The 57,671-nt window shown below is 65.9% G+C and carries 47 protein-coding genes and 1 pseudogene (1 of these 48 running past the window's edge); 20 read left to right on the top strand and 28 right to left on the bottom strand.

The features are described 5' to 3' along the window. On the top strand, positions 1 to 161 hold the 3' portion of the coding sequence (locus AB0B25_RS25460) for a response regulator transcription factor (protein WP_357184173.1). The gene continues 472 nt to the left of window position 1, outside the view; only the last 161 of its 633 coding nucleotides appear in the window; its start codon lies beyond the left edge, outside the window; it ends in the stop codon at positions 159 to 161. Between the two features lie 77 nt (positions 162 to 238). Then, positions 239 to 1,993 carry a GAF domain-containing protein gene (locus AB0B25_RS25455; protein ID WP_357184171.1) on the top strand — a complete coding sequence of 585 codons (1,755 nt, stop codon included), beginning with the start codon at positions 239 to 241 and terminating at the stop codon, positions 1,991 to 1,993. Positions 1,994 to 2,107: 114 nt separating this feature from the next. Here the strand turns inward: AB0B25_RS25455 and AB0B25_RS25450 are convergent, their stop codons facing one another. Together AB0B25_RS25450 and AB0B25_RS25445 are read right to left on the bottom strand one after the other, a co-directional pair. Further along, positions 2,108 to 2,713 carry a C40 family peptidase gene (locus AB0B25_RS25450; protein WP_357184168.1) on the bottom strand — a complete coding sequence of 202 codons (606 nt, stop codon included), beginning with the start codon at positions 2,711 to 2,713 and terminating at the stop codon, positions 2,108 to 2,110. A gap of 330 nt (positions 2,714 to 3,043) precedes the next feature. Beyond that, a complete protein-coding gene (locus AB0B25_RS25445; protein ID WP_357184165.1) occupies positions 3,044 to 4,564 on the bottom strand; it encodes a catalase in 1,521 nt (506 codons plus the stop codon). Between the two features lie 683 nt (positions 4,565 to 5,247). On the opposite strand from AB0B25_RS25445, the gene AB0B25_RS25440 reads away from it, so the two are divergent. The 8 genes from AB0B25_RS25440 to AB0B25_RS25405 all read left to right on the top strand — a co-directional run bounded on the left by AB0B25_RS25440 (position 5,248) and on the right by AB0B25_RS25405 (position 13,302). After that, positions 5,248 to 6,300, top strand: a complete 1,053-nt coding sequence (locus tag AB0B25_RS25440; protein ID WP_357184163.1) for a fused (3R)-hydroxyacyl-ACP dehydratase subunits HadA/HadB — start codon at positions 5,248 to 5,250, stop codon at positions 6,298 to 6,300. Between the two features lie 562 nt (positions 6,301 to 6,862). After that, positions 6,863 to 8,098 (top strand): fused response regulator/phosphatase, encoded by a 1,236-nt coding sequence (locus tag AB0B25_RS25435; protein WP_357184161.1) that lies wholly within the window; start codon positions 6,863 to 6,865, stop codon positions 8,096 to 8,098. Next, positions 8,095 to 9,717 carry a CHASE3 domain-containing protein gene (locus AB0B25_RS25430; protein ID WP_357184159.1) on the top strand — a complete coding sequence of 541 codons (1,623 nt, stop codon included), beginning with the start codon at positions 8,095 to 8,097 and terminating at the stop codon, positions 9,715 to 9,717. Before AB0B25_RS25435 ends, AB0B25_RS25430 begins: the two co-directional genes overlap by 4 nt. Continuing rightward, a complete protein-coding gene (locus AB0B25_RS25425) occupies positions 9,714 to 10,160 on the top strand; it encodes a response regulator (RefSeq protein WP_357184156.1) in 447 nt (148 codons plus the stop codon). The genes AB0B25_RS25430 and AB0B25_RS25425 overlap by 4 nt, the downstream gene beginning before the upstream one ends. Positions 10,161 to 10,335: 175 nt before the next feature. Continuing rightward, positions 10,336 to 10,494 (top strand): hypothetical protein, encoded by a 159-nt coding sequence (locus AB0B25_RS25420; protein WP_357184153.1) that lies wholly within the window; start codon positions 10,336 to 10,338, stop codon positions 10,492 to 10,494. Positions 10,495 to 10,570: 76 nt separating this feature from the next. Next, positions 10,571 to 10,801, top strand: coding sequence for a cold shock domain-containing protein (locus tag AB0B25_RS25415; RefSeq protein WP_357184150.1), 231 nt, complete (start codon positions 10,571 to 10,573; stop codon positions 10,799 to 10,801). 272 nt (positions 10,802 to 11,073) lie between these two features. Further along, positions 11,074 to 12,657, top strand: a complete 1,584-nt coding sequence (locus AB0B25_RS25410) for a sulfatase-like hydrolase/transferase (RefSeq protein ID WP_357184213.1) — start codon at positions 11,074 to 11,076, stop codon at positions 12,655 to 12,657. 192 nt (positions 12,658 to 12,849) lie between these two features. Next, positions 12,850 to 13,302, top strand: a complete 453-nt coding sequence (locus AB0B25_RS25405) for a cupin domain-containing protein (RefSeq protein WP_357184210.1) — start codon at positions 12,850 to 12,852, stop codon at positions 13,300 to 13,302. Between the two features lie 227 nt (positions 13,303 to 13,529). Here AB0B25_RS25405 and AB0B25_RS25400 read toward each other — a convergent pair whose 3' ends face one another. The 5 genes from AB0B25_RS25400 to AB0B25_RS25380 all read right to left on the bottom strand — a co-directional run bounded on the left by AB0B25_RS25400 (position 13,530) and on the right by AB0B25_RS25380 (position 19,632). After that, complete coding sequence (locus tag AB0B25_RS25400; RefSeq protein WP_357184148.1) at positions 13,530 to 14,747, bottom strand: dihydrolipoamide acetyltransferase family protein; 1,218 nt, start codon at positions 14,745 to 14,747, stop codon at positions 13,530 to 13,532. Positions 14,748 to 14,765: 18 nt separating this feature from the next. After that, on the bottom strand, positions 14,766 to 15,752 hold the full coding sequence (locus AB0B25_RS25395) for an alpha-ketoacid dehydrogenase subunit beta (protein ID WP_357184208.1): 987 nt from the start codon (positions 15,750 to 15,752) through the stop codon (positions 14,766 to 14,768). Between the two features lie 24 nt (positions 15,753 to 15,776). Next, positions 15,777 to 16,820: a pyruvate dehydrogenase (acetyl-transferring) E1 component subunit alpha gene (gene pdhA / locus AB0B25_RS25390; protein ID WP_357184145.1), complete on the bottom strand. Its 1,044-nt coding sequence runs from the start codon at positions 16,818 to 16,820 to the stop codon at positions 15,777 to 15,779. 11 nt (positions 16,821 to 16,831) lie between these two features. Then, on the bottom strand, positions 16,832 to 18,280 hold the full coding sequence (lpdA, locus tag AB0B25_RS25385) for a dihydrolipoyl dehydrogenase (RefSeq protein WP_357184143.1): 1,449 nt from the start codon (positions 18,278 to 18,280) through the stop codon (positions 16,832 to 16,834). Between the two features lie 137 nt (positions 18,281 to 18,417). Further along, the gene (locus tag AB0B25_RS25380; protein ID WP_357184141.1) at positions 18,418 to 19,632 is read right to left on the bottom strand and encodes a helix-turn-helix domain-containing protein; all 1,215 of its coding nucleotides are present in this window, start codon (positions 19,630 to 19,632) and stop codon (positions 18,418 to 18,420) included. A gap of 121 nt (positions 19,633 to 19,753) precedes the next feature. Here AB0B25_RS25380 and AB0B25_RS25375 point away from each other — a divergent pair, with 121 nt between their 5' ends. Then, the gene (locus AB0B25_RS25375; RefSeq protein WP_357184205.1) at positions 19,754 to 20,275 is read left to right on the top strand and encodes an adenosine-specific kinase; all 522 of its coding nucleotides are present in this window, start codon (positions 19,754 to 19,756) and stop codon (positions 20,273 to 20,275) included. A gap of 87 nt (positions 20,276 to 20,362) precedes the next feature. Here the strand turns inward: AB0B25_RS25375 and AB0B25_RS25370 are convergent, their stop codons facing one another. Further along, on the bottom strand, positions 20,363 to 20,821 hold the full coding sequence (locus AB0B25_RS25370; protein WP_357184202.1) for an SRPBCC family protein: 459 nt from the start codon (positions 20,819 to 20,821) through the stop codon (positions 20,363 to 20,365). Positions 20,822 to 20,941: 120 nt separating this feature from the next. Between AB0B25_RS25370 and AB0B25_RS25365 the strand changes: the two genes are divergently transcribed. Beyond that, positions 20,942 to 21,616: a PAS and ANTAR domain-containing protein gene (locus tag AB0B25_RS25365; RefSeq protein ID WP_357184138.1), complete on the top strand. Its 675-nt coding sequence runs from the start codon at positions 20,942 to 20,944 to the stop codon at positions 21,614 to 21,616. Between the two features lie 111 nt (positions 21,617 to 21,727). Here the strand turns inward: AB0B25_RS25365 and car are convergent. Next, positions 21,728 to 25,161: pseudogene (gene car, locus AB0B25_RS25360) on the bottom strand (carboxylic acid reductase). A gap of 578 nt (positions 25,162 to 25,739) precedes the next feature. Beyond that, the gene (locus tag AB0B25_RS25355) at positions 25,740 to 26,225 is read right to left on the bottom strand and encodes a glutathione peroxidase (RefSeq protein WP_357184135.1); all 486 of its coding nucleotides are present in this window, start codon (positions 26,223 to 26,225) and stop codon (positions 25,740 to 25,742) included. Between the two features lie 458 nt (positions 26,226 to 26,683). On the opposite strand from AB0B25_RS25355, the gene AB0B25_RS25350 reads away from it, so the two are divergent. Beyond that, entirely contained in the window at positions 26,684 to 28,270 is a 1,587-nt protein-coding gene (locus AB0B25_RS25350) for a GMC family oxidoreductase N-terminal domain-containing protein (protein ID WP_357184134.1), read from the top strand. Between the two features lie 248 nt (positions 28,271 to 28,518). Here AB0B25_RS25350 and AB0B25_RS25345 read toward each other — a convergent pair whose 3' ends face one another. Next, positions 28,519 to 29,514 (bottom strand): AraC family transcriptional regulator, encoded by a 996-nt coding sequence (locus tag AB0B25_RS25345; protein WP_357184131.1) that lies wholly within the window; start codon positions 29,512 to 29,514, stop codon positions 28,519 to 28,521. A 397-nt stretch (positions 29,515 to 29,911) separates the two neighbouring features. Beyond that, the gene (locus tag AB0B25_RS25340) at positions 29,912 to 31,171 is read right to left on the bottom strand and encodes a hypothetical protein (RefSeq protein ID WP_357184128.1); all 1,260 of its coding nucleotides are present in this window, start codon (positions 31,169 to 31,171) and stop codon (positions 29,912 to 29,914) included. Between the two features lie 248 nt (positions 31,172 to 31,419). On the opposite strand from AB0B25_RS25340, the gene AB0B25_RS25335 reads away from it, so the two are divergent. The 3 genes from AB0B25_RS25335 to AB0B25_RS25325 all read left to right on the top strand — a co-directional run bounded on the left by AB0B25_RS25335 (position 31,420) and on the right by AB0B25_RS25325 (position 32,896). Further along, positions 31,420 to 31,572 carry a hypothetical protein gene (locus tag AB0B25_RS25335; protein ID WP_357184125.1) on the top strand — a complete coding sequence of 51 codons (153 nt, stop codon included), beginning with the start codon at positions 31,420 to 31,422 and terminating at the stop codon, positions 31,570 to 31,572. Positions 31,573 to 31,832: 260 nt separating this feature from the next. After that, the gene (locus AB0B25_RS25330; protein WP_357184122.1) at positions 31,833 to 32,492 is read left to right on the top strand and encodes an SRPBCC family protein; all 660 of its coding nucleotides are present in this window, start codon (positions 31,833 to 31,835) and stop codon (positions 32,490 to 32,492) included. Beyond that, positions 32,489 to 32,896 carry a metalloregulator ArsR/SmtB family transcription factor gene (locus tag AB0B25_RS25325; protein WP_357184119.1) on the top strand — a complete coding sequence of 136 codons (408 nt, stop codon included), beginning with the start codon at positions 32,489 to 32,491 and terminating at the stop codon, positions 32,894 to 32,896. Before AB0B25_RS25330 ends, AB0B25_RS25325 begins: the two co-directional genes overlap by 4 nt. Positions 32,897 to 33,156: 260 nt before the next feature. On the opposite strand, the gene AB0B25_RS25320 is transcribed toward AB0B25_RS25325, so the two are convergent. The 3 genes from AB0B25_RS25320 to AB0B25_RS25310 all read right to left on the bottom strand — a co-directional run bounded on the left by AB0B25_RS25320 (position 33,157) and on the right by AB0B25_RS25310 (position 35,444). Further along, positions 33,157 to 33,453 (bottom strand): hypothetical protein, encoded by a 297-nt coding sequence (locus AB0B25_RS25320; protein ID WP_357184117.1) that lies wholly within the window; start codon positions 33,451 to 33,453, stop codon positions 33,157 to 33,159. A gap of 12 nt (positions 33,454 to 33,465) precedes the next feature. Further along, a complete protein-coding gene (locus tag AB0B25_RS25315) occupies positions 33,466 to 33,663 on the bottom strand; it encodes a three-helix bundle dimerization domain-containing protein (protein ID WP_357184114.1) in 198 nt (65 codons plus the stop codon). A gap of 518 nt (positions 33,664 to 34,181) precedes the next feature. Then, the gene (locus tag AB0B25_RS25310; RefSeq protein WP_357184111.1) at positions 34,182 to 35,444 is read right to left on the bottom strand and encodes a hypothetical protein; all 1,263 of its coding nucleotides are present in this window, start codon (positions 35,442 to 35,444) and stop codon (positions 34,182 to 34,184) included. Positions 35,445 to 35,889: 445 nt separating this feature from the next. On the opposite strand from AB0B25_RS25310, the gene AB0B25_RS25305 reads away from it, so the two are divergent. Next, on the top strand, positions 35,890 to 36,639 hold the full coding sequence (locus tag AB0B25_RS25305) for a response regulator transcription factor (RefSeq protein WP_357184109.1): 750 nt from the start codon (positions 35,890 to 35,892) through the stop codon (positions 36,637 to 36,639). On the opposite strand, the gene AB0B25_RS25300 is transcribed toward AB0B25_RS25305, so the two are convergent. From AB0B25_RS25300 to AB0B25_RS25275, 6 genes are all read right to left on the bottom strand, one after another. Continuing rightward, positions 36,617 to 37,042, bottom strand: coding sequence for a response regulator transcription factor (locus AB0B25_RS25300; protein ID WP_357184106.1), 426 nt, complete (start codon positions 37,040 to 37,042; stop codon positions 36,617 to 36,619). The genes AB0B25_RS25305 and AB0B25_RS25300 overlap by 23 nt on opposite strands. Before the next feature lie 41 nt (positions 37,043 to 37,083). Next, a complete protein-coding gene (locus AB0B25_RS25295) occupies positions 37,084 to 37,980 on the bottom strand; it encodes an NAD(P)-dependent oxidoreductase (RefSeq protein ID WP_357184104.1) in 897 nt (298 codons plus the stop codon). A 310-nt stretch (positions 37,981 to 38,290) separates the two neighbouring features. Further along, positions 38,291 to 40,651, bottom strand: coding sequence for a glycosyl hydrolase family 65 protein (locus tag AB0B25_RS25290; protein WP_357184101.1), 2,361 nt, complete (start codon positions 40,649 to 40,651; stop codon positions 38,291 to 38,293). Further along, on the bottom strand, positions 40,648 to 41,391 hold the full coding sequence (locus tag AB0B25_RS25285; RefSeq protein ID WP_357184098.1) for a beta-phosphoglucomutase family hydrolase: 744 nt from the start codon (positions 41,389 to 41,391) through the stop codon (positions 40,648 to 40,650). The genes AB0B25_RS25290 and AB0B25_RS25285 overlap by 4 nt, the downstream gene beginning before the upstream one ends. 131 nt (positions 41,392 to 41,522) lie before the next feature. Further along, positions 41,523 to 41,849: a hypothetical protein gene (locus tag AB0B25_RS25280; protein ID WP_357184095.1), complete on the bottom strand. Its 327-nt coding sequence runs from the start codon at positions 41,847 to 41,849 to the stop codon at positions 41,523 to 41,525. Positions 41,850 to 42,379: 530 nt separating this feature from the next. Next, on the bottom strand, positions 42,380 to 43,195 hold the full coding sequence (locus AB0B25_RS25275; protein ID WP_357184093.1) for an aminoglycoside phosphotransferase family protein: 816 nt from the start codon (positions 43,193 to 43,195) through the stop codon (positions 42,380 to 42,382). 345 nt (positions 43,196 to 43,540) lie between these two features. Here AB0B25_RS25275 and AB0B25_RS25270 point away from each other — a divergent pair, with 345 nt between their 5' ends. Continuing rightward, on the top strand, positions 43,541 to 44,935 hold the full coding sequence (locus AB0B25_RS25270) for an ATP-binding protein (RefSeq protein ID WP_357184091.1): 1,395 nt from the start codon (positions 43,541 to 43,543) through the stop codon (positions 44,933 to 44,935). Between the two features lie 34 nt (positions 44,936 to 44,969). Next, entirely contained in the window at positions 44,970 to 46,922 is a 1,953-nt protein-coding gene (locus AB0B25_RS25265) for a VWA domain-containing protein (RefSeq protein ID WP_357184088.1), read from the top strand. A gap of 125 nt (positions 46,923 to 47,047) precedes the next feature. Here AB0B25_RS25265 and AB0B25_RS25260 read toward each other — a convergent pair whose 3' ends face one another. After that, positions 47,048 to 48,088 (bottom strand): LLM class flavin-dependent oxidoreductase, encoded by a 1,041-nt coding sequence (locus tag AB0B25_RS25260; protein ID WP_357184085.1) that lies wholly within the window; start codon positions 48,086 to 48,088, stop codon positions 47,048 to 47,050. 214 nt (positions 48,089 to 48,302) lie between these two features. Here AB0B25_RS25260 and AB0B25_RS25255 point away from each other — a divergent pair, with 214 nt between their 5' ends. Further along, a complete protein-coding gene (locus AB0B25_RS25255; RefSeq protein WP_357184083.1) occupies positions 48,303 to 49,853 on the top strand; it encodes an acyl-CoA carboxylase subunit beta in 1,551 nt (516 codons plus the stop codon). A gap of 205 nt (positions 49,854 to 50,058) precedes the next feature. Here AB0B25_RS25255 and AB0B25_RS25250 read toward each other — a convergent pair whose 3' ends face one another. From AB0B25_RS25250 to AB0B25_RS25225, 6 genes are all read right to left on the bottom strand, one after another. Beyond that, complete coding sequence (locus AB0B25_RS25250) at positions 50,059 to 50,643, bottom strand: hypothetical protein (protein ID WP_357184081.1); 585 nt, start codon at positions 50,641 to 50,643, stop codon at positions 50,059 to 50,061. After that, positions 50,634 to 51,284: a helix-turn-helix domain-containing protein gene (locus AB0B25_RS25245; protein ID WP_357184078.1), complete on the bottom strand. Its 651-nt coding sequence runs from the start codon at positions 51,282 to 51,284 to the stop codon at positions 50,634 to 50,636. Before AB0B25_RS25245 ends, AB0B25_RS25250 begins: the two co-directional genes overlap by 10 nt. A 736-nt stretch (positions 51,285 to 52,020) precedes the next feature. Then, the gene (locus AB0B25_RS25240) at positions 52,021 to 52,965 is read right to left on the bottom strand and encodes a helix-turn-helix transcriptional regulator (RefSeq protein WP_357184076.1); all 945 of its coding nucleotides are present in this window, start codon (positions 52,963 to 52,965) and stop codon (positions 52,021 to 52,023) included. A 165-nt stretch (positions 52,966 to 53,130) separates the two neighbouring features. Beyond that, positions 53,131 to 54,195 (bottom strand): fused (3R)-hydroxyacyl-ACP dehydratase subunits HadA/HadB, encoded by a 1,065-nt coding sequence (locus AB0B25_RS25235; RefSeq protein WP_357184073.1) that lies wholly within the window; start codon positions 54,193 to 54,195, stop codon positions 53,131 to 53,133. 203 nt (positions 54,196 to 54,398) lie between these two features. After that, positions 54,399 to 55,796, bottom strand: a complete 1,398-nt coding sequence (locus AB0B25_RS25230) for a lipase family protein (RefSeq protein ID WP_357184070.1) — start codon at positions 55,794 to 55,796, stop codon at positions 54,399 to 54,401. Positions 55,797 to 56,027: 231 nt separating this feature from the next. Beyond that, positions 56,028 to 57,203, bottom strand: a complete 1,176-nt coding sequence (locus tag AB0B25_RS25225) for a lipase family protein (RefSeq protein WP_357184067.1) — start codon at positions 57,201 to 57,203, stop codon at positions 56,028 to 56,030. Positions 57,204 to 57,671: the final 468 nt, after the last annotated feature.

Here is a 57,671-nt window from a genome sequence, read left to right as displayed (position 1 = left end):
TTCTGGCGCTGCTCGGTGAAGGGCTGACCAACCGGCAGATAGCGAGCCGTATGTTTCTGGCCGAGAAAACGGTCAAGAATTATGTGTCACGATTGCTGACCAAACTCGGGGTTGAACGACGCACGCAGGCGGCGGTGCTGGCCTCGAAACTCAACGAATAACAAAGGCTGGAACAGCGACCATTCGGTCAGTTCCATCTGTTCAGCAGCGGGGTCCAACCGGCATTGATCATGAAAGAATGCTGGATATGGATGGACAGTTGTCCGGGACGGGGCCGAGTGGTCGGCCGCCGGTCACCGAAACGCTGTCTCAGCTGCGGCTGCGTGAGCTGCTGATCGAGGTTCAGGATCGGATCGCGCAGATTGTGGACGCGCGCGATCGAATGGACCGACTCATCGAGGCGATGCTGGTGATCACCTCGGGACTGGACCTGGACAACACGCTGCGTACGATCGTGCACGCCGCCATCGAACTCGTCGATGCCGAGTACGGTGCGCTCGGGGTCCGGGATACCGACAAAACCAGCAATCGGCTCGCCGAATTCGTCTATGAGGGCATCGACGACCGCACACGAAGGATGATCGGAGACCTGCCGGAAGGACGCGGGGTGCTCGGCCTGCTCATCGAACAGCCGAAACCCATTCGGCTGGCGAACCTCTCGGACCATCCGTCCTCGGTCGGCTTCCCGGCGCATCATCCACCGATGCACACATTCCTCGGTGTGCCGGTTCAGGTCCGTGGCGAGGTGTTCGGCAACCTCTACCTGACCGAGAAGACAGGCGGCCAAGAGTTCACCGAGGACGACGAAGTCGTGGTGAAGGCGTTGGCAGCGGCCGCGGGAATCGCCATCGAGAACGCTCGCCTCTATGAGCAATCGCGGATCCGGCAGCAATGGCTCGAAGCGACCCGCGATGTGGCCACCGAGCTGCTGGCGGGCGGTGAACCGAGCGAAGTACTCGATCTTGTCGCCGAGCGGGCGTTGACGCTCACCGAGTCCGTGTGCACATTCGTCGCCCTACCCGAGGACCCGGACGTTCCGCATGACGAGGTCGCCGAGCTGGTCGTGGTCGCAGCCGCGGGGACCGATGCCGAGCAGCTGACCGGGCAACGGTTGCCCCTGACAGAATCCGACACCGGCGAAGCCTTCCGCCTCGGCCGCACGGTCGCGATCGACCGGATGCTCCGTTTCCAACTCTTCGACTCGTTCTCCCATTTCGGTCCGGCGCTGATCCTTCCGTTGCGGGCCGGTCGCTCCGTCATCGGTGTGCTCACCACCTTGCGGCCCGCCGATGCCGCGCCCCTCGACACCTCCGCCCAGTCCATGATGGTGGCGATCGCCGACCAGGCCGCGCTCGCGTTGCAGCTGGCCGACACACAGCGGCGGATGCGGGAACTCGACGTGCTGTCCGATCGCGATCGGATCGCCCGCGGGTTGCACGATCACGTCATCCAACGACTGTTCGCCGTCGGTCTCGCCCTGCAAGGCACGGTCCAACGAGCCCGAGCGCCCGAGGTCAAATCCCGGCTGATGGAGATGGTCGATGACATCCAGGCGATCGTGCAGGATATCCGCTATTCGATTTTCGACTTGCAGAGCAACACGGCGGCGGATTCCTCGCAGTACCGAAAACACCTGCACGGCATCGTCGTCGAAATGACCGCCGACAGCGGACTACGCACCGTCGTGCGACTGGCCGGGCCGGTGACGATCCTCGCGCCACCGCTGTCCGACGACGTGGAAGCGGTGCTGCGAGAGGCGGTGAGCAACGTGGTTCGGCATGCCTCGGCCACCGCGGTGTCGGTGGAACTGCGAGTACGTGACGATGTCACCATCGAAGTGACCGACAACGGGGTCGGCGTACCCGAAAACGTGGTCCGCAACAGCGGACTGGCGAATCTGGCGGCGCGCGCGGAGCACGCGGGCGGCAGTTTCAGCATCGAGAAGGCGCCCGCAGGCGGTACTATCCTGCGCTGGTCTGCGCCGCTTCCGTAGCTGGAAGAATGTTGCCGCGACTGTGGTGTGCTGCGGTGATCACGGACCCTTTATCGAGTTCCGAGCGCTCAGGGCCGTCGCACACCGAGCGGGTCCGCATCCGTGTCTCGACCGTCAGTACCGGCGCGCGCCTGCGTAAGGCATCGTCGAGATCGGCGCCAGCCGCACTCCGATCCCAGAGGTCGCGGCGTGCACCACCGTTCCATCGCCTGCGTAGAGGCCGGAGTGACTACCACCGTAGAACGACACGAGATCGCCAGGCTGCAGATCGTCGAGCGACGTCGGGGTGCCCACGGCGAGCTGCTCGTGGCTGCTGCGCGGTAGCTCCCGGCCGACCTGCCGATAGGCCCACTGCACGAGTCCGGAGCAGTCGAAGGCATCCGGCCCGGCCGCGCCGCCCTGATAGGCCGCACCCAGCTTCGTCAGGGCGGCGTCGACGGCGCGCTCACCCACGGATTTCGCTGCCGACGGCGGCGGGGTCGGCGGAAACTCCGGAAGAATCGGAAAACCTGGGACGGCCGGAAAACCGGCGGGTATGGGGATTTCCTCGGCGATATCGGCACTGCCGGCATCAGGTGTCGGCGACTGGGCGGTTGCCGACGTCGTAGCGGTTCCGATCACTCCGGCCACGGCCACAGCGACGACACCGGTGGCCAGGGTTCGACACGACCTGCATTGCACGCGTTGATCAGGTCGAACGTCGGCGGCGTCGAACGCCATGATTCGGTCCTCCGATCTGCGTCGGCAGGCCCGGTGAAACACATCCGGCATCGCGGGACTTCACCAAGCCTCGAATGAATTTCGAACACTGCGGTGTAGTCGATCCAGCGGATTCGATGTTACATATTTCTACTCGTTCTCGAATACGAATACGAATACCGAGATGCCGCCACGCGACAAAAAGCGATAACCATAGAAAGTATTCTTCGTATTGATATTCGCCCACATGAAAAAATAGCGACAGCCCACAGATTCGGTCGTGTGTGCCCCGACACCGCATGTAACCAACACATGGTGGCCGACGTCACCGCCGGCCACCATGTTGGCAGATCAGGCCTTGGCCTGCGCTGACGAGCGAGCCGGGTTGGCTTGTCCCGCGGCCTTGGGATCGCGCTCGTCCTGTTTGGCGCGCACACCCGCCTCGACGCGGTCGCCGAGATTCTTGTCGACATTCCGCCAATAGTCGAACGCCCTGGTCAGCACCGGCGTGGTGACGCCGTTGAGCAAGTGACCGACGATATTGCTCACCAACCGGTCGCGTGCCGCGTCGTCGAGGACTTCGCGAACCATCGTGCCCGCCTGACCCCAGTCGTCGTCATCCTTGCGCAAGGTGTACGCCAGCCGCACCATTTCCCCGTCGGTGTACCAGCCCGCGGTCGGGCCGGCGACCGCCGGATCGGCGTGCGCTCCCCCCTTCGAGTTCGGCACGTATACCGGATCGCCAGGGTTGTAGTGGCGCATCGCGCCATCCTTGGTGTAGGACCGCACGGTGGTCGCGTGCGCCGAATTGACCGGCAGCTCCTTGTAATTGGCCCCGATCCGGTGTCGATGCGCGTCGGGGTAGGAGAACCATCGGCCGAGCAGCATCTTGTCCGGACTCGGACCGGTGCCGGGCACCGAACTGCTCGGTTCGAACGCCGCCTGCTCGATTTCGGTGTGGTAGTCGGCCGGGTTGCGGTTCAGCGTCATCCTGCCGACCTCGACCAGTGGATAGTCGCCGTGCGGCCACACCTTGGTGAGGTCGAAGGGGTTGAACCGGTAGGTCTTCGCCTCCTCGAAGGGCATGATCTGCATCTTCAATGTCCAGCTCGGAGGATTGCCGCCGTCGATCGCCTCCCAGAGGTCGCGCATGTGATAGTCGGTGTCCATCGCGGCCATCTGGTCGGCCTCGTCCTGGGTGAAGAACTCGATCCCCTGATCGGTCTTGAAGTGGTACTTGACCCAGAACCGCTCCCCCGAGGCATTGACCCACATATAGGTGTGGCTGGAGTAGCCGTTCATGTGCCGCCAGGTGCGGGGGATACCGCGGTCACCCATCAGCCAGGTCACCTGATGGGCGGATTCCGGCGACAACGTCCAGAAGTCCCACTGCATGTCGTGATCGCGCAGATTGTTATCGGCACGGCGCTTCTGCGAACGGATGAAATCCTGGAACTTCATCGGGTCGCGCACGAAGAAGATCGGCGTGTCGTTGCCGACCATGTCGAAGTTGCCCTGTTCGGTATAGAACTTCAGCGCGAACCCGCGCGGGTCGCGCCAGGTGTCCGGGCTGCCACGCTCTCCAGCGACCGTGGAGAATCGGGCCAGCATCTCCGTTTTCTTGCCGGGTTGGAACAGGTCGGCCATGGTGTAGGCACTGACGTCGTTCGTGACCTCGAACGTGCCGAACGCCCCGCCGCCCTTGGCGTGCGGCTGACGCTCGGGCACCCGCTCCCGGTTGAACGCCGCCATCTTCTCGATCAAATAGGCGTCGTTGAGCAGAATCGGCCCGTCGGGTCCGACGGTCAGCGAGTGTTCATCGCTGGCGACCGGGATGCCGGCGTCATCGGTGGTGTAGTTCGAAACAGACATCTCTCTCCTCTCCGACAAGCCGCGGGCGGGCGCCCGGCGGCGAACTGTCAGGATGAGCGGCGCCGAGAGACCGCGGGCGTGAGCGCACGGTCTCGGCGGGGTCCGGAACGGATGCAGGTGGCTGCACGCGGCGTCCGGCAGACGAGCACGAGACGGGATCGATTCGGGCGCCCCGGACCAGGTTGCGGGCCGACCAGCACCTCGCGGCCCGGCTCACCCGCAGCCGATCTACCGCTGGTCGAAGAACACCGTCCATGATCACCGAATACCGATACCCTCCTGCCGGTTCTGTCGATCGACTTTCCAGGTACCCGCCACAAACCTACCGCCGAACCCGAACTTCCGCGAGAAACCAGCAGGATCGACGTGGGCTGACGATCGACCACGCGATCGTCCCGCACACCCAGGCGTCCGATGCGACCCGATGGCTCGAATACGACACAGCAACGACAACTGGGCTGCTCTAGCGGCCCACCACCGGATTACGCCGCAGAGCACCATCTTTCGCTCGTCGCGACCTGCAGCCGGCATCCGACCGAGGTAACGGAACAGCATATGTGGACCGCATACGTTTCCGAAGCACACCGAAGCGAAGGCTGTCGCTGCGCGGTATCGGAGTCCGCGAAACGGCGCGCGATGCGGGCTCGCCGGAAATTCGGGCTTCATTGGGTAGATTCCCCGCGATGTCCAGCATCCGTTCAACGTCCAGCGAGACCGAAGTGATCGGTCCCGCAGCCGATGCGTCGTCGATGGTCGGGCGCCGGTACCGCACCTGCGATTACTACGAGGTCGGCCGTGAGAAAATTCGCGAATACGCCCGCGCGGTGCGCAACTACCACCCGGTGCATTGGTCGGAAGACGACGCCGCGCGCTTCGGCTACGACAATTTGCTAGCACCACTGACCTTCGGCTCCGTCCCTGGTGGTCTGGCATACGCCGACGCGTTCGATACGATATTGCCCGGCTACAGCATGGGCAGAATGATTCAGACCGACCAGATGATCGAGTTCCACCGCCCACTCCTGGCCGGTGACCGGCTCAGCTTCGAGATGTGCCTCGAGTCGTTCCGCCGAGCGTTCGGCGGTGACCTGATCACATTGCGCCAGACCATCGTGGACCAGCACGATCGGCCTCTTCTCACGTCTCGCACCAGCCTGGTCGGCCGCGCCGACGGCGCACTGCCGGGCTCGCTCGACGCGGTCGTGATGCATGGCGCCCGCCCCGACGTGCGCCAGGCACATCGCCCCCCGCCACAGTACGTCGGTGACGACGCTTCCCAGCCCACGCGGTCCGTGCGCTCGGTTCCGGTGAGCGCACACGCCCTGCCATTCGACGCGGTCACCGTCGGCGACGAACTTCCTCCGCGTGACCTCACGCTCAGCCTCGGTGATCTGGTGAACTACGCAGGCGTCGCCGGCGATCCGAACCCGATCCACTGGAGTACCGAGATCGCCGCGGAGATGGAGCTCGATACCGTTGTCGCCCAAGGCATGCTGACAATCGGGCTCAGTGTGGACATGCTCACCTCGTGGCTGGGAGACCCGGGCGCGGTGCGCGCCTACAACGTGCGGTTGACCAGCCCGGTCCATGTCACCGCAACCGGCGGCCGGATCGAGTTCCGCGGCCGGGTCAAAGACCTGGATCCGCGCACCCGGACCGCGACGGTGGCGATCACCGCCGAGCACCACGGGCGCAGGGTCTTCGGCCGCGCGACGGCCGAGGTCGCCCTCGCCTGATCGTTCGGGCCGATCGCGCCCTCCGGAACGGGTGTGTTTGGTCCGGAGACACCGGGGCACGTTGGAGACGGAGCGCGCTCGCCGAAGCCGGCGAGCCGCCCTCCGTATCCGATCGAGTGGGCACCCAGCCCGCTCACCCTCGAAAGGACCGGTATCTGTCGTGGTTGCGCTTCTCGCCGCAGTCGGTTCCGCTTCCCTGGCGGTCATTGCGACACACGTCACGGTCGTCGCGCGCGCCTTGGCCGAACTTCGCTCCGCACGCCACGATGAAGCACTCGAGCGCGCCGCGCAGGTACCCTCCTCGCTCACACGCACGATGGTCTGATTCCCTGTCACGCACTGCGGCCGGCTCGTCCGGCTGGTCGGCGCCGTGTCTCGGTCCGGCCGAAGATCGGATACGATCGCTGCTGCCTCTCGGTCCAGCAACCGGCCGCTGAGGCAGTTCGGCGTGCGCTGGTGCCGCCCTTTGGTGATCGGAGGCCGGGGTTGTCGGTGTGTGCCGACGATGGCGTCAAGGCTGTCATCCCGTCTGTCACAACGGAATCCGCGACCGGTGGTGTTCGTGCGGTCTGACGGATCGAACGACGAGGTGATCGTCGGCGTGGACTGGCCGTGGCAAGAACCATCGGTGCTGCTCATCGAGGACGACCCCGGCGACGCGCTGCTCGTCGAGGAGTTGGTCCTCGACGGTGCGCCCGGGCTGCGTCTGGACTGGGTCAGGTCACTGGCCGAGGCAAGTGAGCATCTGGCGGTGACCGTGCCCGACTGCGTCCTGCTGGACCTGCATCTTCCCGATGCGCAGGGGTTGGAGGCGCTCGAGCGGATCCGTCGGCGCACCGATCACGTCGCGATCGTGGTGCTGACCGGGCTCGACCAAGAGCAGACCGGCTTGGCGGCGGTAGCGGCGGGCGCCCAGGACTACTTGGTCAAGGGCCGGGTCGAACCCGAACTGTTCGGGCGTGCCATCCGCTACGCGATTCAGCGAAAACACGCCGAGCGCACAAGCGCGGCGCTGCAAGCCAGCAACATGCGCGCGCAGGAGAACGCACGCCTCGAGCGCGGCCTGCTACCGACACCGCTGTTGCGCGGCCGAAGCGTCGTGGATGTCGTCGCGCGCTACCGTCCCGGCCGGGCACACGCCCTGCTCGGCGGCGATTTCTACGACGTCGTGCAGGACTCCGACGGCACCGTGCACGCCGTCATCGGCGACGTGTCCGGACACGGCCCGGACGAGGCGGCGACCGGCGTGGCATTGCGATTGGCCTGGCGCACATTGGTGCTCAGCGGAGTCACCGGCGACCGGCAGCTGCGACTGCTCGAACAGGTGCTGCTGGCGGAGCGCACCGGTCGACAGACCTTCGCGACCGTCACCAGCCTCGTCCTGCATCCCGGTCGCCGACGTGCGCGGGTGCTGCGGGCCGGGCACCCGGGCATGTTGCTGCGCTCCGATGCCGGGTTGGCCTGGGTCGAGGTTCCCGGCGGGCCCGCGCTCGGGTTCCTGCCCGGCCGCGCCGAGTGGCCCGTCCACGAGCTCGACATGCCAGAAGGCTGCGGTCTGCTCGTCTTCACCGACGGACTGTTCGAAGGTCGAGTCGGCACAAACCCGCGGCGGCTCGGTGAGCAGGGCCTGGTCGAGGTCGCCCGCGCGATCGACGTCGAAGATCCCGAGTGGTTCGTCGATGAGCTGATCGGCCGGGTCGAGTCATTGGCCGGTGCGACAGGTGGATTGGATGACGATGTCGCGATCCTGTATCTCCGGTGGATCCGAGACCGTCGAGCACAGGACGACAATCGATGACAACGACAACCAGCCTGCCCGCGCGACCGACGGCCCGTTTGACCGCCCATGCCTGGTTTCAGTTCGTGCTGGTCGCGATGGTGCTGGTGGTGATCATCGGCGCAGCGGCGGGCGCACAGGTGATCGCGCAGACCAATCGGGTCACCGATCGGTTGCTCGACCAGTCGCAGCCCGCGGCGGCCGAGGCATACCGGTTGCAGAGCGCCTTGGTCAACCAGGAGACCGGCCTGCGCGGGTACGCCATCACCGCCGATCCGCAGTTTCTCCAGCCCTACAGTGAGGGCCGACGAGACGAGGAGCAGTCGGTGGCCCGCCTGCGCGGCCTCCTGGCCGGCCGGCAACCACTGCTCGACGAGCTCGACGAGGTGCAGCGGTCGGCCCAGCGGTGGCGCACCGACTATGCCGAACCGCTCGCTTCCGCGTTGACCGCCGGGCCGACCCGCGGCATCGATGCCGCGGTCGCCGCGCGCGGCAAGCCGCTGTTCGACGAACTCCGCGCGCGCTTCGACACGCAGAACCGGAATCTCGCGGCAACGGTCGACCACGACCGCGGCGAACTCGCGCACACCCGCGCGGTCCGGGACGCAGTGCTGGCCGGGATGATCGCGGTATTCCTGCTGACCGGCGTACTGCTGACCGTGCTGGTCCGACGACTCGTCGCCCGGCCGCTGAGTTACCTGACCGACGCGTCACTGCGGGTCGCCGGCGGTGACTTCGATCATCACATCGATGCGCACGGCCCGGCCGACCTCGCGACTGTCGCGAACGCGGTGGAGAGCATGCGCCGCCGCATCGTCGCCGAGCTGGCCTCCTCGCGCGCCCAGGAATCCGCGCTGGTCCAGCAGAAGGCCGATCTGGACAACCAGGCCGAGGAGCTGCGGCGTTCCAATGCCGAGCTGGAGCAGTTCGCCTACGTCGCCTCGCACGATCTGCAGGAGCCGTTGCGCAAGGTGGCCTCGTTCTGCCAGCTGCTGGAGAAGCGTTACGGGGCTCAACTCGATGAACGCGGCAAACAGTACATCGACTTCGCCGTCGACGGCGCCAAGCGAATGCAGACCTTGATCAACGATCTGCTCACGTTCTCCCGAGTCGGGCGGGTCACCGACCGCGACGAGCCGACCCGCCTGGACCACACTCTGGGCAAGGCGATGGCCAATCTGTCCGCTTCGATCGACGACTCCGGCGCCAGCATCGAGCAGCCCGCCGAACTGCCTGAGATCAGCGGCGACCCGACGCTGTTGACCATGCTGTGGCAGAACCTGATCGCCAATGCGATCAAGTTTCGCAAGCCCGACCACGCACCCGCCGTCCGGATCATGTGCGAACCCGACGACAACGCCGGTTGGCTGATATCGGTGTCGGACAACGGCATCGGTATCGCTCCCGAGTTCGCCGAGAAGGTATTCGTGATCTTCCAACGACTGCACCATCGCGACGAATACAGCGGAACCGGCATCGGGCTGGCCGTCTGCAAGAAGATCGTCGAGTATCACGGCGGGCGCATCTGGATCGACACCGCCTACACCGAGGGCACCCGCTTCTGCTTCACCCTCGGCTCCGTCGAACCCGACAGTCCACCCGCCACCGATCCGCTCGCCGATGAAGGAGCCTGCCCATGACCATCCCTGGTCAGCCCATCGACATCCTGCTCGTCGAAGACGATCCCGGTGACGAGTTGATGACCCGAGAGGCATTCGAAGACAACAAGATCGGCAATACCTTGCATGTCGCCCACGACGGCGAGGAAGCTCTCGACTTCCTCTATCGGCAGGGTGCACACGCGGACGCACCGCGACCGGATCTGATTCTGCTCGATCTCAATCTGCCCAAATACGACGGACGACAAGTTCTGGAGAAGATCAAGGCCGACCCCGACCTCGCACACATTCCGGTGGTGGTGCTGACCACATCGGCGGCCGAAGAGGACATCCTGCGCAGCTACCGGCTGCATGCGAACGCGTACGTCACCAAGCCGGTCGATCTCGACCAGTTCGTCGCCGCGATCAAGCAGATCGACGATTTCTTCGTCCAGGTCGTCCGGCTGCCGCGCCAGCAGTTGTAACCGCGGCCCGCGGCGTTCGCTCGACCGCCCGCAAGGAGCCGCTGATCGCGCGGCTCGACGTGACCGCTCGGGCCCTTCGGGCACCCTCGGCGATCCGCGCCGACGAGCGACGGAATAGCCTTATCGCACAGGGACTATCCCCCACCCGGAACACCTGATGGAGCGCACCCTGATCATGGCACCGTCCGTATCCCACCCCATCGCGCCGAAACCTTCCGACATCACCCCGGCGGGCACCTCCGAGCGCATCGTCATCTGGCCCGACCCCAGTCCCCTGGACGCCTGGTGGCGGTGCGTCATGTACATCGACCGACCGCCGCGCGCGGTCGCCTGACTCGGCCATCGACATGCCTGTACCCGACCGGCAGCGCCCTCGCCCGGTACCGACGAATTTTTGGCACCGCGGCACCGTGATCTGGTTCAACGTCGAAAAAGGCTTCGGTTTCCTCCGCGGCGACGACGACCCGACGCCGGTTTTCGTCGAGTACACCACCATCGAGACCACCGGCTACAAAACTCTCAGCGCAGGCCAACCCGTCATCTTCACCGCGACCGTACGCAAGCGCGGCCCCGAAGCCACAGCGGTGCGCCCGCTACTGTCCGACGCCGCCGACCCGGATGCCGGACACGCCGACGACTGACGCTCGACATGCGCCGATCCCCGGGAAGGTCGACGCGACCACGCTTCTGGGCGCCGTGAACTCGACGCCGTGCGTGTTCCCTTATAGTGCAGACTGCGATCGAGTTCGGCGCCAGGTACGGCTGCCTCGGATCGATAGTGGCGCTCCCGACAGGTTCCGACCGGATTTCAGAAATCGAGATGTGCGACATTCCGTGAATGGAGTAAAGCGTGTCGATCAGCAGGCGTGGTTTCTTTACCGGTGGTGCCGCAGCCGCAACAGCTGCCACCGCGATGTCGGGCGCGGCGGGGGCAGGCAGAGCCCGCGCCGACGTCGACCCGGACCGGCCGAACATCCTCGTGGTACTCGTGGACGAGATGCGCGCGCCGATGTGGTTTCCCGACCAGGAAACGCTGGACGGGATACTGCCGAATATCGCTCGAATCCGCCGCGGCGCTGTGTCGTTCGAGCAGCACTACACTGCCGCCAACGACTGCACACCGTCGCGCGGGGTACTGCTGACCGGCCTGTACTCGCATCAGACCGGTTGTATGATGACCTCGCAGTCGACGTTGTCACCGTTGTTCCCGACCTGGGGCTCGATGATCCGCGAACACGGATATGAGACGACGTGGTGGGGGAAATGGCATCTCGGCCACGATTCGGACACCACGCCCGGGTCGTTGGCGAACTACGGATTCAGCGGCGGCACGTATCCGTCGCCGAACGGCGCGCCCGGACAGGGCGTGCAGATGGACCCGACCATCGTCGACCAATTCCTCGGATGGTTCGACGCGGAAGCCGGTCGAGCGCCGTGGTGCTGCACCGTGTCCTTGGTCAACCCGCACGACATCCAGTGGTGGCCTCGATGGACCCGACGCCAGCAAGCGCAGCTCGACATTCCACGTTGGATGAACGAACTCCCCGCGAACTACGAATCCCTGGAACAGCTGGCCCAGAAGCCACGCCTGCAGTTGGCATTGGTGGAAGCCTCGGCCGCGGCCTTCGGGTTGGCGCCCTACGGAACTCCCGGTGCCGAGCAGCAGTGGATCGACATGCGCAATCTCTACCTGTGGCTGCAGCAGCAGGTCGACATCCAGATCGGCCGGGTGCTCGACGCGCTGGCCCAGCGTCCGGATGTCGCCGCCAACACGGTCATCGTGTTCACCTCCGACCACGGGGACTACGCCGGCTCGCATGGGCTGCACGGCAAAGGTGGCGCGGCCTACGACGAGGCGATCAGGGTACCGCTGTATGTGCACGATCCGCGCGGCCTATTGAGCCCCACATCGGCCACCAGTACCCGTGACCAGCTCACTTCCAGCGCCGATATCACTCCACTGCTGCTGTCGATCGCCACCGGCGGGAGCGCGTGGCGCGGCGACGCGCGGTACGCACACCTCGCCGATCGCCTCGACATCACCGCCCTGTGCCGCGACAGCGGCGAACCCGGGCGGCCCTGGATCGTCCACGCTACCGACGAACCCACCATCGAAGAGGCCGCCGTGCTCTTCAACCAGAATGCGCCCGCACACGTCGCGGCAGTGCGCACCGCCGAGGCGAAATACGTGTCGTATTCACACTTCTTCAAGGGACGGATCGAAATTGACCCGGCGCAGGAACAGGAATACGAGCTCTACGACTACACGGCGGTCGGAAAACTCGAACTCGACAACCAAGCCGAGGGCAACCGTGCGTTGCGCGCGCGGATGGAACCGCTTCTGCGACAGGCCATTGCCGAACTGAACCAGCCACTGCCGCCCAACCTGCGCCAAGCACAGGAACAAGGCTGGGCAGATTACCTCGCGCAGGAAGGCAACATCCTCGCGATCGCACAACATGCGCTCGGCGAACTGCAGAACGCATTTCCCAGATAGACACGAGCGGTAGACGGAGAGTTTCGCCGAAATTGCCCGTACAACCGAACCGTAGTCACCACCTGCAGTCGGCCCATCGACGACTCCGTTGCGGCCGAGGTGCATACGACATACCGAGCGGTCGAGAGGCAACGCATGGTCGGCGGAGTCGTCGTGTACCGCGAGCACCGTCCACCCGTCGATAAGGAGACTCTGATGGACAACGACGGATTCCATCCCGATCTGACTGCGGCGCACGCGGTCAACAACCGGGTCCACCTGATCAAATCGTCGGAAATCAGTTCTGACACCGACCAATCAGAAGGCATGCAGCGATTCGCCGCGATCAGCGGACGATTCGTCGGCTCGGAGAAACTATGGATGGGCGAGGCGACCGCGCGACCACACACCGCCTCGGGCAACCATCACCACGGTGACACCGAGACGGCGATCTACGTGCTCAGCGGCCACCCGCAGATCATCTACCACGATGGCGAGAAGGAGGTCAGGGTCACGGCCGACCCGGGCGACTACGTGTTCGTGCCGCCCTACCTACCGCACCGCGAAGAGAACCCCGACCCGCAGACCCCGGCCAGGTTCGTCATCGCGCGCAGCAGCCAGGAGGCGACCGTCATCAACCTCGACCACCTCTATCCCCTGCCGTAGCGACTGCGGTGAGTTTGCGCACGCCCACCCCAGTGGTCGTCGCCGGTAAACAGGCCCGCGTCGAAACCACAGGCCAACTTCATCAGAACCTGTTGATCTCAGCCATCGACGAACCCGGCGCGGCCACACCTCGATGCACTTCACTCGACAGATCTACCGCGCCGAAGCATTCGAGTGCATTCCGAATATGGGACCACACTCGACGTCGGTCCGTACTGGTGTGAGGATCAGGTGACGATGAGTAACGGGTGTTCCATATCGTTTCGCAGGCGCTGCAGGAATGCGGCTGCCGTGGCGCCATCGACGGCACGGTGGTCCGCGGAGAGCGTCACCCGCAGAATCTTGCGAGCGACGACCGCACCATCGACAAGACGTAGTTCCTCAGTTGCGGCACCCACCGCGAGAATGGCGGCCTGGGGCGGGTTGATCACGGCTGCGAACTGCTCGATGCCGAACATGCCGAGGTTGGAGATGGTGAAGGTGCCGCCCTCCATGTCGTCCACGCGGAGTCGTCCGGCACGGGCTCGCTCGGCCAGATCGCCGGTGTCGGCGGCGATCTGCGACACGCTCTTGCGGTCGGCGTCCTTGATCACCGGCACAACCAGTCCGGCAGCCGTCGCCACCGCAACACCGAGATGAATACCGTTGTGCCGTAACAGCTTGTCCCCCTGGTAGGAGACGTTCAACCTGGGGTCGGCACGCAAGGCGCCTGCCACCGCTTTGACGATGAGGTCGTTGACGCTGACGCGTGCGGCGCCGGATGCCTCCAGGGTCTGGTTGATTTCCGCACGGAAGGCCAGCAGCTCGGTGACATCGATCACGCTGGTCAGGTAGAAATGCGGCGCTTCTTGCTTACTCTGCACCATCCGTTTGGCGGCGACCCGCTGCACACCGGTCAGCGGAACCGCCTCGGTGTCATTCGTTACGGCGACAGTCCGGGGAGATTCTGGCGGGCGGTGGGCCGATTCGACATCCTGCCGGGTGATCCGGCCACCGGGGCCGGTCCCGGTCACCGTGGCCAGATCGACGTTCAATTCGCGTGCGATCTTGCGAGCCAGCGGGGAAGACTTCAGGCGCCCGCCACTCGCCGCAGGCATGCTCGTACTCGCTCGTGCGGAACCCGTTGCCGATTCGGCGAGCGGTTCGCTGGCCGGTGTCGGCCCCGCTGTCGCGGCAGGGACCGGCGCGGCCGGTTTCGTCGCGGTGCCGGTGCCGTCACCGACGACGGCGATCGGACTACCGATGGGCACTCGGGCGCCGGCCTCCACGAGGATGTGCTCGAGCACGCCGTCGTCGTAGGCCTCCAGTTCCATGAGGGCCTTGTCGGTCTCGATCTCGGCGATGATCTCGCCGCGCACGATGGTGTCACCGACCTTCTTGAGCCACACGGAGACGACACCGTCTTCCATCGTGTCCGACAGTCGGGGCATGGTGATTTCAGGCATGAGATAGTTCCCTTGTTCTCAGCGGCGTCGACCGACGGCCGCCAGGGTCTCCAGCGCGGCGCTGTGCAGAGAGTCGGCGGATGGCAGAGCGATCTGCTCGAGCGTTTTGGCGTAGGGCAGCGGGACTTCCGCAGCGGCGACCCGCCGTACCGGCGCGTCCAAATAATCGAAGGCGCCGTCGGAGATGGTGGCGGCCACTTCGGCGCCGATGCCGTAGGTCAGCCAGTCGTCTTCGGCCACCACGGCACATCCTGTCTTGCGCACCGATGCGACAAGCGTCTCGCGGTCGAGCGGTCGCAGGCTGCGCAGATCGATGACCTCGGCCGAGATCCCGGATTCGGCATACAGCCGTTCGGCCACCTGGGTGGCGATCGTCGCCATCCGGGAGTAACCGATGAGCGTGATGTCGGAGCCCTCGCGGGTGATGGCGGCCTTGCCGATCTGTGCGGGCGGAAGGTCGTCGGGGACCTCGCCTTTGGTGTTGTAGAGCGCGAGGTTTTCCAGGAACAGAACCGGGTCGTCGTCGTGGATAGCGGCACGCAGCAACGCGCGCGCGTCGGCAGGGGTGCTCGGAGCGACGACCTTGAGTCCAGGAACGAACGCGTAGTAGAGCTCGATATTCTGGGAGTGGGTGGCGCCTAGTTGCTGACCGCCGCCACCGGGAGTGCGAATGACCATCGGGACGCTGGTCTGTCCCCCGAACATTCCGTAGATCTTCGCGGCGTGGTTCACGATCTGATCCAACGCCAGCAGCGAGAAGTTGATCGTCATGATCTCCACGACCGGGCGGAGCCCGAGCATCGCCGCACCAACGGCGGCACCGACGAACCCCTCTTCGGCGATCGGGGTGTCGCGCACTCGTTTCTCGCCGAATTCGGTGAGCAGGCCCGCAGTGATCTTGTAGGAGCCCTCGAAGACGCCGATTTCCTCCCCCATCAGGAAGACGTCGTCGTCGCGCCGCATTTCCTCGCGCAGAGTTTCGCGCAGCGCTTCACGGTAGGTGATGACAGGCACGGTTGTCCTTCGTGGTCAGAAGAGCGGATCGGCGGGCAGCCTGCGGGAGGTGCCAGCCACCGGGGTGGCGTAGGTGTAGTCGAACAAACTCGACGGCTCCGGATGCGGACTGGCGTCGGCGAACGCGACCGCCGCGTCGACCTCCGCCTCGACGGCGCGTTCCAGTTCCGCGACGGCGGATTCGTCCAGCACACCTGCGTCGATCAGATCCGCGCGCAGCCGTGCGACCGGGTCGGAATCGCGGGCGGCGGCGAGGTCCGTGTCGCTGCGGTACTTCGCCGGGTCGACCACCGAATGTCCTTTCAGTCGAAAGCTGACGGCCTCCAGCAGGGCCGGTTTCCCCTCCCGCCGTGCGGTTTCGATCAGATCGGCCGCCACATCGCGGACAGCGAGGACGTCGGTGCCGTCGACCTGTTCGCCACGCATGCGGTACGCGGCCGCGCGCTTGTAGAGATCGGGCTCGGCGGAGGCGTTCTCGACCGTGGTTCCCATCCCGAGCTGGTTGTTGATCACGACGAACACCACTGGCAACCGCCACAGCGCCGCGAGGTTGAGCGACTCGTGAAACGCGCCGATATTCGTTGTGCCGTCGCCCATCTGACAGATCACGACGTCGTCACCACCCCGATAGTCGACGGCCATCGCCGCGCCGACGGCGAGCGGAAGCTGACCGCCGACAATGCCGTAGCCACCGAGTAGGCGCGTAGCGGTGTCGAACATGTGCATCGAGCCGCCCCAGCCCTTCGAGGTGCCGGTGGAACGCCCGTAGAGTTCGGCCATCACGCGGCCGGGTTCGATGCCTTTCGCGATCGCGTAGCCGTGCTCGCGGTAGTTGGTGAACAGATAGTCGGTGCGCCGCATCGCGGCTGCCAACCCGACAACCGTGGCTTCCTCGCCCAGGTTGAGGTGGCAGTATCCGCCGATCTTCGCCTGGGCGTAGCCCTGGGCGGCGCGTTCCTCGAATCTGCGCACGAACATCATGTCTCGCAGATAGCCGCGTAGCGTGTCCGGGTCCTCGGTGGCGAACCCGGTGGGGATGTGGTCGATCAATTCCGTCACAGTCGGTGTCCTCAGCGCTTGCGCGGCGCGACATGCACGGGCAGACCGAGCGCGGACAGCGCTGTCTCCATGCCGATCTCGCCGAGGGTCGGGTGGGCGTGAATGGTGTCGGCGAGGTCTTCGAGCGTCGCCTCGAGAGTGATGGCCAACGCACCCTCGGTGATCAGGTCGCTGGCCGACGGCCCGATGATGTGGACGCCGAGCACTTCCTGATAGCGCTGTCCAGCAATGATCTTGACGAAGCCCTCGGTTTCACCGAAGGTCTTCGCCCGACCCAGCGCCGCGAACGGGAAGCGTGCCGTGATCACCTCGTGCCCGGCTGCCTTGGCGGCTGATTCGGTGAGACCGACGCTCGCGATCTCCGGGTGGGTGAAAGTGGCCGCGGGGACGGCGGTGTAGTCGATCCGGGTGTCGTGGCCTGCGATCACGTCTGCTGCGGTCAACCCCTGATGCGAGGCGACATGGGCGAGCAGTGCTCGGCCGGTGACGTCGCCGATCGCGTAGACATGCTCGACATTGGTGCGCAACCGCTCGTCCACTGGAATGAATCCGCGTTCGTCGGTGGCGACTCCCGCCAGGTCGAGACCGAGATCGGCGATGTTGGGCGTTCGACCGACACCGACGAGAACCACGGCGGCGTCGAGTTCGCCGGCGTGTGGGCCCGCGACGGCGACCCGAAGGCCGCCCGCCTCCGAGATCGAGGTGACGGTGGATCCGGTCAGTACCGAGATCCCCCGCTCGGTGAACGATCGGCCGAGCGCCACGCCGATATCGCGGTCTTCCGCGGGCACCAGGCGGTCCTGCATCTCGACAATGGTGACCTGGCTGCCGAACGCGGCGAACAGACTCGCCCATTCCGCGCCCACGGCGCTGCCGCCGACTATGACGATGCGGTCGGGCACCGTTGTCAGGCCGAACGCGCCATCGGAGGTGATCACCCCGGGAAGATCGGCGCCGGGAATGGGCAGACGCGCCGGCACCGATCCGGTCGCGATGACGACATCGCGCGCGGTGACCTGTCGACGCAGGGTGGTGGGCTCGGCCGCATACCGGGGACCGTTTGTGCCCACCGGAGAAGGGCCGACCTCGTACACGTCGACGGTGGTCGGTCCGGTGAACCGTGCGTGCCCGTCGATGACAGTGACACCGTTGGCGGCCAGCAGGCCGGCGACTCCGTTCGTCAACTCCTTGACGATGCCGTCTTTGCGATGCCGAACGGTGGAGAAGTCGAACCGCACATTGTCGGCGTAAACACCGTAGTCTGCTGCGGCCCGCACCGTTTCGTATACTTCGGCCGAACGCAGCATCGCTTTCGTGGGGATACAGCCCCAGTTCAGGCAGACGCCGCCCGGGCGTTCCTTTTCCACCAACGCCACCGACAGCCCACGCTGCGCGGCACGGATCGCGGACACGTACCCCCCGGGCCCGCCGCCGACGACCAGTAGATCGAATTCCGGCACTCGTGGTGCTCCTCAATCTCGAATGAACCCGCCCGCGCCGAGATTGGGCGCGGAAGTCATGTCGATCGAGTGTCATCCACCCAGGTCGCTGCGACAATGCCCCGAAAGCCCAGGAGTGGACGCGGGAAAATGGGCGCTCAGCCCAATTCGCCGACCTGCTCGCCGAGGTCGAGCGCCACCAGCGCCAGGGTGAGTTCGAGGTGGATCCGTGCCCCCTCCAGCGGGCGGCCCAGTAGTCCGGAAATACGCTGCAACCGGTTCAGCACGGTGTTCCGATGGCAGTGCAGCCCGATCGCCGCGTTCGCCGCCGAGCGATTCTCCGCGAGCCAGGCGGCGAGGGTCTGCAACAGCACGTCCCGCTCTCTGGCAGGAAGCCGCAGTACCGGCCCGAGGATGCGTGCGAGCATCAGCCGTGTCAGGTCCGGCGAACGCACCAGCAGGGCCTCGGGATAGCGCTCCTCCAACGACACCAGTGCCGTGGCCTCTGCGGGCAAGGTGGTCAAGGCGATCCGCGCGAGCATGTGGCCGATGTCCACCTCGGCGAGGCCTTGCACCGTGGGCGAGGCCGCCGCCCGACCTCGGGCCAAGGGACGCAGATACTGCACAACGGCATCCACGTCTCGATGCTCCAGCGCCACCAACCCGATCGTCGTATCGACACGGGTATGCCACACCGATCGGATCTGCATCGCGGCCAGAACGGCTTCCGGTCCCGCGAGCACGGGTATCCCGTCCGCTCGCGAGTCGGCTGCCACCACCAGATAGGCACCGTGCACCGGCAGGTTCAGTTCATGCGATGCCCGCGCGGCAAAGGTCGCGTCGTGCCCGCGTCCGGCGATCAAGTCCTCGATCAGCGCATGTTTACGCCGCTCGTCGCTGCGGACCCGCTCCAGTTCGGTGTTGCGATACGACGTCGACAATGCGGAGGAGAGTCCGTCGATCACCGTCCACATCGCGGTGCCCGCCTCCCGAATCTCCTGTGGCTCGGCACCGACGGCCTCTGCTTTGTCCAGGACTGCTTCCCAGACGATCCGACCGCCGAGGCGGAACGTCCGCAGCATCGCCTCCAGTGGCACCGCTTGCTCGGCCCGACGCCGTCCGATGGAGACCGCGACATCGTCGGCATCCGGATCGATCGCTTCCCCACCCAGAATGTCGAGTATGCGGGTCAGGTAACGACAGCATCCGTCACGCAGATCGTCCCGCGGCACCGAGGTGTAGTCGGTCCATTCCGGGTTGTCGGTGAAGACGGCCTCGAGTAAGCGGCGAGTCAGGATGGTGATATCGGCGCGGCACGCCGCCGCCAGTCTGCGGGTGCCCTCCGTCACGAATGCCGGTCGCGACACACTCATGCCTGTGGACGCTACTCCGCGAGCGGCGCCGGCCGAGAGTAGCACCGCCTGGTATGCCCGCCGAAGCCTCGACACCCGTGTCCGACCGTCAGCCCGGCTACCCGAGCAAATCAACGCCGAAATGCTGTGCATCCACACCGACGCGGCGCAGTATGTTCGTGTGGAGTTGACTACGGTGCGCATCGACAAACCGGACGATCTCAATGTCATCATCGGACAGGCCCACTTCATCAAGACCGTCGAGGACCTGCACGAGACGCTGGTCGGGGTCAGTCCCCACCTGCGGTTCGGGCTGGCATTCTGCGAGGCCTCCGGACCGCGCCTGGTCCGCCACTCCGGCAACGACGGCGATCTCGTCGAGCTGGCCACGAAGAACGCTGTCGCGGTCGGCGCGGGACACTCGTTCCTCGTCTTCCTCCGCGAGGGCTATCCGGTCAATGTGCTCAATGCGGTGCGGCAGGTCCCGGAGGTCTGCGGAATATTCTGCGCCACAGCCAATCCCGTGGACGTGCTGATCGGCGAGACCGAGCTGGGTAGGGGAATCCTCGGAGTGGTCGACGGGTCCACCCCGCTGGGCGTAGAAAACGCCGATGACCAGGCAGATCGTCGACAGCTACTGCGCCGGATCGGCTACAAGTTGTAGAAACCGCCGAGGTCGGCGCCGAACCCGAGCGCGCCTGGCGGTGGGTCGAGCCGTCCTTCGGGTCCGCTCGAGCGATCTCCGCGACGATCAGCCACGCTCGGCGAGTTCGGCGAGCCGGTCAACCGACGCTCGGAGTTTGCCAGACGTAGTGGCCCGGGCGCGCGCGAGGCGTTTCTCATCGGCCAGCGCTGACCAGTCGTAGGCGTGTGTGACCCGGGTGTGCGCGTCGTCCACCGGCTCGAGTTGCCAGCGCCAGAGGTGGCCCGGCGGCTGTTCGCCTGATTCCGCGGGCAGCCAGGCGATGCGGCGACCCTCTTCGAACTCCACGATGTGATTGTCTCGGACGCTGCCGTTGGTGAGGGTCATGGTGAATACATCGCCCACACCGTGCACGCGTTGTCCCACCGGGGCATCCGCCAGATTGTCGTTTCCGTCCCATCGGGGCTGCTGCGCCGGGTCAGCGATCAATTCGAAGATCTGTTCGCACCCGGCTGCTACCTCCCGGCTGGCAGTCACGACGTGTGGAGTCTCGGGATAGTCCGTCATGGACCGATCGAAACATCCGGCAACGAGTTCCGCCAACCAGGCATCAGACCGCGGACCTGGCTCGGTGCCGACCATCGAGTTGATCTCGATCATCGGATTCGGAAGAGCCATACTGGACCCGTGGCAGACACGGGACAACGCGAGCCGGACACCGATCGCATGACCCTCGGCGGCTGTCCCCAGAGTATCGGTAGCTTCCGCTTCTGGTTCGCCGATCAACGGTGGGAATGGTCCGACGAGGTCGCCGCGATGCACGGGTACTCGCCCGGCGCGGTGGAGCCGTCCACCGAACTGCTGCTGAGCCATCAGCACCCCGACGACCGCGAGCAGGTCGCGACGGCGCTCGCGGCCGCCATCGAGACGGGCGAGGCATTCTGCAGCCGCCACCGTGTCATCGACACCTCCGGCGAACTGCACGACGTGATCGTGATCGGCGACCAGATGTGCGACCAGCAGGACGCCGTAGTCGGCACTATGGGCTACTACCTCGATGTCACCGAGACACTCGAGGAGAACCGGCAGGAAGCTCTCGACGACCTCCTCCCCGATCTGGTCGACGCCCGTGCGGTTATCGAACAGGCCAAGGGCATCATCATGTTCGTCTACGGCGTCAACGCCGAACACGCGTTCGGCGTGCTGCGCTGGCGGTCGCAAGAGACCAACATCAAGATCCGCACCCTCTCCGAACAACTGGTCGCCGACGTGGTGGCGACCGGCGGAGCGCTGACCCAGCAGCGCACCCGCTTCGACCATCTCCTGCTGACCATTCAGCAACGTGTGGCGCCCACCGAATAGTTCGCAGGCCGATGGTGTCGGTACCCGCGAGCGCCGGTCACCTCGCGTGACGAACCGAACGATTCGCACTACGCATCGAAAAGCGCCGAAGTAGCGTCGTGTGGGCGCTGCCTATAGCAGGTTCCGCAGTTCCAGATCGGTCACGTATTTTTCGATGAGCGCACGGGACAGGTGCGGAATATCGTGATCGGGACCAATTGTCGCGGCCTGGACAGCCGAGCGGAATTTCTTCGCCGGAAGCACCGAGCCGCGCACGGCCGGCGCCGGTCGTCGATACGCGTGCACCAACGGCAGCAGCGACGCGTGGCGTTGCTTTTCCCGCAGCCCCCGTAGCGCGGTCTCGAATCGGTCGGACCATTCACCGAAGTCGGCGATCCGCTCGATCGAGTGGCCGGAATCGATCAACCAGTCGACGAACACGTCGAGCGAAAGGCCGTCGTCGTGTGGATTGAGCACGTCGAAGGTCTGGAAGTCCGAGGCGGCCGCGGCGCCGAGGGTGGTGATCGCCTCGGCAGTGAAATCGGCGGGCAAGCCGTCGTAATGGGCGCGCTGCCGGTTGCCCTCGACGTCGGTCTCGTAGAAGGACAGTGGCGCGATCCCGGTGGCGATCAGGCTCAGCAGCAACCGGGTGAACATATCCGGTACGTTGAGCTGACCGGCATAGCGGCTGTGCGCCAAGACCATGTCCGAACGGAACACCGCGACCGGCAGCCCACACAGGTCGTTCGCCTCCCGCAGCAACACCTCTCCAGCCCATTTGCTGTTGCCGTAGCCGTTGGCGTAGCTCTCGTCCACGACACGCGCCGGGCTGATTTCACGGATGTCAGCGTCTTCATCGAAATCGGCCGGATCGATCTGGGTGGCCACCGCGACGGTCGACAGATAGGTGAAGGCCTTCATCCGGGTGGTGATCGCCAAGCGGATCAACTCGGCGGTGCCGACCACGTTCGGCCCGAACAGCTGCCGGTACGGCAGTACATGGTTGACCAGCGCGGCCGGGTGCACGATCAGATCGACGGTGTCGGCCAGTCGATCCCAGGTCGCCTCGTCCAGGCCCAGATTCGGTTCACCGATGTCGCGGCGAGCACCTCGAGGTTATCGGCGGCCAATTCCTGGAAGCGCTGGATCAGGCCCGGGTCGCCGCTGTCGAAGGCGTCCTCCAGACGCTTGCGCGCGCCGGCCTGATCACCACCGCGCACGAGACAGATCAGGGTGCCCCCGGTGGCCTTCAGCCGCTCCAACCACTCCAGGCCCAGGAAGCGGCCCAAATACCCGTTCGCGCCGGTGAGCAGTACGGTGTGCGCAGCCCCGGTAGCGCGGGGCAGCGCCGCCGCGTCCGCCAGGGTGCGTGCGTCGATGAACTCGTCCAGGGTGAGATCCGCCGCCCTCACCTGCGCCCCGGCGCCGTGCACCGAGTCGAAAGTCGGGCGCCGAGTTCCTGAATCTCGCGCGGCCACTATGTAGTCCGCGATCTGACGCAGTCCGTTGGCAGGACTGATCACCACCGACACCGGCACCTCGACGCCGAAGGCCTCCTGCAGCAGGTTCGAGAACGACACCGCCGAGAGCGAATCACCACCGAGATCGCTGAAATGTGCGTCGGGGCGCAGATCGGCGCTCGCGCAGCCCAGCAGCGCCTTCGCGGCGCGACTCACCGTCTCCAGCACGGGTAGTTCGGCCGCGACGCGACGCACGTCGAGCAGTTCGTTCGCCTGCGCATCGGCCAGCTCGGCGTACAGGTGCTGCAAGCGCTGTCCGTAGCGCTCTTTCAACCTGGGCCGCAACAGTTTTCCGATGCCACTCAACAGCCCGTTGTCGGTGGTGAACGGCTCGGTCTCGATCAAGAAATCTCGCGGGATCTCATAAGAATGCAGGTCGGCATCCTTCGCGAGCTGCTGTAGCGATTCGCTCAGTGTCGCCTTCAGCACGTCGAGATCACCGCGGGCCAGCGCGTCGTGGGTCGGCACGATCACGGCGAGCAGATAGGCGCGTTCGCTACTGCCGTACACGAAGATCTGCCGAATCAGCGGGCTGCTCGCGAATACTGCCTCCAGATGTGACACGGCGACGAACTCACCCTGGGACAGTTTCAACACATTGTTGCGGCGGTCGACGTAGACCAACCGGTCCGGGGCGAGTTCGGCGACGATGTCGCCGGTCTTGTAGAAGCCGTCCTCATCGAATATCTCGGCGGTGACCTCGGGCCGCCTGTAGTACCCCGGAATCATCGTGGTGGATTTCACGAGCAACTCGCCACGCGGATGCGGCTTGTCGGTCCGGAAGTAGCCCAGTTCGGGGACGTCGACGAGCCGGTAGTCGAGCACCGGTGGCCGCCGTACCTGATTGTCGATCAGGATGCTCGGGCCCGCCTCGGTGGAGCCATAGCCGTCGTGCAGGTCCAGGTCGAGCACCGACTCGATGAAAGCCTTCATCTCCGCCGCCACCGGAGCGCTCCCACAGATGGCTGTGACCACGCGCCCACCGAGGAAGCGTTCGCGCAGTTCGGTTTTCACATCCGCTTCCAACGAGGTGCGGTCGACGCCTGGTCCGTCGCGCCGATCCACCTCGCCACGGAAGCGCTGGAACACCATGTCGCACACGCGCGGAACGAAGAAGAACTCGGTCGGCCGGGCCAACGCGATGTCGTCGAAGAGCGTCGACATATCACTTGTCGCCGCGAAGTACGCGGTCCCGCCGCGGGCAAGCACGCCGGTCAGCGACATACGGCCGGCGATATGGCTCATCGGCATGTAGTTGACGTTGATCGCAGCGACCTCGGGCCTGCCCAGCCATCCTGTGGCGACCAGCCGCTCGGTGTACATCGCCCCCTTGGGTGTACCCGTGCTACCCGAGGTGTAGATCAACAGCGCCAGCGGGTCGTCGCCCGGTTCGGCAGTGAACAGTGGTGCAGCGGGGAGGCACCGTCCATGCTCGAGCACCTGGCCGAGCGATTCGACGACCACCACGCTGCCGGCGACGGCCAGGCGTTCGCGTGCCGCCTCGAATGCCGCGCGTTGGGCGTCGTCGCCCGAGTGGTAATCGAAGACGATGAGTCTCCGGAGCGCGTGGCTGGACAGGACGCATTCGACGGCCGCGTCGAGCAGTTCCGGGGTCGCGGCCAGCGCCCGCGGCGCGGTCTCACCGACGATCTCGGTCAACTGGGCGACGGGCGCGGCGGACTGCAGCGGAACGGCGACCAAGCCGAGGTGAGTGCATGCGAGATCGAGCGTGGCGTAGTCGCTGCTGGTGAAGCCGAGCGTAGCCACGAAATCACCCGCACGCAGCGGATTGTCCGGGTCACCGTGCCATGCCGCAGCAACCGCGCGGACCCGCTCCCACAGCTCACCGTAGGTCATGGTGTCGAACCGCGGCAGCAACGTCAGCGACGCGCGACCGGCGCTGTCGGCGCGCACCTGCACCGCGCGCTGCCCGAGTGCCGGCCGATCGGCGTAGGCGATCATGACCGTTTCGATGATCTGCGCCAGCCGTGCACCGGGCTTGCGAAGCTTCTCGACGACCTCCGCACGCGGGGCGGCGTTGCGGATGTCGTCATGATCGGCATACAGCTCGGCGATGCGGTGCGTGAGTCGCGCCGCCCGCGTTTCTCCCTTCACGGCCGACCTCCCTGGTCCGAGAAATACTCCTTCGACACAAACGTTAGCTTTCCTAAGTATTCTAGGGCGGTCATAAGCGCCCGCACGCATAAGCGACGCGAGACACAGTACAGATAATGTCCCAAACATGCGGGGTGCCCGGTGGCCGTAGCCTTCCGCCTGGCACTGCCCTGCCGGGTGGACGGTCGGCCCGCGCCGGATCTCACTCGGCGCGAGAATCTCGATCGACGACGACACCTCGGTCGACCGTGGACGAAAGAACGTGCCGGATGGGCGATGCGCGCCCGGTGTAGAACCCGACGGCGAGGGATTTCACACCGAAGCACGGCAGACGACCGCACACGGGCGTCACTCATGGCCGCCACGACCAGCATGATCGATCGGGCTGCTCGCCACCATGGACCCGCTACGCGAGCACTTCCCACGGCGTCGCAGGTGGCGACGTCGGACTACGGCCCCGCGGCGCAGGACAGACCACGCGGTGGCAGCCAGATCGGTGCGATCGAGCGCTAGAGCACGGCTTCGATCGCGGACACCAGTTCGGGCGCCTCCGGCGTGACAGTCGGGCGGAACCGGCCCGCCACCTTGCCGTCCCGGTCGATCAGAAACTTCTCGAAGTTCCACTGGATGTCGCCGGCGTTGCCGTCCGCGTCGACGAACTCCGCCAAGGTCCGGTAGAGCTCGTGCCTGCTGTCGCCGTTGACGTCGGTTTTCTCCAGCAACGGGAAGTCGACGCCGTAGGTGGTGGCGCAGAACTGCGCAATCTCCTCCGCAGTGCCCGGCTCCTGGCCCATGAACTGATTGCATGGCACGCCGACGACGCTGAATCCGCGCGACCCGTAGGACTTCTGCAGTTCGACCAGTCCGGAGTACTGCGGGGTGAGGCCGCACTTCGACGCCACGTTGACCAGGAGAACGGCACGGTCACCAACCAGGTCGGACAACGTCGTCGGCTCGCCGGACAGCATCCGCAGCGGAACATCTCGAAGGCTCATTCGTATCGGACCTGCCCATTCTCGATTCCGTGGATTCACCCCGAACGCCACCGTACCGGATCGGCGATTCGGACGATCGAGGCAAGGATCACGCCCGATCGTCCGCACCCCTCCCCGCGGCTTCATTCGGCGCAGCGGCCGCAGGGACATTACCCCGGTCTTCAGCTGCCCGGGCCCGCCTTCGTGGCGGGCGGTTGCCGCGCCGACGCGGCCCGCCTCCGGCAGAGCATCGACGCCGCGGTGAATCCGACTATGACCTTCGCTGTGTCCTGGCACTGACGAACAGCCCTTTTCTGGCCGCACGCCGCGACCACAGCGACATCGTGGCGACCACCAGTGCCGACGACTGCCCGCTCCGCTTCGAGCCGACTCCGATCCGCCCGGGTTGGCGGAAACCTGACCCGGGGCGACCGGTACCTCGTATCTTTGCCGTAGTCGGTGCAGATCGGAGTAGGACAGTGCAACCAGATGGGCTTACCGTCGATTACATCGTCGTCGGCTCGGGATCCGCTGGCGCGGTCGTGGCCAATCGGCTCAGCGCTGATCCCGGCACAGCGGTGGCGCTGCTCGAGGCGGGCCCGCCGGACAAGAACAAGTACGCACACATCCCCGCCGCGTTCGCGAAACTGTTTCGCTCCGAGGTGGATTGGGACTATCACACGCAGCCGCAACCGGAACTGAACAACCGCGAGATCTATTGGCCGCGCGGCAAGATGTTCGGCGGCTCCTCCTCGATGAACGCCATGATGTGGGTGCGCGGGTTCCGCGCCGACTACGACGAATGGGCGTTGCTGGCAGGCGACGAGTGGAGCTTCGCCGCGGCCGTCGAGCAGTTCCGCCGCATCGAGCGGGTGGAGAACGCCCAGTATCCCGACGAAGGCACCGACGGGCCGTTGCACATCTCGCGCCAGCGCAGCCCGCGCAGTCTCACTGCCGCGTACCTGGCCGCAGTCGAGGAGGCCGGCTACGACGTCGAGCCACCGAATCGGCCGCAGCCGGAGGGGTTCAGCGAGACCATGGTGACCCAGCGCGACGGACGCCGCTGGAGCACAGCCGACGCCTACCTGCGGCCCGCCCTGCGCCGACCCAACCTCACGGTGCACACCGAAGCGCCCGTCACCAGGGTTCTCTTCGATGGCACACGCGCCGTCGGCGTCGAGTACCGCACGGGTGGTGGCACCTACACCGTGACCGCGCGGCGCGAGGTCATCCTGTGCGGTGGTGCGGTCAACACCCCACAACTGCTGATGCTTTCCGGCATCGGCGACCGTGACGAGCTGACCCGCCACGGTATCGAAGTGCGCAAGCACGCACCCGAGGTCGGGGCGAACCTGCAGGACCATCTGGTCGCGGGCATCGGCTACACCGTCGCATCGGATTCGCTGTTCACCGCCCAGAAACCGCGCCAGCTGCTGAACTATCTGCTCCGACACCGTGGCATGCTCACCTCGAACGTCGGCGAGGCATACGGATTCGTGCGCAGCAGGCCCGAACTGGATCTGCCCGACCTGGAGCTCGTCTTCGCGCCCGCGCCGTTCTACTACGAGGGACTGGTCGACCCGACCGAGCACGGGGTGATCCTGGCGAGCGTGTTGGTGCGCCCGCACAGCCGCGGACGGATCGCACTGAGCTCGCCGGACCCATCCGCCAAGCCGCTGATCGACCCGCGCTATCTGTCCGACAGTGCAGGCGCGGACCGTACCGCCATGATGGCGGGGCTACGCCTGTGCGCCGATATCGCGGCCGAACCATCGATGAAGGCAGTACTCGGCCCGCTGAGCTATCCGCCACAGGCGCCCGCCGAGCCGGAAGCCGTTCTCGAACTGACACTGAACGCCTACTCGCACACGCTCTACCACCCGGTCGGCACGTGCCGGATGGGCACGGACACCACCAGCGTTGTCACCCCCCGACTGGAAGTCCGTGGCGTGCAGGGACTTCGGGTCGCCGACACGTCGGTGATGCCGCTGATCATCCGCGGCCACACCCACGCACCCGCGGTGTTCATCGGCGAGCAGGCCGCCCGGTTCATCCTCGCCGGATAGCGTTTTTCATCCTCGTCGGAATAGCGCTTCGCCCCATCGCTGGACAGCACATCCGAAAACACTCCGAGGCAATGCCTTCGGCATACCAGCCCTTGCATGCAGGTCGCGGCTGACGATCACCACACTCCCCGCCGAAGTTCGACCCGTTGCGGGCGGGCTACAGCCGGGCAGCGGTCACGAATGCCTCCAGACCACGGCACTCCGATGTCGATTCGCAGACTCGCGACAGCTCTGACAGTGTGACTCTTCTAGCCGATCTGGGCCGGATCCGGGCGCACAGTGACCGGCTTCGGTCGGCTGCGATCAGCACTTCGGCGCTCACCGTCACGGCCGGCGAGCTCCGCCGATCTGCGGTGGCGGAAATCCCGTGGCGTCTCGCCGAACCGTGCCTTGAACGCCGCCGAGAACCAGGCGGGGGTGAAGCCACTGCGAAGGGCCAGGTCCCGGATGGGCAGGGTCTCGCGCGCCGGGTCCTCGAGCAGGTCGCGGGCGACGCGCAGCGCCTCCTCCCGCCGCACATCGCGGAACGTGGTACCCGTCTGCTGCAGGACCGATCGCAGCTGCCGGGGCGACCAGCCCAGCGCGTGCGCTACCGCGGGCAGCCCTACGTCACCATGGCCGACATTCGCGCGCACGTATTGCCGAACCTGCTCGGCGATCTGGGTGTGCTGCGTTCGTTGCGGGTGGGTATCGCCGAGCGATATCAAGCACAACAACTCCGCGATCCGATCGCAGACCGCGTTGAACTCCCGCTCGGACAGATTCGACTGTTCGGCATGGGCACTGCGGATCATGTCCTGAACGATCCGGCCGAGGCCGCAGTTCAGGTCCAGCACCGAACCTCGTGCGCCCGACGACCCCGCTCGATGGTCGAGCTCGGTGCGTGGTACCTGGAACGCATACGCCGACAGATCCGGGATGTGTATCCGGCACATCTCGTCGAGGGCGGTTACCGAGGCATGACCGGGCTGCGCCCGCGTCACCTCGTCCCGATATCGAACCGAGTACAAACCCTCCTGGGGGACGACGACCCAGTAGAAATCGTCGCAGGGTCCTTGGCGGATGTTGGTCCTTGTTCGGTGGGATGTACTGGTTCCGCGCTGCTCCCAGCGCAACAACCGATAGGTGGTCGACTCCTGAACCGTCAGGCCCGAATACCATCGACCGGGATCGCCGTATTGATAGTCCATCGGAACGAAGGTGTTGGCGACCATGGTCCATGACTGCGGATCGCTCGCGGTCACGTGATAACACTTCATGGTGACCGCCCATCGCCGTCGGTTGACCGAGACCACATTGTCCACCAAGACAATACGGCTCGCACCACAGACCACGCGCAGGTCGTCAGGGTCCTCGACTAATCGCCGCCAGCGCCGGCCGACGTACTGCGCGCCACAGACCGGACACGTCCCCGTTCGAGATCCTCGCCGCCGGATCGCTTCCCGGGTCAGGACGAGCACGGCACAGCGAGGCGTACCGAGACCGATGACGCGGCGGACGCGTCCCCGCACCATCCGGCGGCCGACTCCCGCACAATGTGCCGGGTCGTCGTCGACGACCGACGGCATGCGTAGCTGCGGTCACGGAATCACATGACTACCGCCCTTGCCCAGGCCATCGTCCTGGGCCGCGGACGATGCCTCATCTCCTTCTTTTGGCGTGCGGGCGTCGGCGAGGCCGTTGGGCGAGCTGCAGACCGAACAGCAGGTCGGTATTACGGACGGGCGGCGGCTGTTCGGACATGCGAAGTAGTCCGGCTTGTCGTATCCAGCTGTGGTGCCAGTGATGCAGTTCCGGGATGGTCACCTCACACGCCGCGGCGATGTCGCGCAACCGGCGGCCCGCTCCACCGATAGCTCCGGCGAACAGTTTTCTGTTGGGTGTGTCGCTCGCTTCCTGATAGAAGCGGGCGGCCTGAAGCAACGGACGCGCCAACGGTGGAATCACCCACACATACAGATCGGGCGCGCGGGTGTAGCCGATCGGGCCGTTGAAGATCAGCGTGTCCGCGGTCAGCGCGACGCAAGGAATCGCGTTGAGCTCGATGACGGTGGCCCCGGTGAACAGCACGGTGGCGATCACGGCGGCATGGACCGGGTTGGTGGTCCTGGCCCAGATGCGGGCAATGCTCTCGTGATCGATCGGGGTCGTGGTCAGCCCCGGCCCGACCGAGTACGCCAGATCCGGGGGCAGTTCCAGTCGCAGACCGTGGAGCAGAAATGCGGCTTGAGCGCCGCGGAGCAGGGTGATGGTGTGTCCGCGACTGGGACTGTCGACAACGAGTTCGCCGAGGAGCCGGTACAGGCCCAGGATGTCGACCCATTCATTGAGCAAGCGGGCACTGGGACCTCGGTGCAGAGGATTGGCGACCGTAAAGCGGGGTTGCAGGACCTCGATCATGTATTTGGCGAGGTCGACATCGCGCGGGCCGAGCCAGGTCCGATCGCCGCTGCTGCCCAGGTCGTGCTGGCATGGCCGACCGGTGTGCTCAGCCAGCCATCGGCAGGTCGCTCGGATTCCTTGGGTGTAGACGGCGTCTATGCGCGCGAACTCGGCGGGTGGCAAACTCCGGCAGGCGTCCGCTCGAAACGTTGTGACGTCACTATCGGGAATCCGCAGCAACAGCTCGTCGCCAGCCGCCTCCGACAGCCGGACAATGCCTGACTCCCGTTGTCCGTTTTCTCGATATCCGACGCGCCTGGTGGCGTCCTCGAGGTCACGTTTGCCCGGTGCAGAATCCGCGCGGCGGGCTGCCAGCAACTGCCATAGGATCCGTTCGGGTACGCCGAGCTTCTGCGCCGTCAATCGCACATGATCGACCGAGAGTTTCTTGTGTTCGTCGAGCTGAGCCAATTTATCCAGCTCCGACAGACGCAGCGTGGGGACGCTTGCGTCGACCACAGCAACAACCTCCTCGATCCACAGTCCCGCACCGTATTACAGCGGTTTCGACATCGGTTTCAAAGCATTCCAGCACGTACCGCGCGGTAGGGAGGACGAAGTTACCGAGAATTGATGTTGCGTATCTCACTGAAAACTTCGGGCCAGCCGAAAGCATAGGCGACGGTATGGACGTCTTGACGCAGTACGGCGCGCGCACCGAAATCCAGCCGGAGCCCGGAACCGTAGTTCTCCCACAATACATTTCGATGAACTCACCATCCACGTCGGCGACGAACCAGCACTATCGCGACTGCCGCATTGCCACGCACGACCGGCGCGGACAACCGTTGTGCCCGAACTTCGTGGTCACCACCCTGGACGAGTTCGAGGCCTGGCCATCCCGCGACCACCTCCGGTGATCGAAACCCGCACATCAGACGATCCGAAACTTGCCGCCACCTCGATACGACCTGCGAGGCCCCGATCATATCGATGCGGCGGGTCCCCGACACCGCGGCCCGCAAGCCGGTACCCCCACCTGAAGTGGCATTGCGATGCCAGCGACTTCGATGACACGGGGTCAGCAGGCGCTCGACACGACCGGCCGTTCGGCGAAAGCAACCGCCCCAAGCCAACAACACCCTCTAATATAAGCTGCAACCTATATTAGGAGAGGGTTATGACATTACTGACCGATCCCGCCGCCATCGTCGGGCTCGTGACCCGCGAGGTCCGCACCGGCTCCCGGGACGGCGCGCCGACAAAGATTGCCGTCGCGCGGCGCAGCTACCCCACCGACCAGTCCGACCTCTGGGACGCGCTGACCGCTGTCGAACGGATCCCGCGCTGGTTCCTGCCGGTCAGCGGTGATCTGCGCGTCGGCGGCCACTACCAGATCGAGGGCAACGCAGGCGGTGTCGTCGAACAGTGCGAAGAGCCGAAGCGATTCGCGGTGACGTGGGAAATGGGTCCGCAGGTGTCGTGGCTGGAGATCACCCTCACCCCCGCCGACGACGGCACGCTGTTGGAGTTGACGCACGAGGCGCACGTCGATACCGAACTCTGGTCGCAGTTCGGACCGGGCGCAGTCGGTGTCGGGTGGGATCTCGCCCTGATGGGCCTGGGCTTGCACCTGTCGAGCGGTACAGCGGTGGATCCGGTCGAGGCGATGGCTTTCACCACCACACCCGAGGGTGCGGCGTTCGTCCGGGCTGCCGCGGTTGGTTGGGCAGACGCGGCCGTTGGCGACGGTGACGAATCCACCGTGGCACACGCAGCCGCCGAGCGGACCGTCGGGTTCTACACGGCTGCGCCCGAGGACGACCACCGATCCCGATGAACCGCTCTCCCGCCAAGATATTCGAGGCACTGGGCGACCCGGTTCGTCGCGGCATCCTCGAGTTGATGGTGGCCGGCGAGCGGCCCGCGGGCGCGATTGTCGACGCCGTGCGACGGTATACACCGATCTCCCAGCCCGCCGTCTCGCAGCACCTCAGGGTGCTCCGCGACGCCGGACTGGTGAGCGTCCGCACGGAGGGGACGCGGCGGTTCTATGCGCTCGACCCCACCGGCCTGGACGTGGCCCGCTCGTGGCTGGCTCGGTTGGCCGACCCACTCGAACAGTTCACTCAGCCACTCGACGCTCTCGCCACCGAGATCGCCCGTGGCAAACGAGTCCGCCGCACGACCAAGGCGGATGTCGATACCGCGGCGGCGCCCGCCAGTGACGTCCGGCCCGCCTGAGCACAGCACCGACCGACTTTCCGACGACGCTCCGATCACCATCGATACAACTATTCGGCACCGCCTCCGACACCCACCGGAAACACGAACCACTGCGCCGAGTCACCAGCCGGGCGGAGTCGGGTCGGCCACAGCGCAGGAAATATCGAGTGTCGGTTCCCGATCCGCGCCGAGCGCTCGACTCCTGCGCCGCCGACCGCGATGACACCGAGATGGCGCAACGATGCCAGGCACCACAGCACGTGCCGGTGCGGCTTCGCTCATCCACGTGTCGACACCGGCTCCTTTCCCTTCCGTGGTTCGGATCGGTCGGCTGAAGCCACCGCGGACAGCGACCCTACAACCGAGACTCCGGGGAATCGGCGGCGGATCTGGGTGATGCAGCGCAGGACCTCATGCAGTTCGATCCGGAGCAGACGCAACTGCGTGGCACGTGCCGCAGGACCCGTCGAGGCTGCGCGATTCATGGTTTCGATGACATAGGACAGCTCGTCGGCCTCCTCGACCAGTAGGTCGAAAAACACTTTCGCCTGCGCTCGGTCAGCGCGGTCGTCCATCGTAGGCTCGTGTCACATCGCGGTGTCGGACAGTTCCCTCCCGGCACGGCGTTCCACCAGGAGCGGAACGAATTCGCGCACGGGCGCGTCCGCGAAGCGCTGATGGGTTCGTCGAACGACCAACGCGATGGTCTCGGCGGGAAGCTCAGGATGACACTTCATGAGTCGCGCGGCGACATTTCCGATCTGCGCAGCCTCGTCGTTTTGCATGGCTCGGTCCCTGCTCGGTGGTTGTATACGAAGGGCGCACCGACACGCATCATTGCTTCCACGGACGTGAACCGCACGGCTGCGACAGTGCGTACCGATGCTCTGCGGCACTGGCTTGCGGCACTCCCCGGGTAGCACCGCAAGCCAGTGATTTCGTGACGGCCAGACGTGCGCCAAGAATGCTGAACCATCACTCTATATAATGTACCGTTGCGCGACGGCGCGATCAATGGCGGCGAATGAATCGAGGGTGTCGAGGCGAGACCGACCGGAAGACGGCGGAAGCCGAGCTACTTCGAGATGTCCCACCACGGTGCGCCACCGGCCCGGATGTACTTGTCGCAGGTCATCGTCGGGACTGTTGCCGTTGGGCGCAACGCGATGGTGGCGGACCACCACCGCACACCGATCTCATGAGCGTCGTCGCGGCAACAGGCGGGCCACGAACTCAGCGCCATCTCGCTCGATACAGCATCATGCGGTGGTGGATCAGTCCAGCCGCCATGCTCGTTCAGACGTCATGTCGACCGAGGTCCCCGCATTCCGCGCCACCCCAGGGGAAGTTGGACGCGGCGCGTTCTGATTTCGTCGACGAGTTCCGCGTAGCCCTCCTGGACTTCGCCGAGGTGGAACCACGCCTCGTGGCGCAGGTCCTCGTCGTCGGTATGCAGGACCGTCCACCACGCGACGGCATAAGTGTGCGCGACATGGCTGATCACCTCACCCAGAGAATGAATGTTCTTGCGCGCGGTACGGGTTCGCGCAACATGGAATACCGCCCACGTGTCGATCTCGGCGACCACCCTCGCGATGTCGGCATGGATCCCGGTCTCATCGAAGTCGGTGGGACGCCGTGCCGGGTCCAGATGTACCGGGATCAGCGCAGCGTGCAGGTCACCCAACTCCCGCGCCCACCCGATCAACGGCGAGCCGCCGCAGGTCGAATTGCCGGAAATCGCCCCGAGCAGCTGATCCGGTTCGAGCAGAGGAATCGCTTCACGTGCGGGTTCTGCGGGTTCGCAAGGCTCCGCCGATGCGACCCACCGGTGCGAACGCCTCGTGCGCCCCACCGCGACACGCACGGTGGCCTTCCGGAGGGCGCGGCGGCCCGCGTAGGCGCCGTGCGAGCGAGCACCGGCGTTGGGCGGGCGATGGGAACTCGCCATGCACGCCGGGTCGTGACGGTGCATGTGACGGTTCGCTCCGACGCGGGAGCGGTGGCCGTCCGGGTATGCGAGCACCCGACCCAACGGCATATAGTCCGGATTCGTGTCGTCCGGAGTCGCATCGCCGGCAGGCGCAACGTCGCTGTGTTCGACTGCCGAATGCTCGATCTCGCAGCGATCGGTCAGGTTGCGGTCCCGGGGCACCCGACCGCCATCGCCGCGTGGACGGCCGGTGCCCGGCCTCGCTGTGGCGAGGCCGACGATCGCACTGGTCGCGCCCTGCGTTCGATTCACCACCGTGCGTGTCGACACCGCGGCAATCAGCCTGGTGGTGAACTCGGCAATCCAGTGTCCGGCGGCACCACTCGAAGTCGAGTCGTCACGTCCACCGGAGATTCGGCCACCGATGTAGAGCACCACCAGCAGAATCGCGCCGATCGCCAGCGAGGCGAGGAGGCTGCCGCTGCCGGTGTCAGCCGCGACGAGGAACAGCAGAAACAACGTCGCGATCACCTCGATGACATTGATCCCGCGAGCACGGCGGGCAGTGATCACCCCACTGGTGTCCGGTGCCGCGTGGGCAGGGACTTCGATGCTCCTTCGGGGTATGCCCATGTCGACGCTCCTTAGAATGATGACCCGTTAGTACTTTCAGAATCGTCTCGCCGCATGGTTTTGTCGTCGACGCTGGCCGCAATCACGGTTCCCCGCCAGCCCCCCGGGCGAATACCAGCCAGCTGCAGCTCTGTCTCGACAGGCGCGTTCGACGGTCGCACCACCGATCACCTGGGAATATCCAGCCATTACCGGGCGAAGCTCAGGGACGCTTTCACCCGGATGTGGTGTCATGAACACGCCGATGTGCGCGGCGCGCCACGGTATGCTCGAAGTGATCAGCCCGGAGGTGATGAAATGGGGCTCGGCTGGACACGGGGGAGTTCGGGGTGGATGACGGCCGGATTCGCACCGTACGCAGCGCGGCCTGATCAGATCCCGGTCGAGGTGCCAGTCGCCGCCTTCGAGCCGGACACCGACCGATTCCTTCCGACACCGCCTCGGCGTGACCGCCGACGGGATGGACATGTCCACGCACATCGGTCGTGATCACGCTCACGACCGGGTCGAGCCCACCTGCACGGAGAGTGGGGGTTCGGCGACGACTCAGTTGCGGGTAATTCTGGCCGAAGACGACGTCCTGCTCCGCGAGGGTGTCGCGAGCCTGCTCGCATGCTCGGGGTTCGACATCGTGGGTCAGGCCGACGACGCATCGCAACTTCTGGGGCTGGTCCGGGACAATGCCGCGGATCTCGTGGTGGTGGACATTCGGATGCCGCCGACCTACACCACCGAAGGGTTGGACGCGGCCCGGGTGATCCGCACCGAATTCCCGGAGACCGGCATCCTGGTGTTGTCGGCATACACCGACGTCGAGGACGCGATGGAGCTGCTGGCCAGTGGCCGACGGATCGGCTACCTCCTCAAGAGCCGGATCACCGACGTGGAAGATTTCGTCGACACCCTCCATCGAATCGCCAAGGGGGCATCGGTCGTCGATCCTGCCCTCGTCCAGGAGTTGGTGTCGGCCAGCCGGCACGAGGACCCCCTCGCGGTGCTGAGTATGCGAGAACGGGAGGTCCTCGCGCTGATGGCGGAGGGACGGTCCAACGCAGGAATCGCTCGTCGGCTGTGGGTCACCGAGGGCACCGTCGAGAAGCACGTGCGTAGCATTCTGACCAAACTGGATCTGCCCGAGACCGGCGACGATCACCGCAGGGTCCTCGCAGTGGTCACGTTCCTCGACGCTCACTGAGCGCATCGTCGGGACGACCGACGCCATGGGTGGTGAGGAGCTCGCGGATCGCACCCGACGACACCGCGAACTTGGATAAGAAGCCCACCGCCGGGCTCTTGACGATCAGGTCGGCGAACTCCTGCTCGGCGTGAGTAGAGGTCAATATCACCGGCGACGGCGCAGGCCACCCGGTCCGGTACAGATGTTCGGCCAGTTCGAACCCGTTCTCCTCGCCGAGATCGACATCGACCAGCGTCACATCGGGCCGCAGTGCCTCGACACCTCTGAGTGCCTCAGCGCTGGTCGAGGCCACGCCGACGACCGTCACCCCCTCTCGCTCGAGGAGTTCTCGCGCAGCGTCGAGAAAGTGGACGCTGTCATCGACGATGAAGCAGCGCAGCAACTCCGCCCAGTGCACCATGCCCCCAGTTTCGCCGCGCGCGCGGTCGGCACGCATTACTGCTAGCTGGAACTTCCGGTCGACGAGCTGTCGGCTGCTCGGCCCGGGGCCTGACCTGCCGAACGGTAGAGGTTGGTGACGGCCGCGATGTCGGCATCGTTCAGGCCCGACGATGCCGCCGCCGCGTAGAGGTGCCGTACCGCCGCGGCCATCGGCAACTCGACCTCGGCCGCGTGGGCGATGCCGAGCGCCAAGCCCGCATCCTTGGCGGCGAGAACAGTGGTCCACCACCCGCTGTGGGAGCCGGCCAGCACGCTGTCGAATCGGTTCTGCAACCCGGGCGCCAGTGCCCTGGCGCCGAGCAGATCACGCAGTTGGTCGTCCGAGAGACCGCCGCAACGGCCCACAGCGACGGATTCGGCGAGTCCGACGACTCCCGAGAGCAGCAATAGGTTCGACGTCAGCTTGGCGGTGATCGCCAACGACGCGGTGTCATAGCGTCGTACCGTGTCCGACAGCGACGAGATCATCGGACTCAGGCGGTCCACGACATCGCCGTCACCGCCGACCAGCAGCGTCGCGTGCCCAGCGACAACCGCTGCGGGCCCACCCATGATCGGCATGGCGACGAAGCGATCGGGGAAGCGTTCCGCGAGTTCGTCGCTGAGTGTGGGCGAAATGGTCGAGCAATCGGCGTAGCTGGTCGTCGAACCTATCGAGGAGCGCAACTCCCCCAGCGCGACCGCCCTGACCGCCGCGTCGTCGGACAGCATGGTGACGACGACATCCACCCCGTGCACGGCGTCGGTGACGGTCGGCGCTTCCACGACTCCCACCGATACGATGTCCCGCGCTGCACCCTTTGTCCGGTTCCACACCGTCACCTGGTGACCACCACGCAGCAGACGCCGTGCCAGCGCCTGACCCATCCGCCCCATCCCCAACACCGCGATGTCCATCCCGACCCTCCATGATCGCTGGTCCTCGTTCGGAGTTCTGGGAGTCGCCGGCGAACCACTCGACGTGGGCCACCCGTCCGCGCCCGCCATCCGAGGCACCGCACCACGCCCGCTGTCGCATCCATCCTCGCCCACGCCACGGGACACATCATGGTTGCTCACCGGCGCGTCGCGATCATGCGGCCGGATCAATCAGACATGTCGGCGCCGGCAACGTCGCACTCAGTGGACACTGACGAGGAATTCGACCCAGAAAGCAGAGCAGAACTCGCTCGGCGGACAGTCCGCGCCACCTGGTCGCAGACCGCGGTCAGCTGGAGCCTGTGCTGTGGCGATGCGCCGGTTCACGCCCCTGCGGCTGTGCCGGTGCCGGTCGCACCGGTATCGGCGGCATCGGCAGCACAGCGGGTTCACCCGCAGTGATCTGGACGGACTGCCCATGATGCACAATCTCCAGTTGCTTGCCGTCGACAACCGAGTACCGCGCGCGCTCATGGTTGATATCGACACGCAACCGTTGGCCGCGGAGGAAGACGTTGAACGTGAGTCGAGTAATGCCTTCGGGAAGCCGCGGTGCGAAGGTGATGGCCGCGTCGCTGTAATGGCGCATACCGCCGAGGCCGTAGACCAGCGCGATCCAGGTACCGGCCAGCGACGCGATGTGTAGACCATCTCGGGTGTTGTGCTCGAGGTCGTCCAGATCCATCAGCGCGGCTTCGCCGAGGTAGTCATGCGCCAGGCCCAGATGGCCGACCTCGGCGGCCAGCACCGATTGGATGCAGGCCGACAACGAGGAGTCGCGGACTGTGATCCGCTCGTAGTAGTCGAAGTTGCGGGCCTTTTGCGCACTCGTGAAGGCATCGCCGCGAAGAAACATCGCGAGCACGAGATCGGCTTGTTTGGTGACCTTCTTCCGGTACAGGTCGAAGTAGGGGAAATGCAGGAGCAAGGGGTATTGCCCAGCCGCGGTGCCGGTGAAGTCCCAGTCCCGATGCTCGGTGAAACCCTCAGCCTGTGGATGGATTCCGAGCACATCGTCGTAGGGAACGAACATCGCGTCCGCGGCGTCGCGCCAGGCTGCCATTTCCTCCTCGTCGACACCCAGTTCGCGGGCCCGGTCGGGGTAGCGACCGGCGGTGTCGGCCGCGGCATGCAGATTTTGTTGCGCCATCAGGTTGGTGTAGACGTTGTTGTCGGCTACGGCGCTGTACTCATCCGGGCCGGTTACCCCGTCGATCCGGAATTGACCCGCACTGTCGTGATGACCCAGTGACCGCCACAACCGGGCAGTCTGCACCAAAAGGTCCATACCCACAGTTCGTTCGAAGCCCTCGTCGCCGGTGACCCGGATGTAGCGGATGACCGCGTCGGCGATGTCGGCGCTGATATGGAACGCGGCAGTCCCCGCAGGCCAGTAGCTGGAACATTCCGCCCCGGCAATGGTCCGCCACGGGAATGCCGCCCCTCGCAAACCCAGTTGAGCGGCCCGTTCGAGGGCCATCGGCAGAGTGGAGTGCCGCCACCGCAGCGCGTGCTTGGCCGCGTCGGGTGAGGTGTAAGTGAGTACGGGCAGCACAAACGTTTCGCTGTCCCAGAAGGTATGGCCGTTGTATCCGGGTCCGGTCAAGCCCTTGGCCGGAATCGCCTTGCCCTCGGCCCGGACACCGGCCTGTAAGACGTGGAACAGGGCGAATCGGACGGCCTGCTGGATCTCGGTGTCGCCGGCGACCTCGACGTCGGCCCGATCCCAGAAGTCGTCCAGATAGGCGCGCTGTTCGGCGAGCATGTCCGCCCACCCGGCCGTGGTCGCGGCGGTCAGCGCGGCAGCAACCTGCGCGCGAACTCCGGGCAGCGACCGCGTACTCGACCAGCCATAGGCGACGAACTTGATCACCTGGAGCGATTGTCCCGGTTGCAACTCCGCGGTCATCGTCACCCGAGCAAGGTCTGGGTAACTCTCCGACCGACATTGCACCGATGGCCCTTCCACCAGATGATCCATGACGCATCCCACCCGCAGTCCGCTGCCGAACGTATGGTGCACCAATTCGGCCCATTGGTCATGGCAGGAGTGCGCCTCGGACTGCAACGACGCGGCCAGCACCGTCGTGCCTCTCGGGTCTTTTCCCGGCGCAGGCAGTTGTTCGTTCGCGACGAGTTCGGATTGCACCACGATCCGAGCCGGACCATTGAGCACTTCGACCTCGTAGGACACTGCCGCCACCGACCGCTGCACCAGTGACACCAGCCGCACCGACGAAACGCGGATGGTGCGTCCGGTCGGGGAAGTCCACTCGACGCGGCGCCGCAGCACTCCGGCGCGCAAGTCGAGCACCCACTCGTGGGAGTGCAACTCACCGTAGCGAACATCGAAGGGCTCGTCGTCCACCAATAGACGAATCAACTTGCCGTTGGTGACGTTGATGACCGTCTGCCCTGACTCCGGGTAGCCGTACCCTGCCTCGGCGTAGGGCAACACGCGTTGCTCCCACACACCGTTCAGGTAAGACCCTGGCAGACCGCTGGGTTCTCCCTCGTCGAAGTTCGCTCGCCAGCCGATGTGGCCGTTCGACAACGCGAATACCGACTCCGTCTGGGCCAGCACGTCGAGGTCGAGGCTGGTCGCACGGATGCACCATGGTTCGACGGCGAAGCACGGATTCAGAATCATCGGTGATCGAACAATTCGGCGAGATCGGCGACAACGACATCCGCCCCGTGCGCGCGCAGCGCATCAGCCTGGCCGACGCGATCGACGCCCACGACGAGGCCGAAACCACCGGCGCGCCCGGCCTCGACACCGGCGAGCGCATCCTCGAACACCGCGGCCTCGGCGGGTTCCAATTCCAATGCGCTGGCACCGGCGAGATAGGTGTCCGGCGCGGGTTTTCCGGGTAGGTGGTCACGCTCGGCGACGATTCCGTCGATGCGCACATCGAACAGATCCTGTATACCCGCTGCCGCGAGTACATCCCGGCAGTTCGTGCTCGACGACACCACCGCCCGAGCCAGCCCGGCATCGCGAACCGCGCGGACGTAGCGCATCGAACCGACGTATGCCTCGACGCCGTCGCGGTGGATCATCCGTAAGACGATCTCGTTCTTTCTCGCCCCCAACCCCTGCACGGTGTCCGCTTCGGGCGGGTCGGCCGCGGTGCCGTCGGGCAACTCGATACCACGAGACTCCAGAAAGGACCGCGTCCCGTCGGCCCGGGGTTTGCCGTCGACGTAGGCGTCGTAATCCTGCACCGCGTCGAAAGGCACGAACGCGACGTCCGCCTGCTCCGCCCGACCGCGGAGGTAGTCGTCGAACATTTCCTTCCAGGCGGCCGCATGAACGGTCGCCGTCCGAGTAAGCACACCATCAAGGTCGAAGAGACACCCTCGCACCTTGTCCGGAAGGCCCAACACCGAATCGACGGTACTCCGGCCGACAGATCAACACCATATTCCTCGATCACCTCGTCCAGCGCACACCATCGTCGCCGCACCACCCGCCCCCGCGGTCGCGGAGTTACCGCCTCCGCAGAAGCGATCGAAACCTACGCCCACACCTGCGGTAATGCCGATCGCGAGAAGGTGCTCTTCGGCGTGACCGTGATCAGATCGCACACCTGCACCAATTCATCCGGAACCGCATCGTCGAAATGCCGCAAACCCGGCGAGATCACCGCATCGACATCCAAGTCTCGGACGACGTCGACCAGTCGGCCCACCGGCCCGTCGGTACCGGCGCCGAAGGTCACGGTCTTGGCCAGCTCGTAGCCCAGCCGCTTCGCCAAACTCCGTATCTGCGCCTCGTCCCAAGCCTGAGACACACCCGACACGTCTTTGCGGAGATAACCCAGCGCGGGTGGTTTCGCCCTCATCGACACTCCCTTGCACGGTCATTGCTGAATTGTCAAATCGCCTGCATGCCTGCAGCTCTCGCGGTGTCGGTGCATCGAGTCGACAGGGCCGGGCAGGTACTGACAGCATATGCTGTCGACAACGGGTGATGTCAACATATTGGGCACTCGAAACAACCGTAAGCGAAACGTGATTCCCGCCGTCCGGCACCGCAAGCATTCGATCGCGCCGCCCGGGCGGCGCAGGCTGCCGACCGGCAAATGGCCTACGGACGCGCCGAGTGTACGGGAGAGTATTGGATCACGGTGCGCCGGAATATGTTTCAGCACCGGGCCCGGTGGCGAGCCCGTCGCCGAGGCCAGAGGTCGTAGCCGATAACGCTCGGCAGGACCGTGTTCGTGTTCCATGCATGACGAGATCAGATGACTTGACGCTTCGGCGACCGCGTCGCACGCCCGTGGCCGACCCGACCTCGATGTCCGGCGAACTGATCACCTCGAGGACGACCGCCTCCTGGCGAATGCGACGGGAACCGCACCGTCGGTCCAGATCACGCCAGCGCCATGGCGACCGCCGCGTGCAGCCGTATATCGCTCAGGCCCTCGGTTTCGACGGCGCAGACGATTTCCTCCATGGCGCGCATGAACGCCCAACCGCGGGACCGACCGGCGTCGACATCCAGCAACACCGCGGTGCGTTCGACGACCCTGCAGGCATGTTCCGGCCCTGGCGCACACTGTATCTGGATCATGACCAGGAATCCCGCATCGAAGGCCGCTTCACCGAGATAGGCCTTCGGATCGATCAGCAACCACGGCTCTCGTTCGGCCGCAAGGACATTGCCGAGGTGCGTGTCCCGATTGACGATCAGCAGCGGCCCATCTGGCACCCTCAGTTCCTCGCACCATTCCACCGCCCGTTCCAGCAGTGGCGTGGGGATCGCCTGCGCCACAGCGGGTACCGGGTCGACAAAGCGGCGGGCCCACTCGGCGACCAGGTCGGTCACCGCGGGCCACGCGGGATATCCGTCCGGAACACCGACAGGTTCGCGCCGCAGCCGCCGGTACAATCGGCAGGCGAGTTCGACCTTCGCGATGTTCTCCGGCCGACCCTCCAGACTCGGAAACCCGAACTGCTCCACTAGTTCCGTCCCCGGTCGGGCCCACTCGAGCAGCATCGCCCCGGACCCGGCATCGAACTCGTACAGTCTGATGGCTCCCTCGCCCCGGTAACAGAACAGCCCGCTCGGTTCCCCCACGTTCTCCTCGTCGATGACCGGAACCTTCAGCACTGCCACCGACCCGTCGTCACGTCGAACCGCCGCCGCGTACGAATGCGTACCACCCGAGAATCCATCCCCGATCACGTCCAATCCCCATGCCTCGCATCGCGCGTTGACGACAGCGGGCAGCTCGGCGAGCCATCAGCACCCGCGTTCCCCGAAAACGTGCCGGATATTGTCGACAACGTCTTGCGGCAGCGTGATCGGCATCAGCCCAGCCTGCCCGGTGACAGTCCGGGCGCGCACACCACCCCCGGGACACTCCCGCCGTGGTCGTGCCGTTCGGCTCGCTACTCCTCGACCGAGGATCACGCGCCGACCTGCCGCTACGATCTCCACAGCGCAACGGGTTCGTCAACCTTTTTTCCCGCAGGTTTCGTCGAAAGGTTTACGTCGACGTGATCGGCGGATGGACGTAGCGTCGAAGTCGTGACTGTTCCAGAACACTTGCCGACGACCGTGGGCGAGTTGCGCACGGCCGGCTACCTGCCGCGCGGTGTGAAGACCGAGATTCGGGAGAACCTGCTGGCCCGGTTGGGTTCCGGCAGCGACCCGTGGCCCGGCATCGTCGGCTTCGACCGGACCGTCCTGCCGCAACTGGAGCGCGCGCTGCTCGCGGGCCACGACGTCGTACTACTGGGCGAACGCGGCCAGGGTAAGACCCGACTGCTGCGCACCATGATCGGCCTGCTCGATGAGTGGACGCCTGTGATCGCGGGCGCCGAACTGGGCGAGCACCCGCTTTCCCCGATCAGCCCGGCCGGCCGTCGACTGGCCGCGGAGTTCGGCGAAGACCTGCCCGTCGCATGGCGGCACCGCTCGGAACGTTATGCGGAGAAACTCGCCACACCGGACACCTCCGTCGGTGACCTGATCGGCGACGTAGACCCGGTCAAGGTGGCCGAGGGCCGCAGCCTCGGCGATCCCGAGACCATCCACTTCGGACTCGTGCCGCGCGCCCACCGCGGCATCGTCGCGATCAACGAGCTGCCCGACCTCGCCGAACGCATCCAGGTCGCGCTGCTGAACGTGATGGAAGAGCGCGACATCCAGGTCCGTGGCTACACCCTCCGCCTGCCCCTCGACGTGTTGCTCGTTGCCACCGCCAACCCCGAGGATTACACCAACCGCGGCCGAATCATCACACCGCTGAAGGATCGGTTCGGCGCGGAGATCCGCACCCACTACCCCCTCAGCGTTCCGGCCGAGGTTGCCCTGGTCCGCCAGGAGGCCGACCTGGTGGCCGAAGTGGGCGACCCTCTGATCGAGGTACTCGCGCGGTTCGTACGACGACTACGCGAATCATCCGCGATCGACCAGCGATCCGGTGTGTCCGCACGGTTCGCGGTCGCCGCCGCCGAAACGGTGGCCGCCGCCGCACTCCGCAGGGCGGCGCTCACCGGCGAGAGTCCGGCGGTCGCCCGTCCGGTCGACCTCGAATCCGTGGCGGCGGTGTTGCGCGGCAAACTGGAGTTCGAATCCGGCGAGGAGGGACGCGAGCAGGAACACCTCACCCACCTGCTGCGGCGCTCCTTCTCCGACACCGCGCGGGAACTGCTCGGCGGGCTGAACCTGCGACCACTTGCCCAGGCTGTCAGCGAAGGACACCTGGTCACCACTGGCGAACGCGTGCCGGGCAAGGACATCGTGTCCGCGCTGCCCGAACTGCCCATCCTGCACGACGTCGCTGCCCGGCTCGGCGTCGCCGCCACCGAACCGCCGGCCCGGATCGCGTCCGCCGTCGAGTTCGCTCTGGAAGCCCTCTACTTGGCCCGCCAAGTCGCCAAGGATTCCGACGACGGCATCGCGGTGTACGGCTCGTGAAAACGGCCGCGGTACCCGGTCCCGGTGAATCGTCATGACCGTCCCCGACCGCTACTCCTACGGGCCCTATCACGACGGACCCGATCCTCTGGCGCCCCCGCTCGACCTGCGGGTGGCGCTGGACCAGATCGGGCGCGATGTGATGGAGGGCAGCGCGCCTCGCACCGCGTTGGAGGAACTGCTACGGCGCGGCATGCGCGATACGCGCGGGCTCGATGAGTTGACCCGTCAGGTTCGGCAGCGTCGCTCGGAGATCGCCGCGCGGCACCGGCTCGACGGTACGTTGCACCAGGTCCGCGAACTGCTGGAAGCGGCCTTGGACGCCGAGCGCGGCGCGCTGTTCCCCGACCCGTCCGATGACGCCAGATTCGCCGAGGCACAGCTGGACGCACTGCCGACGAGCACCGCGGCCGCTGTCAACGAGCTCGCCGACTACCACTGGCGATCCGAAACGGGCGGGCAGAACTACCAGGAGATCCGCGACCTGCTCGGCCGGGAACTGCTCGACTCCCGCGTCCAGGGGATGAAACAGGCCCTGCAGAACGCGACACCCGAGGACGTCGAGCGCGTCGGGCAGATGATGTCCGATCTGAACGACCTACTCGCCGCGCAAGCGCGGGGCGAGAACACCGAGCAGCAGTTCGCCGATTTCATGGCCGAGCACGGCGAGTTCTTCCCGGAGAATCCCAGCAACACCGACGAACTGATCGACGCGCTCGCCGGCCGTGCCGCGGCCGCGCAACGCATGATCAACTCGATGTCCGCCGAGCAGCGAGCAGAACTCGCCGACCTGATCGGCCAGGCGTTCGGCGATCCGCGCATCGCGCAGCAGATCGCGGCGCTCGACGCCACTCTGCGAGCGCTGCGGCCCGGCGAGGACTGGACCTCCGGGCAGCGGTTCCGCGGCCAGGACCCGCTGGGCCTCGGTGACGGCGCGCAGGCCATGCAAGACCTGGCCGAACTGGACGCGCTAGCCGAGCAGCTCGGCCAGTCCTACCCGGGGGCCAGGCTCGAAGACATCGATCTGGAGGCATTGACCCGCCACCTCGGCGACAGCGCCGCCGTCGACGCCACCCGGCTGGCCGAACTGGAGCGCGAACTGCGCAGACAAGGCGTGTTCGAACGGACACCGGACGGTTCGCTTCGGTTGACGCCCAAGGCTTTGCGACGGCTCGGCGAGACGGCGCTGCGTGCCGTCCTGGGCCAGTTGCGATCCCGGCGAGGCGAGCGGGACACAGTCCTGGCCGGCGCGGCGGGCGAGCCGACCGGTGCCACACGGCCGTGGCAGTTCGGCGACACTGAGCCGTGGGACGTGTCGAGGACCGTACGCAACGCTGTGCTGCGGTCGGCGTCGACGGGCAGTCGCCGGGTCCAGTTGGAGGTGTCCGACGTCGAGATCATGGAAACCGAGCAGCGGTCACGGGCCGCTGTGGCGCTCTGTGTCGATACGTCCTGGTCGATGGTGCAAGAGGGTAGGTGGGTGCCGATGAAGCGCACCGCGCTCGCGTTGCACCAGTTGATCGGCACCCGGTTCCGCTCCGACGCGCTCAGCGTGATCGCGTTCGGCCGACACGCCGAGACCGTCGACATCGGCGATCTGACCGCGCTGGAAGGTGTGTGGGAACAAGGCACCAATCTGCACCACGCACTGCTCCTGGCCGCACGACACCTGCGCAGACATCCCGACGCCGTCCCCGTCGTGCTCGTGGTCACCGATGGCGAGCCCACAGCTCACCTGGAGCCGGACGGTGCGGCGTACTTCAGCTGGCCCCCGGAACCGCGCACCTTGGCCGTGACGATGGCCCAGGTCGATGCCCTGACCACACTGGGCGCCACAGTGACGGTGTTCATGCTCGGCAACGACCCGGAACTACGGGAATTCGTCGACCTGGTCGCCCGCCGCAGCGGTGGCCGCGTCGTAGCACCCGACTTGGACGGTCTCGGCGCCGCAGTGGTCAGCGACTACCTGCATGGCAGGCGCGGCTGAAAAGAACACTCCGAAACTTCTGTTCGACAACGCTGCGATGACGGTGTCGTCCCATATGCGCCGGTCGGTACTCGACTGCACCCGATGATGATCGCGTCGCGCGGCCTTCGGTCGTAGCGCACCGATCAGGCCGCCGCGCCTCGCCGATCCCACGCATCGGCGGGATCGCGTGGCAGGCCGATTACGCGTGCCAGTCGGCGGTGCGAATCCAGGCGCGCCGCGCGATCGTAGGTACTGGTGTGAACCAGGATCTCGTCGGCACCCGTCCTGGTCACCAGTCGCTCCAGCTGGGTGGCGATCTCGTCCTCGGCGCCGTACAGCTGGTCACGCAACGCTTCGTCGAAGATCCGACGTTCCCGCTCGGTCATGGTGAGCGCGTCGATCTCGGACGGCGGAATCAGGGGTGGGAACGCACCCCGGGTACGCGAGTGCGCGGTGGACCATGCCTCCGGCTCCAGCAGCCGACGGGCCTGCGGTGTGGTGTCGGCGACGGCTACCGAACCCGAGACAACGACATAGGGCATGGTGCCAGGAGCCGCGGGCCGGAACTCGGCACGATAGCGCTCGATCACCTCGACCATCCGATCCTCGCTCCCCACGGCGGCGATCACCAACGGCAATCCGAATCGCGCTGCGCGCTGCGCGCCGGACCCGGTCGCCAGCAGGAATGCCGGAATGCGCAGACCCTCCGCCGGCCACGCATGCACGCCCCGCCTGCCGTGGGCGAAGTACGACAGCAGTTCGGTCAGTTGCGCGTCGAAATCTTCGGCATCGCCCTTGTCGTGCCCGAGCGCGCGGCGGACGCCGTCGGTGAACCCCACCGACCGGCCGAGGCCCATGTCGACACGTCCCGGATAGAGCGACTCCAACACACCGAACTGTTCGGCCACGACGAGCGGCTGATGGTTGGGCAACATCACGCCACCCGTGCCGACCCGGATCCGTGCGGTCGCCGCCGCGACAGCGGCGGCGAGCACCATCGGCGCCGAACCGGCCACGCCTGGCACGCTGTGGTGCTCGGACACCCAGAACCGGTGATAGCCCCACGCCTCGGCGAGTCGCGCGAATTCGACCGTCTCGCGCAGTGCCGCCGAAAGGCTCTGTCCGCGTCGCACCCGCGAGCGGTCGAGAACAGAAAACCGGACCGAACCAAGAGCCGAAGTCATACCGATGTCAACACCACGACACCACCCTGATTCCGCGGGGCCGGTCCGGCTACGCTGTCCCCGACAGTCCCGTGTGCTAGATCACGTGCGCGTTGTGGCAACCTGTCAGCTTCCATGAGATCGTCCGAACACCTGTGCAGCAGATCTCACCACCGATAGCATCGAGCGCCGCGCATACGGTGACGCGGCAAGGTTCGAAGGGCAAATACCACACATGAGCGGTACGCGAGAAAAGCTGGATGAGCTGCGGGAGATCCTGGAGCTCGCGGAGGAACCCGCCGGTGCATCCGGCGTCGCGAAACGCAAGAGCAAAGGCATACCGAGCGCGCGCGAACGGGTGCGCGCGCTGCTGGACCCCGGCAGCTTCGTGGAGATCGGCGCGCTGGTGCGCCAGCCGGGCACACCCGGTGCCATGTACGGTGACGGCGTGGTCACCGGCCGCGGCAACATCGACGGCAGGCCCGTCGTTGTGATCGCGCACGACCAGACTGTCTTCGGCGGCTCCGTCGGCGAGATGTTCGGCCGCAAGGTCGCCAAGGCGCTGGATTTCGCCACCGCCAACGCCTGCCCGGTGGTCGCGATCAACGATTCCGGTGGCGCGCGCATCCAAGACGCGGTCGCCTCACTGGCCTGGTACGCGCTGATGAGCCGGCGCCAAGAACAGCTGTCGGGCTTCGTGCCGCAGGTGTCGATCATGCTCGGCAAATGCGCAGCGGGAGCGGTCTATGCTCCGGTCAACACCGACATCCTGATCGCGACCGAGACGTCGTACATGTTCGTCACCGGACCGGAGGTGATCAAGGAGGTCACCGGCGAAGAAGTGACCATGGAAGAGCTCGGCGGCGCGCAGGTGCAAGCAGCCAACGGCACCATCCACCATGTCGCGGCCACCGAACAGGACGCGTTCGATTGGGCGAGAACCTATTTGAGTTATCTGCCGTCGAGCTGCCTGGAACAGGGGCCCATCGTCAACCCTGGACTCGAACCGACGGCCACGCCGCACGATCTGGAGCTGGACTCGATCATCCCGGACTCGGACCGGGAGGGCTACGACATGCACGAGATCCTGCTGCGCCTGTTCGACGACGGCGAGTTCCATGAGATCAGCGCGGCCACCGCGCAGAATCTGATCACCGGTTTCGCCAGGGTGGACGGGCGTAGTGTCGGCGTGATCGCGAATCAGCCGCTCGTCCTGGGTGGCGCCATCGATGCCAAATGTTCCGACAAGGCAACGCATTTCATCCGGCTGTGCAACGTCTTCGGGCTGCCGTTGATCTTTGTCGTGGACACCCCGGGCGTGCTGCCGGGCGTCGAAGAGGAGCGCAGCGGCGTGATCAAGCGCGGCGGGCGGTTCTTCCGCGCGGTGATCGAGGCAACCGTCCCGATCGTGACCGTCGTGGTGCGCAAAGCATACGGCGGCGGCTACGCGGTAATGGGCTGCAAGCAGTTGGGCGCCGACATCAGCCTCGCGTGGCCTACCGCCCGGATCGCGGTCATGGGCGCGGAGAGCGCCGTCAGCATCGTCGGCAAGCGCCAGCTCGCCCAACTGCCCGTCGAGCAGCGCGGGGCGGTGCGCGACTTCATGATCGATCAATACAACTCGACCGTCGCCACTCCATGGATCGCGGCCGAGCGCGGCTACATCGACGCGGTGATCGAGCCATCGCGGACCCGGCTCGAGATCCGCCACGCGCTGCGGCTACTGCGCGACAAGACGGCGAGCGCCGAACCCAATCCCCGCAAACACAGCCTTTTCCCGGTGTGATCCGATCCCGCAATGACCCGCGCTCGAACCAGAGCACCGCAGGACCGGACACATCGTGGACTGTCCGATGATCGGCGCGGGGGCCGACCCGGTTGTGCCGGTGCCACCGGGCGTCCGCGGCTTCGTCGTCCGTCCCGAACCGGCCGGGCACGCAGCCTGCCCGCCGAGCCTGTTTCAATGCGCGGCTGGGCCGCAATGCTTCGGCTCAGCCGCGTTTGCCCCACGTGAGGTCGGCGGTTACCCATTCCGATTCCCAGTTGTGCAGGCGTCGCCGGTCCAGGCCGCGCCGCAGCAGGAGGTAGCAGCCCGCGAGGAGACCGAGGACACCTAGCAGCGAGCCCGAGGTGAGCAGCACCGCTTTGCTGGCTGCCTGGGCGGATGACGGCGGCTCGACGATGGCGCCGCCGTTGTTCAACCAGATCGACACGGTGGAACCCGGCTCGACGATGGTGGTCGATTGATAGTCGCCGGTGTGTGTCACACCATCGGCGTCCTTCCACGACACCCTGGCCGGCATGATCGGCGCGTACAGCGGTGTCTTGCCGGTCTCGATCACGGTGGCATCGACCTGGTGCAGGCGCGCCGTTTCGGCTTGCACCGCCGCCGTTTCCGCGCGATACACCTGACCGCCGACCGCGTAGGCGAGCACCGGCGCGACAATCAAGAAGACCAACGCGAGGAAGGCGGCTACCCCGGTCTGCCAGCGGTCTTCCCTGCGCCGCAGAGGATTACGGTCCAGCCCGACGCGTCGGCACGTCCGGCGGTACATGTTCACCGACCCTATAGGCATGACGGTGACTCCTCGTTCCGGAATTCGGTAGTGAGAGTGACAAGAGTGTCGAAAAACTCTTCGACAAGGGCGGCCAATCCCATCGGGTCCGAGCCCGCCGCCCAGGTCTGCAACGCGGCGAGCAGCATGCCCGCCCCAGCGCCCACGGCAGCGGCTGGGCGTGGATCCGTCAGCGGGTCCACGCCCAGCCTTGCCGCGATGATGCGTACCGATTCACGTTGGCCGTCGATGCGGATGCGCTGATAGCCGGCGAACAACTCGGGTTCGTCCTCGAAACGCTGGAACAGCGCCCAGCGTCGCGCCAGCCGGGCCGCACGGGACCCGCTGTATTCGGCGACCAGCCAGTCGTGCACAGAGTTGCGATAGGCGACCAGCGGCGATTCGCCCGCCGGACGACGGCACAGCGCCTCGTTGAGCAGATGCACGTCTTGGTCGACGTCGCCGAGAATCGCTTCTTCGATGGAGGCGAAATGCCTGCTGAACGTGCGCCGGGTGACGCCGGCACGCACCGCGACATCTTCGACGGCGACTGCGCCCAGCCCCCGCTCGGCGAGCAGATCGAAGGCGGCGCGCGACAATGCCTCACGGCTACGCCGAGTGCGTAGCCTTCGGCCGTCCAGATCGACGCCATCGTCGCTCATATGCGTAGTTTACCCCCAATTGTCCCATTGGGACAATACTTCGTCATTGTGCGCGCACACGACACAGTGGGCGTCGCCAGGGTGCGTGCGACCCCGCTCGGTGCGTCGCGGCGCGCGAGAGCATGAGCATCCATCTCAGTTATGCAATGCCCACTTTCAGACGCATCGAATCCACCCCCGGTCTGATCAGTGCGCGGGGCGGAGCTCTGCGGACGGATCCGAACAACCTCGTCGAGCGGGTCCAGACGACGCCGCGAAGTCGGGCAGATGACGCCGCCAAGGCGCCGACACGATCGTGAACATGCCCTCCGGCTCAGGACACGTTGGCGCGGGCGGGTTCTCCGGCCCTACAGGCTGCCGTGAACCCCATGGCCAGGAGTACGGCGCCGAGGCTATTCGGGTATCCGGTGCACGCTGCGAACACCCAGATCGCCGGTCCTTGCCGCACTATGCGCCTCGAAAACGACCGGCGGCCAGCCGTGATCAGCGAGCAAATTCGTCAGGCTCGCGCGGACAGGTCGATTCTCGAATCGTATGTCACGCGGGAAGCCCCTGGCCCAGCACGAGTCCAGATCCCGTCTCACCGCCGCTGCACGGCATGTGGTGTCCAGTGCGGCCGAAAGCCGCAGCGCCACAGGCCTCGACCCGCGAAGTAGAAACGACTCGGCGCGACCCCGAATACGTTCCGACGACGACCGAACGGCTCCACCCGCATCGAGTTCGCAGTTCCGCGTCGCTATCCGATGCCCGATGGCTGATCCAGGGTCGGTGGAACGTTTTCGCGCAGCGCCGCGATGAGTTCGGTGGTGTACTCGGGCGGCGCAGCATGGACCGACAGCACGTTCGCGACAGCACGGTAAGCGGCCAGATCACCGCGCTTGTCCAGGTACAACGCGCCGGTCAGCTGCTGGAGATAGACGATGTCGGGCAGATCGGACTCGCCGAAGCGCAGCATGGTGAACGCGCCGTCGGCGACCGCGGGCCCGCCAACGTGGTCGGCAAGTACCTGCACAGTGACATTCGGCGCCTCCGCGGCGCTCAGCACCTGCTCGAGCTGCGCCAGCCACACTCGCGATCCGCCGATCCTCCGACGGAGGGCCGCTTCCTCGACGATCAGCCACAACTGGGGCGGATCCGGCCGGGTCAGGATCTCCTGGCGGCGCATCCGCAGCGACACCCGCCGTTCGATCGACTCTTCATCCTCGTTCGGATGGGCGAGAATCAGCAGCGCGCGAGCGTAGTCCGCGGTCTGCAGCAGTTCGGGGACCACACGCGGCTCATAGCACCGGATCAACTGTGCGCCCTGTTCCAGCCCCAGGTAGGTGTCGAACCATTTCGGCAGCCAATCGGTGTCGCGATGCCACCAGCCCGAGGTATTGGCCTGCTTGGCCAGACGCCTGAACTCGGCACGCTCATCGCTGTCGGTAACCCCGTAGAGATCGAGCAGGTCGACCAGATCACGTTCCCGGAATCCGGTCCGCCCCAGCTCGAGCCTGCTGATCTTGGAATGCGAACCACGGATCGCCTCGCCCGCTTCCTCGAGCGATATCCCACATACCTCCCGCAATCTCCGCATCCGACCACCGAGAATCATCCGCAGGACAGTCGGCCCGCCATCGCCGACCGGAGTCGTTCCGCGAGCGATGATTTCGTTTTGATGCCGCATTACCGAAGCACGCATACCCCGAGTCTTGCATGGGTATCCTCCGCACTCCAGCACCAAAGCTGTTCGGTGAACACAAAATTCACAGGTATACGCCCGCAGTGACGACCCGGTGCGGTCGTGCCGCCGTGCCGGTGCCCACGCTTGTGCACCGAGCCGGGAACGGCAACTCTGCCGCATCGCTCAGCGCAGTAGTACTACCGCCGTCGCGCGGCCGAAAAGCTTGCGCCCCTCGCACGTCGCACTCAGCGCAATAGTGGCGGATCGGCGCACCGGGTCCAACTCCTTGACACGGCCACGGAATTCGATCGCGCTGGCCTCGATGGACGGAACCGGGGCGAACCCGGCGAACCGCACGCCGTAGTCCGACACGGCGGCCGGATCGCCCAACCACGACGAGAGGTACCCGGCACCGAGCCCCATCGTCAGCAATCCGTGCGATACCACGTCGGGCAGGCCCGCGCTGCGTGCGACGAGGTCGCTGAAGTGAATCGGATTCGAATCACCGGACACCCCGGCATAATTCACCAGATCGCCCCGGGTGAGCGCGACGGTGCGCGGAGCGATTTCCATCCCGATCGTCATTTCCTCGAAAGTGGGCCCGGTCCGCGGAGTCCTGTACTCCGGCTCCGAATCGAGTTGGGCCAGCTCGTCGATACACTCGACCAAACCCACGTCCTGGTTCCCCGCCCGCGCGCCCGCCAGATCAGATCGGCCGACGGCCGGCTGCCCGGTCATGATCACGCCATCGACCACCGCGCGCAGGTCGGTCGCGATCTCCGCCCCGGTCTGCGCCACCGCCGTGGTATAGGCGATCTGCAGCACTTCCTTGTGCTGGTTGCTGAGCACGTTCTTGGTCACCATGAAGTCTTTGTCACCGAACTGCCGAAACGACTCGATATACGAATCGCAGCGCAGTTGGTCACCCGCGACGATCTGCCGAAACACCCGAATGGACTGCTCGGTCTGCAGCACCTGCCCGAGACCATAACCGGTCAGCACGTGCTCGAACATCTTGCGCTGCATCAGCATCAGGACGATCGAGGAGAAGGTCACCGGCGCGACCAGGCCGTCGAATCCCAGATCCGCTGCGGCGCCCTCGTGCCAGTGGGCCGGATGGCCGTCCTGCAGGGCCCGTGCGAACTCCCGTATCTTCTCCCGTCCCACCTCGTAGTGATCGGTCATGCGGAAACTCCGCCCCACCAGCGCCATGGCCTGCTCGGACGCGGTGATCGAAATGTCGTTCATGTGCCTCTTTCGCGAACCCGGCGTCACCCCGCCCGGACCGGCCCACCGTACCGGAACGGCGGACGTGCCGCACAGCGCTGATCTGAATCTGGACATCACGAAAAACCAACCGATAGGTATATCAGCTGGGGCGCTGGCCCCCAGTGGGCGGGGCACTTCGCACCAGCGGATCCCTGCAGACCGGGGGCGCTGTCGACGTGCCGTCAGCACTCGTTGGGTGCCGGTGCGCCGCTCAGCCGCTCGTCCAACCAGATCATCGCCTCCGGATAGCCGAGTACCGCCGCGATGACGTGCTCGCCGAGCACACTCCGGTAGACCGCGGGCACGCCGAGGCGGCACTGCTCGCGAAACAGATTGCGCGCGCCCTCGGCGGGAATCCAGAATTCCTGCTCACCGTTGTAGATGTACAGCGGAGTAGCCGACTTCATGTCGGCCATGCCGGTCACTCGGTAGATGTCCGCAGCCAGATCGGAATGCAGCGGGTCCGGGATGTTCGCGGCGATATCAATGGGTAGCATCAGCACTCCGACCAGTCCGTAACTGCTGCCACAGAAGTCCTTCAGCCGCGACGTCGCCACCCACTGGGCGAGGTTGTTCATCCTGGCCAGGATCTCCGGGCGCTCCCGGCCGATCCCGAAGACGGCGCTCATGAAGACCGCGGAGGCGAGGTTGCCGTTCATGCTTCGGGCCAGGATCTGGTAGTCCGCCGGCACGCCGCCCAGCGCCGCGCCGACGATCACGTCCGCCAATTCCGGTGCGTAGCTGGAGATCAGCTTCACCGCGCCGTGCGTCGCGATGGCGCCACCGGAGTATCCAGTGATGCCGAACCGACTCGCGCCGAACTCGCCGGGAAGCAGGCCGCGGACCGCCCTGATCGCGTCGAGCACCGCATGACCGGCCACGACCGGTTCGGCGTAGGCCATCAACGGCCCCTCATGATCCGGGATCAACACGGCGTACCCGCGCAGCGCTGCCAGATGCGTAGTCGGCGGCACGAAGTCGGTGAAGTTGGTATCCGCGTTGAGCCCGTGCGCAAGGGTGTACCCCGGGGTGCAGGTGCGGCCCAGCGCGTCGATCGGCAGATTGTTCACCACAACCGGGCGTGGGCTGGGGCCCGTCCAGGCCGCGGCCGGAACAATCAGTGTCGCAGTGGCGTACGAGGGTGCGCCGTGCGAATCGGTGGTCCGGTATTTCACCAACACCGCACGCCGGATCGGCATCAGCATCAGCGGCGCGGTCGTCGCGCTGACGTCGCGATAGGCAATGACCTGCCCCTCGGCCAGTTCGCCGAGGTCGGCCGGCCAGGCGTCGAACATCGAATCGCCGATCGGCGCGGGCAAGGTGGCCTGGCGCAACGCCGCCAACTGCGGCGACAGCGCAGTGTCCGGTCGCGCCGGCGACGCCGATTTCGGGGTGATCGGCGGCGGCGGGATCACCTGGTCGATGAGTTGTTGCAGGCCGGGCAACAGCCCGCCGGGCGGCGGGAACGTGCCCGACACGGGAGGCAGTGGCGGAGCAGGCAGCGGCTCGGCGGCAGCCTGACCGGCCGATGCCGGACAAGCGACGAGCAACGTGACAGCGATGACACGTAAGAATCTCATGGCACAGGCCTCTTCGTGCGCGGCGTCGGGTTCGCCTGGCGCCCGGAGGTGCGGCCTTCGACCCCGAAATGCCCCCTGTCATTCCGGAGCCAGAACGTCAGGCTACGCCAGCATCTCGAGTTCGATACCCAAAAGCGCCCGAATTATGTGTGTCGAGTAACCGTTTCGCGACAATCGAGCCGAACCCTACGCGGAGAGAGCAGATTCGGCTCGATCGCCGCCTACCGCCGATCAGCAGTTGCTGGGTGCGGCATCCCCTCGGAAACGGGCCTCCAACCAGCTCAGTGCCGCCGGGATGCCGAGAACCGCCGCCGTCAGGTGATCAGGCACCGGAATCTGGTCGGACTGTACCTTGGCGCCTGCCGCGCACCAGCGCTTGTCGGTGTCGACCACCGAGTCGATCGGGATGAGTCCGTCGATCGGCGAATGCCATTCGAACACCGGAGTCTTGGGCACTCCGTCATAGAGTTCGAGGCTGTTCTCCTCGACCACGGCGCGCGCGGTGTTGTCATTGATCATCGAGGTCGTCTTGGCGAAGTCCAGTGCACCGCGGCCGGCGCCCGTCGCGAGGATGTCGTTGGTGCAGCTGTTGGCGATCTGCGCGCGGGCGGCGAGGCCACGCTCGTTCAGTTGGTCACTGAGCGGGAAACGGTCCGGATACTCGCGCTCCAGACCCAGGCCGGCGGCCAATGCGAGCCCGAACACCGGGTGCGAGTTCAGCCCGAGCGTCTCGAGCATCTTCACCAAGTTCATCGGCACGCCGCCCATTGCCGCGCCCGCGATGTCCAACTCCGGCGCGTACTTCGGTTGCAGAGCGGCCGCCCACGCGGTCGCCATGCCGCCACCGGAGTACCCGACCATCCCTACCGGGCTCTGCTGCACCTGTAGTTCAGCGACCTGCTTCACCGCGCGGATGCCGTCCAGGGTGATCTGCCCGCCGAGTTTGGCCGCGCCGTAGGCGAAGTTCGGGCCGAGGTGGTCGGGCAGGGCGACGCTCCAGCCGCGAGACAGCAGCACGTTCCAACCGGGCGCCTCCCGCACGATCAGGTCCGGATTGTCCGTGTAGAGCACGCGGGAGACAGAGCACTCCGCGCCGAGCCCGTTGATGATGTGCTGGAACGACAGCAGTGGCCCGTCCCTGCGGTGCTGTTTGGGCGTGAGCACGGTGGTGGTCGCCGCGATCGGCCGGCCCTCGGAATTCGTCGATCGGAACCGCACCACGGTGATCGTGGTGTCCGGGAAGATCATCAGCGGGGGCATGGCGCGGGTTGCGATCACATCGCCCGGCTTCTTGTCGGCGATATCCGCGGGTGTCGCATAGAACGGGTCCGGATCCGGCGTCGGATACAGCGGTGTGCCGACCGCCGCTCCAGCCATGCTCGCGACCAGCACCAGGCCTGTGGCCATCGCGCCGAACGCGCGGGCGAGGCGTCGTCGCGCCCCCCTCCCCATCGAACGTGGGCCATGACTCATCGACGTATGCCTCCTGAACGATCCAACGCAGTGCTGATCCTCGACAACATCCCGCGGAAAAGGCCGCTGCCGATGCAGACATGTTGACAATTCACAAGTTTCGGGGGACATACCGGTGCCCCAGGATGCCCCCGTTCGTGACTCTACCCCACCGTCGCGCGCCCGTTCTGCCGCCTTTCCAGCCCCGTAACTTGGAACATGTTCTCAGCAATGGTAGGCACCTACCGTCAGTGCCAACGGCGCGATGCCGCGCCGGTCCGGAAGGAGACAGTGGCATGGACTTCACTGCGCACAGACTCGCCGACTGCTAGACGAGTGATTCCTAACGTTAGTGGTCGTAGGCGGTGAGTGATCGGCTGGTGGGGGCGTTGGTGGCGAGGTTGTGCCAGATTGCGGCGGCCA

Source organism: Nocardia sp. NPDC049190, from assembly GCF_040648115.1.
GTDB lineage: Bacteria > Actinomycetota > Actinomycetes > Mycobacteriales > Mycobacteriaceae > Nocardia.
This window is presented reverse-complemented; position numbering and strand designations above follow the sequence as displayed.

Excerpts from the sequence above, each read along its gene's own strand:
- AB0B25_RS25455 (WP_357184171.1), top strand. The coding sequence starts at position 239 with ATGCTGGATATGGATGGACAGTTGTCCGGGACGGGGCCGAGTGGTCGG.
- AB0B25_RS25450 (WP_357184168.1), bottom strand. The coding sequence starts at position 2,713 with ATGGCGTTCGACGCCGCCGACGTTCGACCTGATCAACGCGTGCAATGC.
- AB0B25_RS25445 (WP_357184165.1), bottom strand. The coding sequence starts at position 4,564 with ATGTCTGTTTCGAACTACACCACCGATGACGCCGGCATCCCGGTCGCC.
- AB0B25_RS25440 (WP_357184163.1), top strand. The coding sequence starts at position 5,248 with ATGTCCAGCATCCGTTCAACGTCCAGCGAGACCGAAGTGATCGGTCCC.
- AB0B25_RS25430 (WP_357184159.1), top strand. The coding sequence starts at position 8,095 with ATGACAACGACAACCAGCCTGCCCGCGCGACCGACGGCCCGTTTGACC.
- AB0B25_RS25425 (WP_357184156.1), top strand. The coding sequence starts at position 9,714 with ATGACCATCCCTGGTCAGCCCATCGACATCCTGCTCGTCGAAGACGAT.
- AB0B25_RS25420 (WP_357184153.1), top strand. The coding sequence starts at position 10,336 with ATGGCACCGTCCGTATCCCACCCCATCGCGCCGAAACCTTCCGACATC.
- AB0B25_RS25410 (WP_357184213.1), top strand. The coding sequence starts at position 11,074 with ATGTCGGGCGCGGCGGGGGCAGGCAGAGCCCGCGCCGACGTCGACCCG.
- AB0B25_RS25400 (WP_357184148.1), bottom strand. The coding sequence starts at position 14,747 with ATGCCTGAAATCACCATGCCCCGACTGTCGGACACGATGGAAGACGGT.
- AB0B25_RS25380 (WP_357184141.1), bottom strand. The coding sequence starts at position 19,632 with ATGAGTGTGTCGCGACCGGCATTCGTGACGGAGGGCACCCGCAGACTG.
- AB0B25_RS25375 (WP_357184205.1), top strand. The coding sequence starts at position 19,754 with ATGCTGTGCATCCACACCGACGCGGCGCAGTATGTTCGTGTGGAGTTG.
- AB0B25_RS25370 (WP_357184202.1), bottom strand. The coding sequence starts at position 20,821 with ATGACGGACTATCCCGAGACTCCACACGTCGTGACTGCCAGCCGGGAG.
- AB0B25_RS25355 (WP_357184135.1), bottom strand. The coding sequence starts at position 26,225 with ATGAGCCTTCGAGATGTTCCGCTGCGGATGCTGTCCGGCGAGCCGACG.
- AB0B25_RS25335 (WP_357184125.1), top strand. The coding sequence starts at position 31,420 with ATGAACTCACCATCCACGTCGGCGACGAACCAGCACTATCGCGACTGC.
- AB0B25_RS25330 (WP_357184122.1), top strand. The coding sequence starts at position 31,833 with ATGACATTACTGACCGATCCCGCCGCCATCGTCGGGCTCGTGACCCGC.
- AB0B25_RS25325 (WP_357184119.1), top strand. The coding sequence starts at position 32,489 with ATGAACCGCTCTCCCGCCAAGATATTCGAGGCACTGGGCGACCCGGTT.
- AB0B25_RS25320 (WP_357184117.1), bottom strand. The coding sequence starts at position 33,453 with ATGGACGACCGCGCTGACCGAGCGCAGGCGAAAGTGTTTTTCGACCTA.
- AB0B25_RS25315 (WP_357184114.1), bottom strand. The coding sequence starts at position 33,663 with ATGCAAAACGACGAGGCTGCGCAGATCGGAAATGTCGCCGCGCGACTC.
- AB0B25_RS25310 (WP_357184111.1), bottom strand. The coding sequence starts at position 35,444 with ATGGGCATACCCCGAAGGAGCATCGAAGTCCCTGCCCACGCGGCACCG.
- AB0B25_RS25300 (WP_357184106.1), bottom strand. The coding sequence starts at position 37,042 with ATGGTGCACTGGGCGGAGTTGCTGCGCTGCTTCATCGTCGATGACAGC.
- AB0B25_RS25295 (WP_357184104.1), bottom strand. The coding sequence starts at position 37,980 with ATGGACATCGCGGTGTTGGGGATGGGGCGGATGGGTCAGGCGCTGGCA.
- AB0B25_RS25290 (WP_357184101.1), bottom strand. The coding sequence starts at position 40,651 with ATGATTCTGAATCCGTGCTTCGCCGTCGAACCATGGTGCATCCGTGCG.
- AB0B25_RS25280 (WP_357184095.1), bottom strand. The coding sequence starts at position 41,849 with ATGAGGGCGAAACCACCCGCGCTGGGTTATCTCCGCAAAGACGTGTCG.
- AB0B25_RS25265 (WP_357184088.1), top strand. The coding sequence starts at position 44,970 with ATGACCGTCCCCGACCGCTACTCCTACGGGCCCTATCACGACGGACCC.
- AB0B25_RS25260 (WP_357184085.1), bottom strand. The coding sequence starts at position 48,088 with ATGACTTCGGCTCTTGGTTCGGTCCGGTTTTCTGTTCTCGACCGCTCG.
- AB0B25_RS25255 (WP_357184083.1), top strand. The coding sequence starts at position 48,303 with ATGAGCGGTACGCGAGAAAAGCTGGATGAGCTGCGGGAGATCCTGGAG.
- AB0B25_RS25250 (WP_357184081.1), bottom strand. The coding sequence starts at position 50,643 with ATGCCTATAGGGTCGGTGAACATGTACCGCCGGACGTGCCGACGCGTC.
- AB0B25_RS25245 (WP_357184078.1), bottom strand. The coding sequence starts at position 51,284 with ATGAGCGACGATGGCGTCGATCTGGACGGCCGAAGGCTACGCACTCGG.
- AB0B25_RS25240 (WP_357184076.1), bottom strand. The coding sequence starts at position 52,965 with ATGCGTGCTTCGGTAATGCGGCATCAAAACGAAATCATCGCTCGCGGA.
- AB0B25_RS25235 (WP_357184073.1), bottom strand. The coding sequence starts at position 54,195 with ATGAACGACATTTCGATCACCGCGTCCGAGCAGGCCATGGCGCTGGTG.
- AB0B25_RS25230 (WP_357184070.1), bottom strand. The coding sequence starts at position 55,796 with ATGAGATTCTTACGTGTCATCGCTGTCACGTTGCTCGTCGCTTGTCCG.
- AB0B25_RS25225 (WP_357184067.1), bottom strand. The coding sequence starts at position 57,203 with ATGGCCACAGGCCTGGTGCTGGTCGCGAGCATGGCTGGAGCGGCGGTC.